This window comes from Rhizobium sp. S163 (assembly GCF_030380805.1).
Taxonomy (GTDB): domain Bacteria; phylum Pseudomonadota; class Alphaproteobacteria; order Rhizobiales; family Rhizobiaceae; genus Rhizobium.
The window spans coordinates 171,234-228,079 of the sequence record NZ_JAUDSA010000014.1 but is presented as its reverse complement, the minus strand read 5'-3'; the positions used below and the strand labels follow the sequence as shown (position 1 = coordinate 228,079).

At 59.8% G+C, this 56,846-nt stretch carries 54 protein-coding genes and 1 pseudogene (2 of these 55 cut by a window edge); 24 read left to right on the top strand and 31 right to left on the bottom strand.

Annotation, left to right across the window (positions count from 1 at the left end; translation table 11 throughout):
• From QTL96_RS13940 to QTL96_RS13930, 3 genes and pseudogenes are all read left to right on the top strand, one after another.
• Positions 1–18, top strand: the 3' end of a protein-coding gene (locus QTL96_RS13940) for a sorbosone dehydrogenase family protein (protein WP_289728159.1). 1,320 nt of this gene lie to the left of the window's left edge; 18 of the gene's 1,338 nt are visible here — the last part of the coding sequence; its start codon lies beyond the left edge, outside the window; it ends in the stop codon at positions 16–18.
• Positions 15–1,676: pseudogene (gene treS, locus QTL96_RS13935) on the top strand (maltose alpha-D-glucosyltransferase); the annotation flags it as partial. The gene QTL96_RS13940 and the pseudogene treS, both read left to right, overlap by 4 nt.
• A 93-nt stretch (positions 1,677–1,769) precedes the next feature.
• Positions 1,770–3,017 (top strand): DUF763 domain-containing protein, encoded by a 1,248-nt coding sequence (locus QTL96_RS13930; RefSeq protein WP_289728090.1) that lies wholly within the window; start codon positions 1,770–1,772, stop codon positions 3,015–3,017.
• Positions 3,018–3,059: 42 nt separating this feature from the next.
• On the opposite strand, the gene QTL96_RS13925 is transcribed toward QTL96_RS13930, so the two are convergent.
• Positions 3,060–3,923 (bottom strand): SDR family oxidoreductase, encoded by an 864-nt coding sequence (locus QTL96_RS13925; RefSeq protein ID WP_289728089.1) that lies wholly within the window; start codon positions 3,921–3,923, stop codon positions 3,060–3,062.
• A 250-nt stretch (positions 3,924–4,173) separates the two neighbouring features.
• Between QTL96_RS13925 and QTL96_RS13920 the strand changes: the two genes are divergently transcribed.
• On the top strand, positions 4,174–4,461 hold the full coding sequence (locus QTL96_RS13920) for a PRC-barrel domain-containing protein (RefSeq protein WP_289728088.1): 288 nt from the start codon (positions 4,174–4,176) through the stop codon (positions 4,459–4,461).
• A 519-nt stretch (positions 4,462–4,980) separates the two neighbouring features.
• Here QTL96_RS13920 and QTL96_RS13915 read toward each other — a convergent pair.
• A complete protein-coding gene (locus QTL96_RS13915) occupies positions 4,981–5,154 on the bottom strand; it encodes a hypothetical protein (protein WP_289728087.1) in 174 nt (57 codons plus the stop codon).
• A gap of 269 nt (positions 5,155–5,423) precedes the next feature.
• Between QTL96_RS13915 and QTL96_RS13910 the strand changes: the two genes are divergently transcribed.
• From QTL96_RS13910 to QTL96_RS13900, 3 genes are all read left to right on the top strand, one after another.
• Positions 5,424–6,914 (top strand): ATPase domain-containing protein, encoded by a 1,491-nt coding sequence (locus QTL96_RS13910; protein WP_289728086.1) that lies wholly within the window; start codon positions 5,424–5,426, stop codon positions 6,912–6,914.
• Positions 6,915–6,975: 61 nt separating this feature from the next.
• The gene (locus tag QTL96_RS13905) at positions 6,976–9,027 is read left to right on the top strand and encodes an ATP-binding protein (RefSeq protein WP_289728085.1); all 2,052 of its coding nucleotides are present in this window, start codon (positions 6,976–6,978) and stop codon (positions 9,025–9,027) included.
• 578 nt (positions 9,028–9,605) lie between these two features.
• Positions 9,606–10,319, top strand: coding sequence for a Crp/Fnr family transcriptional regulator (locus QTL96_RS13900; RefSeq protein WP_289728084.1), 714 nt, complete (start codon positions 9,606–9,608; stop codon positions 10,317–10,319).
• 597 nt (positions 10,320–10,916) lie between these two features.
• Here the strand turns inward: QTL96_RS13900 and QTL96_RS13895 are convergent.
• From QTL96_RS13895 to QTL96_RS13880, 4 genes are all read right to left on the bottom strand, one after another.
• Positions 10,917–11,216, bottom strand: a complete 300-nt coding sequence (locus QTL96_RS13895) for a hypothetical protein (RefSeq protein WP_289728083.1) — start codon at positions 11,214–11,216, stop codon at positions 10,917–10,919.
• Complete coding sequence (locus QTL96_RS13890) at positions 11,213–11,953, bottom strand: Crp/Fnr family transcriptional regulator (protein WP_289728082.1); 741 nt, start codon at positions 11,951–11,953, stop codon at positions 11,213–11,215. The genes QTL96_RS13895 and QTL96_RS13890 overlap by 4 nt, the downstream gene beginning before the upstream one ends.
• A 375-nt stretch (positions 11,954–12,328) precedes the next feature.
• Positions 12,329–13,324 carry a PHB depolymerase family esterase gene (locus tag QTL96_RS13885; RefSeq protein ID WP_289728081.1) on the bottom strand — a complete coding sequence of 332 codons (996 nt, stop codon included), beginning with the start codon at positions 13,322–13,324 and terminating at the stop codon, positions 12,329–12,331.
• A complete protein-coding gene (locus QTL96_RS13880; RefSeq protein ID WP_354669133.1) occupies positions 13,321–13,803 on the bottom strand; it encodes an NUDIX hydrolase in 483 nt (160 codons plus the stop codon). The genes QTL96_RS13885 and QTL96_RS13880 overlap by 4 nt, the downstream gene beginning before the upstream one ends.
• A 73-nt stretch (positions 13,804–13,876) precedes the next feature.
• On the opposite strand from QTL96_RS13880, the gene QTL96_RS13875 reads away from it, so the two are divergent.
• A complete protein-coding gene (locus QTL96_RS13875; protein WP_289728080.1) occupies positions 13,877–15,328 on the top strand; it encodes a CHAD domain-containing protein in 1,452 nt (483 codons plus the stop codon).
• 376 nt (positions 15,329–15,704) lie between these two features.
• Here the strand turns inward: QTL96_RS13875 and QTL96_RS13870 are convergent, their stop codons facing one another.
• The 8 genes from QTL96_RS13870 to QTL96_RS13835 all read right to left on the bottom strand — a co-directional run bounded on the left by QTL96_RS13870 (position 15,705) and on the right by QTL96_RS13835 (position 23,143).
• Positions 15,705–15,908, bottom strand: a complete 204-nt coding sequence (locus QTL96_RS13870) for a hypothetical protein (RefSeq protein ID WP_289728079.1) — start codon at positions 15,906–15,908, stop codon at positions 15,705–15,707.
• A gap of 90 nt (positions 15,909–15,998) precedes the next feature.
• On the bottom strand, positions 15,999–16,526 hold the full coding sequence (locus tag QTL96_RS13865) for a phage regulatory CII family protein (RefSeq protein WP_289728078.1): 528 nt from the start codon (positions 16,524–16,526) through the stop codon (positions 15,999–16,001).
• Positions 16,527–17,032: 506 nt separating this feature from the next.
• Positions 17,033–17,260 (bottom strand): hypothetical protein, encoded by a 228-nt coding sequence (locus QTL96_RS13860; RefSeq protein ID WP_112944048.1) that lies wholly within the window; start codon positions 17,258–17,260, stop codon positions 17,033–17,035.
• A gap of 390 nt (positions 17,261–17,650) precedes the next feature.
• On the bottom strand, positions 17,651–19,108 hold the full coding sequence (locus tag QTL96_RS13855) for a sensor domain-containing diguanylate cyclase (protein WP_289728077.1): 1,458 nt from the start codon (positions 19,106–19,108) through the stop codon (positions 17,651–17,653).
• A 222-nt stretch (positions 19,109–19,330) separates the two neighbouring features.
• Entirely contained in the window at positions 19,331–20,377 is a 1,047-nt protein-coding gene (locus QTL96_RS13850; RefSeq protein WP_289728076.1) for a sulfate/molybdate ABC transporter ATP-binding protein, read from the bottom strand.
• A 9-nt stretch (positions 20,378–20,386) separates the two neighbouring features.
• A complete protein-coding gene (gene cysW, locus QTL96_RS13845; protein ID WP_289728075.1) occupies positions 20,387–21,262 on the bottom strand; it encodes a sulfate ABC transporter permease subunit CysW in 876 nt (291 codons plus the stop codon).
• Positions 21,252–22,109, bottom strand: coding sequence for a sulfate ABC transporter permease subunit CysT (gene cysT / locus QTL96_RS13840; RefSeq protein ID WP_289728074.1), 858 nt, complete (start codon positions 22,107–22,109; stop codon positions 21,252–21,254). Before cysT ends, cysW begins: the two co-directional genes overlap by 11 nt.
• A gap of 8 nt (positions 22,110–22,117) precedes the next feature.
• Positions 22,118–23,143, bottom strand: a complete 1,026-nt coding sequence (locus QTL96_RS13835; RefSeq protein ID WP_112944045.1) for a sulfate ABC transporter substrate-binding protein — start codon at positions 23,141–23,143, stop codon at positions 22,118–22,120.
• A gap of 339 nt (positions 23,144–23,482) precedes the next feature.
• Between QTL96_RS13835 and QTL96_RS13830 the strand changes: the two genes are divergently transcribed.
• Positions 23,483–24,526 (top strand): NAD(P)-dependent alcohol dehydrogenase, encoded by a 1,044-nt coding sequence (locus tag QTL96_RS13830; protein WP_113198944.1) that lies wholly within the window; start codon positions 23,483–23,485, stop codon positions 24,524–24,526.
• Positions 24,527–24,537: 11 nt separating this feature from the next.
• On the opposite strand, the gene QTL96_RS13825 is transcribed toward QTL96_RS13830, so the two are convergent.
• The 4 genes from QTL96_RS13825 to QTL96_RS13810 form a co-directional block, all read right to left on the bottom strand.
• The gene (locus QTL96_RS13825; RefSeq protein WP_113198943.1) at positions 24,538–25,113 is read right to left on the bottom strand and encodes a DedA family protein; all 576 of its coding nucleotides are present in this window, start codon (positions 25,111–25,113) and stop codon (positions 24,538–24,540) included.
• A gap of 39 nt (positions 25,114–25,152) precedes the next feature.
• Complete coding sequence (locus QTL96_RS13820; RefSeq protein WP_289728073.1) at positions 25,153–26,520, bottom strand: FAD-containing oxidoreductase; 1,368 nt, start codon at positions 26,518–26,520, stop codon at positions 25,153–25,155.
• Complete coding sequence (locus QTL96_RS13815) at positions 26,520–26,978, bottom strand: DUF4126 domain-containing protein (protein ID WP_113198941.1); 459 nt, start codon at positions 26,976–26,978, stop codon at positions 26,520–26,522. Before QTL96_RS13815 ends, QTL96_RS13820 begins: the two co-directional genes overlap by 1 nt.
• 95 nt (positions 26,979–27,073) lie before the next feature.
• Positions 27,074–28,261 carry an acyl-CoA dehydrogenase gene (locus QTL96_RS13810; protein ID WP_289728072.1) on the bottom strand — a complete coding sequence of 396 codons (1,188 nt, stop codon included), beginning with the start codon at positions 28,259–28,261 and terminating at the stop codon, positions 27,074–27,076.
• Positions 28,262–28,433: 172 nt separating this feature from the next.
• Between QTL96_RS13810 and mmsB the strand changes: the two genes are divergently transcribed.
• Positions 28,434–29,309, top strand: coding sequence for a 3-hydroxyisobutyrate dehydrogenase (gene mmsB, locus QTL96_RS13805; protein ID WP_289728071.1), 876 nt, complete (start codon positions 28,434–28,436; stop codon positions 29,307–29,309).
• An 8-nt stretch (positions 29,310–29,317) separates the two neighbouring features.
• Here mmsB and guaD read toward each other — a convergent pair whose 3' ends face one another.
• Positions 29,318–30,685 (bottom strand): guanine deaminase, encoded by a 1,368-nt coding sequence (gene guaD / locus QTL96_RS13800; RefSeq protein ID WP_289728070.1) that lies wholly within the window; start codon positions 30,683–30,685, stop codon positions 29,318–29,320.
• Positions 30,686–30,849: 164 nt separating this feature from the next.
• Positions 30,850–31,749, bottom strand: a complete 900-nt coding sequence (gene gcvA / locus QTL96_RS13795; protein WP_289728069.1) for a transcriptional regulator GcvA — start codon at positions 31,747–31,749, stop codon at positions 30,850–30,852.
• A gap of 128 nt (positions 31,750–31,877) precedes the next feature.
• Here gcvA and QTL96_RS13790 point away from each other — a divergent pair, with 128 nt between their 5' ends.
• The 4 genes from QTL96_RS13790 (at position 31,878) to QTL96_RS13775 (ending at position 35,949) form a co-directional block, all read left to right on the top strand.
• The gene (locus tag QTL96_RS13790) at positions 31,878–32,582 is read left to right on the top strand and encodes an SDR family oxidoreductase (RefSeq protein WP_289728068.1); all 705 of its coding nucleotides are present in this window, start codon (positions 31,878–31,880) and stop codon (positions 32,580–32,582) included.
• A 188-nt stretch (positions 32,583–32,770) separates the two neighbouring features.
• Positions 32,771–33,334 carry an alkyl hydroperoxide reductase subunit C gene (ahpC, locus tag QTL96_RS13785; protein ID WP_018901244.1) on the top strand — a complete coding sequence of 188 codons (564 nt, stop codon included), beginning with the start codon at positions 32,771–32,773 and terminating at the stop codon, positions 33,332–33,334.
• A gap of 106 nt (positions 33,335–33,440) precedes the next feature.
• Positions 33,441–35,021 (top strand): alkyl hydroperoxide reductase subunit F, encoded by a 1,581-nt coding sequence (gene ahpF, locus QTL96_RS13780; RefSeq protein ID WP_289728067.1) that lies wholly within the window; start codon positions 33,441–33,443, stop codon positions 35,019–35,021.
• Between the two features lie 22 nt (positions 35,022–35,043).
• Positions 35,044–35,949 (top strand): LysR substrate-binding domain-containing protein, encoded by a 906-nt coding sequence (locus QTL96_RS13775; protein ID WP_289728066.1) that lies wholly within the window; start codon positions 35,044–35,046, stop codon positions 35,947–35,949.
• A gap of 19 nt (positions 35,950–35,968) precedes the next feature.
• Here the strand turns inward: QTL96_RS13775 and QTL96_RS13770 are convergent, their stop codons facing one another.
• From QTL96_RS13770 to QTL96_RS13740, 7 genes are all read right to left on the bottom strand, one after another.
• On the bottom strand, positions 35,969–36,496 hold the full coding sequence (locus QTL96_RS13770) for a hypothetical protein (RefSeq protein ID WP_289728065.1): 528 nt from the start codon (positions 36,494–36,496) through the stop codon (positions 35,969–35,971).
• Positions 36,497–36,941: 445 nt separating this feature from the next.
• Positions 36,942–38,396: an NADP-dependent succinate-semialdehyde dehydrogenase gene (gabD, locus tag QTL96_RS13765; protein ID WP_112973795.1), complete on the bottom strand. Its 1,455-nt coding sequence runs from the start codon at positions 38,394–38,396 to the stop codon at positions 36,942–36,944.
• 215 nt (positions 38,397–38,611) lie between these two features.
• Positions 38,612–39,358: a ThuA domain-containing protein gene (locus QTL96_RS13760; protein WP_289728064.1), complete on the bottom strand. Its 747-nt coding sequence runs from the start codon at positions 39,356–39,358 to the stop codon at positions 38,612–38,614.
• A gap of 25 nt (positions 39,359–39,383) precedes the next feature.
• Positions 39,384–40,469, bottom strand: a complete 1,086-nt coding sequence (ugpC, locus tag QTL96_RS13755) for a sn-glycerol-3-phosphate ABC transporter ATP-binding protein UgpC (protein ID WP_112822628.1) — start codon at positions 40,467–40,469, stop codon at positions 39,384–39,386.
• Positions 40,470–40,490: 21 nt separating this feature from the next.
• On the bottom strand, positions 40,491–41,402 hold the full coding sequence (locus QTL96_RS13750; RefSeq protein ID WP_289728063.1) for a carbohydrate ABC transporter permease: 912 nt from the start codon (positions 41,400–41,402) through the stop codon (positions 40,491–40,493).
• Between the two features lies 1 nt (position 41,403).
• Complete coding sequence (locus tag QTL96_RS13745) at positions 41,404–42,291, bottom strand: sugar ABC transporter permease (protein ID WP_289728062.1); 888 nt, start codon at positions 42,289–42,291, stop codon at positions 41,404–41,406.
• Between the two features lie 85 nt (positions 42,292–42,376).
• On the bottom strand, positions 42,377–43,669 hold the full coding sequence (locus tag QTL96_RS13740) for an extracellular solute-binding protein (RefSeq protein WP_289728061.1): 1,293 nt from the start codon (positions 43,667–43,669) through the stop codon (positions 42,377–42,379).
• 197 nt (positions 43,670–43,866) lie between these two features.
• On the opposite strand from QTL96_RS13740, the gene QTL96_RS13735 reads away from it, so the two are divergent.
• From QTL96_RS13735 to QTL96_RS13690, 10 genes are all read left to right on the top strand, one after another.
• Entirely contained in the window at positions 43,867–44,871 is a 1,005-nt protein-coding gene (locus QTL96_RS13735) for a Gfo/Idh/MocA family oxidoreductase (protein WP_289728060.1), read from the top strand.
• A gap of 19 nt (positions 44,872–44,890) precedes the next feature.
• Positions 44,891–45,880: a LacI family DNA-binding transcriptional regulator gene (locus QTL96_RS13730; protein ID WP_112822638.1), complete on the top strand. Its 990-nt coding sequence runs from the start codon at positions 44,891–44,893 to the stop codon at positions 45,878–45,880.
• Between the two features lie 190 nt (positions 45,881–46,070).
• Positions 46,071–46,952, top strand: coding sequence for a lytic transglycosylase domain-containing protein (locus tag QTL96_RS13725; RefSeq protein ID WP_289728157.1), 882 nt, complete (start codon positions 46,071–46,073; stop codon positions 46,950–46,952).
• Positions 46,953–47,157: 205 nt separating this feature from the next.
• Positions 47,158–48,303 (top strand): extracellular solute-binding protein, encoded by a 1,146-nt coding sequence (locus QTL96_RS13720; protein ID WP_289728059.1) that lies wholly within the window; start codon positions 47,158–47,160, stop codon positions 48,301–48,303.
• Positions 48,303–49,196: an ABC transporter permease subunit gene (locus QTL96_RS13715; protein WP_289728058.1), complete on the top strand. Its 894-nt coding sequence runs from the start codon at positions 48,303–48,305 to the stop codon at positions 49,194–49,196. Before QTL96_RS13720 ends, QTL96_RS13715 begins: the two co-directional genes overlap by 1 nt.
• Positions 49,193–50,020: an ABC transporter permease subunit gene (locus QTL96_RS13710; protein ID WP_289728057.1), complete on the top strand. Its 828-nt coding sequence runs from the start codon at positions 49,193–49,195 to the stop codon at positions 50,018–50,020. Before QTL96_RS13715 ends, QTL96_RS13710 begins: the two co-directional genes overlap by 4 nt.
• A 36-nt stretch (positions 50,021–50,056) precedes the next feature.
• Positions 50,057–51,136: an ABC transporter ATP-binding protein gene (locus QTL96_RS13705; RefSeq protein ID WP_289728056.1), complete on the top strand. Its 1,080-nt coding sequence runs from the start codon at positions 50,057–50,059 to the stop codon at positions 51,134–51,136.
• The gene (locus tag QTL96_RS13700; RefSeq protein ID WP_289728055.1) at positions 51,111–51,971 is read left to right on the top strand and encodes a glycerophosphodiester phosphodiesterase family protein; all 861 of its coding nucleotides are present in this window, start codon (positions 51,111–51,113) and stop codon (positions 51,969–51,971) included. Before QTL96_RS13705 ends, QTL96_RS13700 begins: the two co-directional genes overlap by 26 nt.
• A 140-nt stretch (positions 51,972–52,111) precedes the next feature.
• Complete coding sequence (locus QTL96_RS13695) at positions 52,112–52,816, top strand: GntR family transcriptional regulator (RefSeq protein WP_112944024.1); 705 nt, start codon at positions 52,112–52,114, stop codon at positions 52,814–52,816.
• A 118-nt stretch (positions 52,817–52,934) separates the two neighbouring features.
• Positions 52,935–53,897, top strand: a complete 963-nt coding sequence (locus tag QTL96_RS13690) for a dihydrodipicolinate synthase family protein (protein WP_113011070.1) — start codon at positions 52,935–52,937, stop codon at positions 53,895–53,897.
• Between the two features lie 70 nt (positions 53,898–53,967).
• Here QTL96_RS13690 and QTL96_RS13685 read toward each other — a convergent pair whose 3' ends face one another.
• The 4 genes from QTL96_RS13685 to QTL96_RS13670 form a co-directional block, all read right to left on the bottom strand.
• Entirely contained in the window at positions 53,968–55,002 is a 1,035-nt protein-coding gene (locus tag QTL96_RS13685) for an Ldh family oxidoreductase (protein WP_289728054.1), read from the bottom strand.
• Positions 55,003–55,140: 138 nt separating this feature from the next.
• Positions 55,141–55,779, bottom strand: a complete 639-nt coding sequence (locus QTL96_RS13680; RefSeq protein ID WP_289728053.1) for a YceI family protein — start codon at positions 55,777–55,779, stop codon at positions 55,141–55,143.
• Positions 55,780–56,037: 258 nt separating this feature from the next.
• Positions 56,038–56,133: a pyrroloquinoline quinone precursor peptide PqqA gene (gene pqqA, locus QTL96_RS13675; protein WP_112944020.1), complete on the bottom strand. Its 96-nt coding sequence runs from the start codon at positions 56,131–56,133 to the stop codon at positions 56,038–56,040.
• 195 nt (positions 56,134–56,328) lie between these two features.
• Positions 56,329–56,846, bottom strand: the 3' portion of a protein-coding gene (locus QTL96_RS13670) for a membrane-bound PQQ-dependent dehydrogenase, glucose/quinate/shikimate family (protein WP_289728052.1). Its footprint extends 1,870 nt past the window's final position; the window shows 518 of its 2,388 coding nt (coding positions 1,871–2,388); the start codon falls outside the window, past its right edge — the gene reads right to left on this strand; the stop codon is at positions 56,329–56,331.

The following is a 56,846-nucleotide window of genomic DNA, read 5'->3' as shown; positions in this document are numbered from 1 at the left end:
CGTGTGACAGCCCAATGAGCCTGCATGAGCGGCGGTTGACGGATCATGAACTGGGAGGAAACACGCTCTGGTACAAGGATGCGGTGATCTACCAGCTCCATATCAAAAGCTTCCTTGATGCCGACGGCGATGGCATCGGCGATCTGAGCGGATTAACGCGCAAGCTCGATTATATCGCTTCGCTTGGGATTAACACGATCTGGCTTATGCCGTTTTATCCGTCTCCGCGCAGGGACGATGGCTACGATATCTCCAATTACAAGGATGTCAGCCCCGAATATGGCTCGGTCGAAGACTTCCAGACATTTGTCGACGCTGCCCATGCGAGGAAGATCCGCGTCGTCATCGAGCTTGTGGTCAATCACACCTCCGACGAACATCCGTGGTTCCAGCGAGCGCGACGTGCTCGCGCGGGCTCGCCCGAGCGGGATTACTATGTATGGTCGGATACCGATGACAAGTTTGCCGAGACACGCATCATCTTTGTCGACACCGAGAAATCAAACTGGAGCTGGGACCCCGTCGCCAAAGCCTACTATTGGCATCGGTTCTATTCTCATCAACCGGATTTGAACTATCGCAATCCCGAGGTGGTCGAGGAGCTCCTGTCGATCATGAACTTCTGGCTGGACAAGGGGGTTGATGGCTTTCGGCTTGATGCCATCCCTCACCTTGTCGAGCGTGAACATACTGACAGTGAGAACCTGCCGGAGACCCACGCTCTCCTGAAGCACATCCGGGCAAGGCTCGAGGAGCGACATCCAGATGTGATCCTGCTTGCCGAGGCCAATCTGTGGCAGGAAGAGGCTCGCGAGTACTTTGGCGACGGCGACGAATGCCATATGGCGTTTCATTTTCCGCTCATGCCGCGCATGTTCATGGCACTGGCAAAGCAGAATGCACGACCGATTAAGACGATCCTGCGTCAGACGCGCTCCATTCCCGACGAATGCCAATGGGCAATCTTCCTTCGCAATCACGACGAACTGACGCTGGAAATGGTGAGCGAGGCGGAACGCAACTTTCTGTGGGAGACCTATGCTGCAGACAAGCGCGCGCGTCTCAATCTGGGTATCCGCCGGCGCCTTTCGCCGTTGATGGATCAGGACCGCCGCCGGATCGAACTGCTGCACATGTTGCTTTTCTCGTTACCCGGAAGCCCGGTGCTTTATTACGGTGACGAAATCGGCATGGGCGACAACACCGATCTCGGCGATCGAGACGGGGTGCGCACGCCGATGCAGTGGTCCGATGACCGGAATTCGGGCTTTTCGAATGCGGCGCCTCACAAACTCGCTTTGCCTGTCATCGATGACCCGCAATTCAGCTATGCTGCGATCAATGTTGCCGCGCAGGACAATGATCCGCATTCGCTGTTGAATTGGATCCGTCAGATGCTGGCGTTGCGCAGACGCCACCGCGCACTCGCGCGCGGCGCGATGCGGTTCGCAAAAACCGACGACGACCGTGTGATCGCCTATCTGAGAACATGCGGTGACGACGTGATCTTGTGTGCTGCCAATCTCTCGAGCGTGTCGCTGGCGGCGAAAATTTCTCTGCCTAAACTCGCAGGCTACGTCCCGATCGAGCTTGCAGGTGGTACGACGTTTCCAGTGATTGGAAGGGACAGCTATTCGCTGACGTTCCAGCCCTATGCGTACTTCTGGCTAAAGCTGACCAAAGCAGGCTAGTTCTCGGTGAACTTTGACGAGCCGGACTGTGCGCAATCTCATTGTGTTTTGGCAAGCTCCGGCCTAGAAATCGTAGACATGTCGAAACGATCAGGCAGCGCCGATTTGCCGCTACACGGCGGACGCGTCCCCCCTTGGCTGGGCGAGCGAATGACCAGGCTTGGCGTCCTCATCGCTGAAGCGATTATCCATCACTATGGCCGCGACGAGTTCCTGCGCAGGCTCTCGCATCCATTCTGGTTTCAGTCGTTCGGATCCGTCATGGGGATGGACTGGCATTCGTCAGGCATTACTACCAGCGTGCTGGGCTCACTGAAGCGCGGGCTGAAGCCGCGTGCCAGAGAGCTTGGGCTCCACGTATGCGGTGGCCGCGGATCCCAGTCTCGCAAAACGCCAGACGAACTGGTCGATATAGGTCATCGCGTGGGGATCGATGGGCTTGGGCTCGCAAATGTCAGCCGTCTGGTGGCGAAGGTCGACAGTGCAGCCGTCCAGGACGGGTTTGATCTCTACCTGCATGGGTTCATCGTTGCCGACGATGGAAAGTGGGTCGTCGTTCAGCAGGGGATGAACGACGCGACCGGCCAGGCGCGGAGATATCATTGGCTATCTGAGGGGCTGGAAAGCTTCATCAATGCTCCCCACAGTGCGATCGAGGGACGCACGCAAGGCAACATCATCAACCTTGCCGACAAGCGCGCAGATCGATCACGGGGTGGACAACTGGATATCCTGGCCTCGCTGGGACCGGATGGCATAGTGCGCGAAGCGTCCGCGCTTGCGCGCAGGCTCGCGCCTGCGCGAGAAGAAGAGCCAGATCAATCGCCTGCCCAGCTTAGCCTGCCGCATCTCGTCATGCCCGCCTATCACGATGTGCAAGAGACGGATGTGAACATGAAGCGACTGCACGGCAGCCTGGCGGCGGCAGCGGATCGCGGGCCCGTCGACTTTCAAGAGTTGCTAATGGTTCCAGGCGTGGGTGCACGAACGGTGCGAGCCCTGGCCCTCGTAGCCGAAGTCGTCCATGGAGCTCCTTGCCGGTTTTCCGATCCGGCACGATTTTCGATCGCCCATGGCGGCAAGGACCGACACCCGTTCCCGGTGCCTTTGAAGGTCTATGATGAGACGATCAACGTCATGAGGTCGGCAGTGTCAAAGGGGCGACTTGGGCGGGACGAAGAGCTTGCCGCGCTGCAACGCCTGGATATCCAGGCGCGCCAGCTGGAGCGTTACGTCACAGGCCCTGATCTCAAGGAGATTATTGCCGGCGAAGTGAGAGACAGCGCAAGCTACGGTGGCCGAAGCGTCTTCGGCTGGGAGGAGTGACAGACCGGTTGCGATGCCGTCACCCGCCAGCTGCCGTCGAGGCTAAATCATGATCTCGCCACCTGTAACCGGAATGACCGCGCCGGTCATGTAACTCCCGAGTTCAGACGCGAGAAGTACGTACGCCCCTGCCAGTTCCGCAGGCTGACCGGCACGACCAAGCAGTGTCTGCGCCCCGAAGTTTGAGGTCTTTGCCGATGGCATGGTGGATGGGATCAGCGGTGTCCAGATTGGTCCAGGCGCCACAGCGTTCACGCGGATGCCTTTTTCGGCGACCATTTCCGCCAGTCCAGCGGTGAAATTTGAGATCGCTCCCTTCGTCGAAGCATAGGCAAGCAGGTGCGAAGAGGGCTGCCGCGACTGGATGGAGGTCGTGTTTATGATCGAACTGCCAGGGCGCATGTAGGGGACGGCGGCTTTGGACAGAAAGAATGGCGCATAGATGTTGGTGCGGAACGTCTGATCCCATTCCTCGACGGTTATGTCGCCAATATCAGCGTATGTCCTTTGAAAAGCGGCGTTATTGACGAGTATGTCGATGGAGCCAAGTTCGCGCATCGTGTGCTGGACAAGATCCCTGCAATGGGTTTCGTGGGTGATGTCGCCGGGGATTACGAGCGCCTTGCGACCGGCTTGGCGGACCCATTTCGCAGTGTCTTCGCCGTCCTCGACCTCGTTGAGGAAAGAGATTGCGACATCGGCACCTTCGCGGGCATAGGCAATCGCCACAGCCTTGCCGATGCCCGAGTCCGCCCCGGTTATCAGGGCGACTTTGCCATTGAGCCTTGCGTTGCCGCGGTACGAGTGCTCACCATGGTCTGGAACAGGCTGCATCTGAGCCGTGGTGCCAGGAGGTTGCTGTTGCTGTTCGGGGAAGGGGGGAGCCGGTCGTCCTTCGTCGCTCATGGTCGTCTCCTTTTTTAAATTGGGCGTCACAGTGTAAACCTCGGGCAGCGGCGACAGTTCCCTGAAACGATGAATTCGACACAAAGCCGTTCCATTAAACAATTGCCTTGCGGGTCATGAATACCAGCCGAGCGTCCGACCGATCCGATGTGCGATTTCGCGACGGTCGCGCCGAAGGCGATGATCGTTAGGTCACACGGGAACAAAGCCGTTGCGATAAAGTTGGGGGTTCTAGCAATGGAGAACCCCGATGGATCACACAAAGCATGTGCGCCTTTCTCAGAGCGAGTTGACGGCTGACAATCTCCAAGGAGCAACCGTCTACGGTGGAGACGATCACAAGGTCGGATCTGTGGATCATATCCACGCAAGTAACTTGGTCGTAATTGATGTTGGCGGTTTTCTCGGGATTGGTACCAAACCGGTCGCGGTTCCGTTTTCCGATCTCGACTGGATGCGCGACGAGGATGGAGAGGTCCATGCCGTGACAGGCTGGACGAAAGACCAGTTGAAGGCGATGCCCGAACATCGCGACTGAGTAGGTTGGCCCGGTCCGACCTCCGTAGCTTCTTTGTTCATGTCCATTCGATGCGCATCAACGCTGCTCGAGCTGTCATGACGGAGGCGGTGGCTCGGACCGGTGGCTTACAGAAAAAGCTCGACGATGCCATGGAAGTGGAAGACTACGTTGCTTTTGCAATAGTCGAAAGGCGGCGGACCCTTGCCGGCCCTCATCGAGGCCGTGATCCGCCTGACGGATCGATGGCCTGAACTCCCTAGTGTGTCATTCTGGTGTGTCATTCGTAGAGTCCCGAAATACGTGACACGCTGCCGAAGCCGGTGCCATCGCCGGCGATGTTGTGCTGGATATTCTCTTTCTGCGGTGGATGCGGCCGAACTGGGAGTGCAGTTCTTCTCACGCAATCAGGCCCTTGAAGACGTCCGCGTTCAATAGGGAGGGGGCGCGGCTCCCTTTCGATCACTTGGTATCGGATTTCGGCGTCGGCTCCAGCTACGGTCGAGCGCAAGCCGTTAGAAGATGTCTGCCTTCAGAAGCTTATCCCACAGCGTGATAGCCACCATAAATGCCAATTCCGATGTAAAATGCGAATGCCGCCAAGGCAATGGCAATACCGATCCAGACCGCACCGCGGCCAAATCGTGCCTTTTTGCGCTTGACTGCAGGACTGTCGATGGATGCTGCCAGAGTTGGTTCGTCTTGCTTGTTCATGTTGATCTCCCGGTTTCGTTGAACGCGTCGTTCAGTTGGAAGACGTTGTAGAGATGACAATTGTTCCCTCTGTTCGATATCGTACAAAAGCCGACGCACACTGGCTGGTCGTTATAGTTGGAGGGCAGGACGACTGCCAAACCGGCCTTACAAGTCATCGTCGCTTGGGTCGCGAAGCAACACGTGCCCGGCTATCCTTGCCTTCCGTCGATCGCTTCATATTTTCCAATGACAAACGCACCATCGCGACGAACTTCCAGGAACAGACCTTGCCAGCAACTATTTCTTCCGGAAACAAAGGCCTCGATATCATTTTGAAGGGTGGATTGCCGTCACGGCGCCTCTACCTCGTCGAAGGAGCGCCGGGCTCGGGAAAGACGACGCTGGCGTTGCAGTTTCTGCGCGAAGGCGTTCGCCAAGGTGAGCGCGCACTTTACATCACGCTGTCGGAAACAGAAGAAGAACTGTCTGCTGTTGCGTTGTCGCACGGCTGGGACATCAAGGAGTTCGATGTTTTCGAGTTCAATTCGGCGTCGGACGTCTTCGGCGAGGGACGTGAACAGTCTATCCTGCATCCATGGGAAATGGAGCTCAGCGAGACGATCCGCCTGATCCAGGACGAAGTCGAGCGGGTCAAGCCGAAGCGGGTGGTGTTCGACAGTCTGTCTGAGATGCGTCTTCTGGCCCAGGACCCGCTGCGCTATCGCCGGCAGGTTCTTGCATTGAAACAGTTCTTTTCGGGACGTGACACGACAGTGCTCCTGATCGACGACATGACCGGGAATGCCGACGAGCGGGATGCTCACCTTCACAGTCTGTGCCATGGCGTCATCACCTTGGAGCGTCTAACGCTCGATTTCGGGGCCGCGCGGCGCCGGATGCAGGTGCAGAAGTTGCGTGGCGTCGATTTTACCGCTGGATTTCACGACTTCACCATTAAGAAGGGTGGCCTTGAGATCTATCCACGTCTCATCGCTGCGTCCCATCACACCACGTTTTCCGGCGAGGTGACGGCGAGTGGTGTCGTTGAACTGGACAGACTTTTGGGTGGGGGCCCAAGGCGAGGCACCAGTACGCTTCTGACGGGACCTGCGGGCTGTGGCAAGACGACGATCGCTTTGCAGTATCTTTTTGCGGCCTGCCAGCGCGGCGAGCCCTGTATCGTCTATGAGTTCGATGAGCGTATCGGTACGCTGCTAGCCCGCGCCAAGGCATTCAGCCTCGATCTCCAGCCTCACATCGAGAGCGGACTGCTGATCGTAGAACAGATCGATCCTGCGGAGATCTCCCCCGGCGAATTCGCAGCCCGCGTCCGCGGCGAAGTCGAGGCGAGGCGCGCGCAAGTCGTCGTGATCGACAGCCTGAACGGGTATCTGGCTGCAATGCCGCAGGAGCAGCACCTCATCCTGCAGATGCACGAGCTGCTTTCATATCTAAGCCAGAACGGCGTCGTCACTTTCCTCATAAACCCGCAAAATGGTCTCGTGGGAAGCATGTCAACCAACCTCAATATTTCCTATATCGCCGACACTGTGGTCCTGCTTCGCTTTTTCGAGGCCCAGGGACGCGTCAGAAAGGCAATATCCGTGCTGAAGAACCGTGGTGGCCAGCATGAAGACACCATCCGAGAACTTCGTATCGACAGCAGCGGCATTCGGGTGGGCGAACCACTTTCGCAGTTCAGGGGAATTCTGACCGGAACGCCCGAATATATGGGCGCGCGCGATCCGCTCATGGAAGATCGCGATCGTGATAGCTGACACGCCGAGCGAGGGCCGCCGAATTCTGGTCAGCGCGCCATTCGGACGCGATGGCGAGAGCGTGGCAACACTTCTGCGCCAAGAGCACTATGACGCCGTCGTCTGTCTCGATATTGGCGAGGTGGCGACGTTGATCGACGAAAGCGTTGGCGCGATCCTGCTCACGGAAGAGGCACTCGTCAAGGATGTCGACAAGCTCAAGTCGGCGCTCGAGGCTCAACCATCCTGGTCGGATGTTCCTTTCGTTCTCCTGGCTGCGCCGCGCACGAGCCGAACGCCGAACGGACGTATGTCACAACTGAGGTTGTTTGATCTGGCAAGCAACAGTGTAGTTCTCGAGCGGCCACTTGGAAGGGCCTCGCTCTTGAGTGCCGTGGCGTCCGCGGTTCGATTGCGCGCCAAGCAGTTCCAGATGCGTGACCGGCTGGAGGAATTGGACGAGAGCGAGACGCGCCTGCGCCTTGCAACCAGCGCTGCGGGCGTAGGCACCTGGGACTTCGACCTCATTACCGGGGAATTGAAGTGGGACAAGCGCTGCAGGTCAATGTTCGGTATTATCTCAGGTCGCGACGTATCCTATGAAGCTGGCTTTCTTGCCGGACTGCATCCCGACGACCGGGAAAGGGCCCACCAGGCTGTTAACGACGCGCTGAGACCAGACGGTTCGGGCGAATACGAGATCGACTACCGCACCATCGGCATAGAGGACGGTGTCGAGCGTTGGATCGCCGCAAAAGGCGGAACGATTTTTATGGAAGGCAAGGCGGTGCGGTTTGTCGGCACGGCCATCGACATCAGCGAGCGCAAGCGGACGCAAGAGGCGCTGGCGAGGTCAGAGGCGGAATTGCGTCGCGAGCGGGAGGCACTTGACGATCTCAATCGAAATCTCGAGAGGCGTGTCGCACAGCGCACTGCGGAGCTGCAGGAAGAAATGGCCGCGCGCGGCCGTGCGGAAGAGGCGCTTCGACAAGCGCAAAAGATGGAGGCGATCGGTCAACTGACGGGCGGGATCGCACACGACTTCAACAACATGCTGACTGGCATCATTGGCGGAATCAATCTCGCCAAACGCCGCATCGCGTCCGGTCGTGTCGAGGATGTGGGCCGCTTCATGGACGCGGCCACCGACTCGGCACACCGGGCCGCCGCATTGATTGCCAGGCTTCTGGCCTTTTCCCGCCGGCAAACGCTTGATGCAACCTCCCTTGACGTTGCAGCCCAGCTCGCTGCGACGAAGGAACTGCTCGAACGAACACTGCCAGAAACGATCACCATTGAACTGAGCGTGCCGACGGACGTCGGATACGCCTTGGCAGACGCCAATCAGCTCGAAAGCGCTCTGCTGAACCTGGCAGTCAACGCGCGTGATGCCATGCCACAGGGTGGACGTCTGACGATCACGGCAGAGCGTCTTTGGATCTCCGGATCGAAAAATGGCGGGCTTGATGCGGGACAGTACGTGATGATCGACGTCGCCGATACCGGTGTGGGTATGTCGCCGGACATTTTGGAAAAAGTCTTCGACCCCTTTTTCACCACCAAGCCTATCGGCCAGGGAACTGGTCTCGGATTGTCGATGATTTATGGCTTCGCGCAACAGTCGGGGGGCGAGGTTCGCATCGACAGCGCACCTGGCAAGGGGACGTCGATCAAGCTCTACCTGCCGGCAACGAGCGATGGTGAAAAGCCGGAGGCAAGGATCGACACAGAGAACCCGTTTGAAGGCAGCGGCCAGACCGTGCTTGTCGTGGAGGACGACGATGCCGTTCGCCTGTTGATATGCGAGGTACTGACCGATCTTTCATATCGGGTTATCGAGGCCGAGGATGCCGATGTGGCAATTCGAGCCCTTAGAGATCAAAAAAAGATCGATCTCATGGTCTCCGATGTCGGTTTGCCGGGAATGAACGGTCGGCAGCTTGCAGACGTTGCCCGTCAGCACAGGCCGGATCTGCCGGTTTTGTTCGTAACGGGATATGCCGAGAATGCCGCAACAAAAGCCAGCTTTCTGGGGGCGAACATGGGCATGATCGGCAAACCCTTCGCCGTCGAGGCGCTTGCATCGAAGATCAACGAGATGGTGAACCCGGTGGGCAGGAGCGAGCAGACGTAGGGCTATGCGCGCTCGATCGGTCCTGCTTGGTCGGCCGCAATGGATCAGGGCGCACACGGTCTTCCCCTGATTGATAGACGGCTGGCGTCGGGCGACCAGGATTTCCTTTTATTTGGGTGTGGTTGGCACTGAACGATTGTCGATCGGTGTCTTGGTGGCAGTGCCGTCGGCGAGCTGGGGCTATGCGGGATGAACTCGGGTTTCCAAAGGCGGCGATATGACCCTAGTGCCGTTCTGGGTGTCGTCGCCGGTTTCCGCGCCGCCTGAATTGTGCCGCTTGAAGAGCCAAATGTTGCAGAGCCGGTTCATCGCCTCTCGGTTCTTTGGCAGATCCGGCACCCGACCCTGCGGATGACCGATCCGATGGGCTGCTATCAAATCATGGAAGAGCGACAGTCGCTCTCGTGCCGCGGCCAAGCAGCTTGCACAGCACGGCGTCCGATCTATCGGACCGTCCCGATCCCAGAACTGTCCGCCAGCGTACCCAAGAACATGGGCAACGGCAGGATGTTATACAGCCGACATATTTCAGCGTGTGAGGGGTGTTCGCATGCCTCATCCGGTACCATTGAAGTCTCATGTCCGTCTTTGATCAATCAACCATGCACAACGGGCTGTTGGCGCGCCTGCCAACCGAAGAATATCAAGAGATCTTTGGCAGTTTGGAAATGATTGACCTCAGACAGGGTCATGTCATTGTCAAAGCAAACGGGCCGATCGACCATGTCTACTTCCTATGTAGCGGAATTGGTTCGGTCATCACGGTCTCGTCTGATGGCAACAAGGCAGAGGCCGGGATGTTCGGACGCGAGGGGTTTTCTCCAACCTCGGCGGGCGTCGGCGGGACGGTGAGCGTCCATGAAGTCCTGATGCAGGTCGCCGGCTGGGGTTACCGGATGACATTGAGCGCGACCCTTAAGGCGATCTCGTCATGTCCTGGTTTCGCAAACCTCCTTGCACGGTTCATCCAAAGCTTTGCGTCGCAGATTTCCTACACCGTTCTGTCGAACGTCAATTATCAGATCGACGTTCGACTGGCCCGATGGCTTCTCATGTCCCATGATCGCGTCGATGGCGACGAAATAGCGCTGACCCATGACTTCATTTCCCTGATGCTCGGTGTCCGGCGACCCAGCGTGACGACCGCCCTTCATGTGCTTGAAGGAGAGAAGTTCATTCGATCCGAACGGGGTCTCATCACAATTCGCGATCGACGTGGGCTGGAAGAATTTGCCGGCGATTCCTATGGCAGGCCTGAGGAAGAGTACCGGCGCCTCATCGGCAAATTTTAGCGCGTCACATCAAGATTGGCGCATGAGACCGTTCTGATCAGGATACGTGCGACCCGTCCGACCGAGGAACTTTTCGTCCAAGGAGAGAGGCGGGCTGGGCCGAGGAGGATGATCCATACTGAAATCGGCCCTGACGGAGACTTCCGGGCCTCAGCCTGCAAGGCCCGATATGATCGCAAACCTTTCGCCGTTCCTCCAGACATCTTCAAGCCTAAGAAGGCTGCAAAGTTCGGCAGTTCTTGAAAGCGGTACCCTGAGAAGCCTCACGCAGACGACGGTACGCTGGCAGACGATCGATTGTCCTTCCTTCATCGACTGGTATTTTTGATCGCATGCAGAAATCGGAAAGCTCCCAGCCGCGCCGACGTGACTCCATCAGTGCTGCCGAGCGTCAGAGACGACTTGAGGCGACCACTGAGTGCGCATTGGCTGCGATCAAAAGCGAGGCAGAAGCGCGACGTCTGAAAACGGAACGCCTGCGCGCTGCGCGTGAGGCCGCTCTGGCCCAAGGCGGCGATCCGTCCTCTGGTCGACCGGATGGCGATACCCAAGATGGTGAGATTTTAGATGAGGGCGGTCACGGCTCGGCCGGCTAGCCTAGTCGAATTTGATGACGTCTTTGAACGGAACCGTGACGAGCAGGTTTCCCTTGTCGTCTGTAATCTCAAATCGCATGCCATCGATACGCTGGTTGTGCAAGATCAGCTCGGCGACCATTTCTCGGGCTGATTTCATCGCTTCCCACCGGGCGGCATCGAGTGACGGAAGTTCGATGCCTTCTTCGTCGACATCGAAACTCTCGTCTGAGCGAACATTGAAATAGAAAAGCATTTTGTCCTCCATGAGCGGACGAAACGAGGCCCGGCGGTCGACTGTTCCATAGAAAAAATGGGTCATGCGCTTGGCAGGGGGGCCACGTCGGTTTCCGGCGCGCTGGCGCCCAGCAAGCGCTCGAACTCGCGTTCCGGCAGCCCGTAGCAACCGGCCGCAAACCGTTCCAAGCCCTTCCGGTTTATGATGATGACCGTTCCACGGTTCGAGCGAATGAGTTTGTGGCCCTCAAGAACGTGAAGGGCGGTCGTTACGCTTGGTCGTCGGATACCAAGGAGGAAGGCGATGTATTCATGTGTGATCTCGAGAACATCTGCCCTTACCCGGTCATGGCACATGAGGATCCACCGCGCCAACCGCTTTTCCACCCGAAACTTGGCGTTGGCGAGCGCTGTGTAGGACACCTGTACAGCAAAAACGTGCATGAATTTTATAAATGGGACTTGCAGCGTGGCACTCTGCTTGGTCGCCTCGCGCATCCTGTCGACGGAGATGCGATATCCACGGCCCGCGACCTGCATCTCGATCAGGTATGGTACGACCTTGTCACCGATGATCGTTGACGTCGGGACAAAGCCCTCGCTCCCAAACATTCCGGCCTCCGCCTTTTTCCCATCGGGAAGCACGCTCATGACTGCGCCGATGCCGCTGTCGGGAAAATAGACGTGTTCCAGGAGCGTATCCGGGCGGGCAATGGGGTAGCGCGAGGGCATCTCTACCTCCTCAAGATACGGTGCGAGGAGCTCGAAATCCTGGTCGCTGAGTGATCGGAGGATCCGATTGGAAATTCGAGATTTCTGCATGCGTTGCTTTGCCTCCGCCAGTCGATTAGGCGCTTAGGTTGACGCGCCGCATTATCAAATTGTCACGACGATACAATCGGCAAGGCCGAAAGACGAAAATGGGAGCAGCGCCTCGATACCGGGCTGCCTTTGTTGGTCCCTTTGTTCCTTTGAACCGCGCGCTACCAGTTGTGTGTATCGTTAAAGGCGCTATTCGCATCGGCGTTTTTTGCTTCATCATTGCAAATAGGTGGCGGGAGGTCGGGTTGTGGCCCAAACCATTTCCAGCTCGCCCTGATGTCTTTTTGCTCGACGAGTCGCAGCACGAGGAAGTGCGAGGGAATACCGGTCGGGAGAAGGAGGCCAGCGGCGACTTTGCAGGTGGCCCGGCTTTATCTAGCGCCTGGCCAGGCGCCAAAGGCGCATAAGTTCTGATGGAGCCGAGATGCCAGCCTCAAGCACGAACGGGTCGCTCGTTCGAGATAGGGCTGAACGGCTTTTCTTCACAGGAAGGCCATGGCCCATGCCATCGACCGAATAAAGCAGAACCCGCGCCCCGGACCCGATGTTCCAGCGAGATAACGCACCCCACGATGTTTTCTCGACACGTTGAGGCTCTCGGTCGAGACCATTTGCCTCCGTCCATTGCGCGACACAGGCTAGGGCATTCCCCGGGTTGACCGTGCGATCTGATGTTCCCTGCCAGATGCTGATCGGGGGCCAGGTGCGCCGATCGGGAAAGATGTCGTTTATCCTCGCGCCCCAGCCATCCGCGGGCGGTGATGCGCCCGATTTCATCGCGCGCAGGGCCGACATAGCATCACGAACGGCGCCAACAGGCATTCCGGCCACAATAGCGGCGCCGGCAAACGTATCCGGGTAGTTGGCAATCAATGCACCTGTCATTGCCCCACCGGCGGACAGGCCGACGACGTAAACGCGCGCTCGATCGGCACGATGTCGTTTCACGGCATGCTCAACCATCTGTTTGATCGACAGCAACTCGCCGCGATCGCGTGCGACCTCGCTCGGACGGAACCAGTTGAAACATTTTTGAAGGTTGTTCGAATGGGTCTGTTCCGGATAGAGGAGAATGAACCCTCGGTCCTTTGCCAACTTCGAAAAGCCGCTGGCAGCGTCCATGCTCTCCGGCGTCTGGCGGCACCCATGAAGCACCACCACCACGGCCGGCTTGCTCGGCAGGTTGGTAGGTACAAAGGACTTCATCAAAAGCCGGCCGGGATTGCTGCCGAAAGCCGGGGTAGTCTGGAGTGTCGGTCGCTCCGGCTTTGATGGTGTCCGGGCCGGGCCCCATGTCTTCTCCAGCAAGCGTACAGCCTTTCGCTGGGTCTTCAACAATCGCTTCAGCGATCTGGTGGAGCCAACTTTCAAAGGTTCATGCCCTCAAGCTTGGAGAGCAGAGCTTTCAGGCCAGGCTGCGCTGCATCGCGGATCGCGACTTTCAAGGGAAACCATTTCTGCTTGCGCGTGCTCTTTTCGGGGAAATCGGGTTTAGACCCGGCAACATGGAGAAGATGGACGCTGACATGGTAGTGATGCGGTGAACTGTCCTTGTGGTAGCTGAATGAACCGAAGAGCTTGGTCTCGACGGTGCCTATGACGCCCGCTTCCTCGAAGGATTCCCGCCCGGCCGCCTGGGCGGTCGTCTCGCCAGGGTCCAAATGTCCTTTCGGGACGCCCCATCTTCCGTTTCGCCGGCTTCCCACGAGCAAGATGCGCAACCGGCCACTTCCGTTTTTTCGATAGCAGATTGCGCCAGCCTGCTGGATGTCGCGTGCGATTGCAATTTTCGCGGTGGATTGGTCGTCACAGAAAAGCATGGCTGTTCTAGATTTTTCCCTGTCTTTCATCAGATTGCTGTAGCACCGAACTATGACAGTCAGGTCTGCGTTGAAATGGTTCCTCTAACAGTTGGAGTCCAACTTGTCGTCCGAAACCGAAATCAAGCTCGATCTGTCACAGGAAGCGTTCGACGCCATCATTGGTTCCGATCTTCTAGGAGAACCCGACAAGGTTCTCGATCAGCGATCTACCTATTTCGATACCGCTGACCGCAGGCTCTGGAAGGAAGGCTATACATTGCGCATCAGGCAGGTTGGCGACACCAGGACGCAGACGGTCAAAGCGACGGGGCCAAGCCTATCCCTTTTTGCACGGTCCGAATGGGAAACGCCAATCGAGGGCGACGAACCTGTTCTTGATCACACGAGCCCGCTGCTTGGGGAGTTCGGTGGCGATCTGAAGCTCGAACCCGTGTTCGACGTGGTGATCGCGAGACGGCTCTGGAACGTGGTGGAGAATGGCTCACGTATAGAGGTGGTTCTCGATGAGGGTGACGCCATCTCCGGTGATCGCCGGTCTGCGATCAGGGAGGTCGAGATCGAACTGAAGGAGGGACGCCCGAGCGATCTGTTCGTTTTCGCGCGAAAAATTGATGCCGTGGTCAGCTTCCGGTTCAGCGTGCGGTCGAAGGCCGAGCGTGGCTTCGTCCTCGCCGGCGCGCAAAAGACGGTGTTCAAGGCCGAGCCGGTCTATGTGGAGCGAAACATGAATGCCGCGGCGGCGTTCAGGGTGATTGCGCTCGCATGCGTTCGCCAGTTCAGGCTCAACGAGGATATCCTACTTCACCGCCGAAATCCGGAAGCGCTTCACCAGACAAGGGTGGCGCTGCGCCGACTGCGATCCGCCCTCTCGTTGTTCAAGAGTGTCCTGCCGGGTGACGAGCCGGAAAGGCTGAACCAGGAGTTGCGCTGGCTCGCCGCGGTCCTCGGCGAGGCCCGCAATATCGACGTTCTCTTGGCACAGGCATCCGATATTGATCTCGTCTCCAAGCTCAAGACAGCACGTGCGGCCACCTATCATGATGCCGTCGATGCCTTGGGTTCCTCGCGCACGCGCGCCCTGATGCTCGATCTGATCAATTGGCTGGAGTGTGGCGACTATCTTCCGGGCAGTGGACCAGCATCGCAAGATGTGCCTAGCGCACAGGATTTTGCCGCACGCGTGCTGGAAAAACAGCGCAAGCGCCTTAAGAAGGATGGAAGCGCAATTGCAAAGGCCGACGACGAGCACAGGCACGATGTCCGCAAGGATGCCAAGAAGCTTCGATATGCCGCCGAGTTCTTCGCGTCGCTCTTCGACGACAAGCGCAGCGCGCGACGGCACAAGAAATTTCTGGCTGCGATAGAGGCACTTCAGGAAGAACTGGGTGCGTTGAACGATCTTGTAACGGGCCCGGAGGTCCTGAAAAAGCACGGCCTCGCCGACCATCCCGCAAGCGGCAGTGTTGTCTCCGGTCGCGATAAGGCAGCGGTGCTGGGCAAGGCACAGGCTGCGGTGGACGAGGTCCTCGATATCAAGCGCTTCTGGCGATAGCCACGCGCCATCGCGGTTGCGAACCTTTAGAATGAAGCTTGCGAGCCCTGCATAGTTGCAGGCAAGGCTTGCGCCCGATGCGGATATGCTTTGCCAACTTGGTGTTGCCAACGATGAGTTTCAGCACCTCGCCCCACCGCTGATCAAGGATCAGCGCAAGGCAACCAGAACACCATCGGGCTCACATTCGTGGTGATGACGGCAAGCTGCAGTGAGGTCCTACGCAATCGCTGGCGACAGACCCCGAACTGTCTGGGATCCGCGCAGGCACCGACCAAGGCGTGCCCCGCAAGATGTCGGCCAACGAGTGCGTCAAAAAACCGCCCACAGTTTTGATGTCGGAGGGACAGAGGCTCGGCTAACAGGCATTCAAATCTCATTGGTTGCCATGTTTGAAATATCTGACCCACTGCGGAACTACATGCGCGTCGTACGTATCCTCAACATCCACAAGCGCAGGGTGATCGTCCTTTCTGACAAGGTTGCGAAGACGTCCGGCCAGAAGAAAATCCTCCATGTCAGCAGGCTGAAGGCAGCTGAGGCCGAAATAGCCTGCCTCCTCCAGGAAGGAGACGATCATCTGGCGAGGCTGCGTGAAGCATGGCACAGATAAGGTGAACCGGCTGATCTTGCATCGGCAACACCACGGCGACACTTCTTCGCCACGGTCTTAATCGACATCAAAGCCCTTGCGATGCTGAAGCTGAATCCGGAGCGATGCGAGCGCGCGCTCCGTTTCGTCTATCTTGCTTTGCACCAGTGCTTCCTGCCTATGGTCAAGGCCGCCTCCGGCCATTGCGGCATCGATGATCTCAAGCACGTCTGCCGCGCCGACGACGACCTTGGTTGCGCCTCGTTCGATGGAAGGTTCAAACTCTCCGGCCAAAGGCCGTTCGGCTGCCGTAAACTTCGTTCCATCCAGGAGATAAGCCAGGAGCCTCGGATCGGGCACTGCTCGCAGGAGTGAGCGGACTTCGTCGGGCGAAAAACTCGTTCTTGCGATCAGCCGTGAATGCAAAGTGGCATAGCTCATTTTGAGAGACCGAGCGGCGTCCTCGATCCGAGGTCGTTTCTCAATAACGAGGATCGTGTAGACGATGCTGGCGAACTCCTGGCCACGATCTCCCACCACTTTCCTCCGTAAAAATGCGTCCATACGTTTTGATGGTGCTGTTGCCTGATGATGACTATGACCCATTTGCCTGTCGCAAGCACCCCATGCGACGGGACGTTGCCGTCTGCCTGCCCTAACGAGGCAGGCGGCATGGGCGCCGTGCCCAAGCAAAGCTAAATCAATACGAGCCTAGTGTTGACGGGCGGGGTCGACTACAGGCGTGACTTGGTCAGGTCAGTTGAGGTGCCGCATCGATCGCGCAGCGGGGGCGTTCTGCCAACATGTAGTCGGCAAGGTGGATCGAGGAGCGTACAGGGGTCGTGCTGCTGCTCAAACCAGTTAGGGTCGCAGTCTGCAAGCAAGGTGACGTTTACGGTGGCCTTTGCGAAGGAACGCTGGCGATGTCGGGTCTTACAGCGGGTGCTGTCACGGGCCGCAGCCATCGGGCTATAGTCGTTCATGCAATGCACGTTCTTTTGCCTACCTTATTGAGGCCTTCAGTACGGACTTTTGGCAGCCAAAGTACAAGCGGATGTCGTCAGCAAAGCCCAGCTTGCGAAGCGTAGGAAATCAACGAAGTTAAATTGGATTTACTCAGCAGCGATCCTGAGTTCCGCCGCAACGGCATCAAACAGCTCGACCGGAGCGATGATCTCGAAGTCGTCGACCATGTGATGCTGGTCGGATCCAGGAACGGCAAGCGTCCAGTAGTCAGGCTCTTTGCCGAAGATGGTGGAGACCTGAACGATGGTTGCTCGTCCCCTTGCATGCTTGCTTGATCGCGCCCAGTAAAACGCGTCCGGGATCAAACTCGTCATCACACCTACTCCCCCACAGAAGAAGCGACGATACCAGAAATTTTGCAAAAGGCCATCGCTGCCGTTTGACTGTTGCCGTACAATCAACCGATCTCAAGTCGCAATCTCCGAAAAATCAAGCTATGTCTTGGATTTCACTGAGTTGTCGGTCGATGTTCACATTGCGAACATATCTTCCGGCATGCGAACTGGGTCTCGCAAAGACGAGATCGGCGGGCGTGGGCGTGCGTGTTCGTTGCCTTGGCCGCTCGCGATCGTTGCGTCTATAGGTCGGGTGTCGTTGGCCGCTTAGACGCTCAGTGCTGCCGCTCTGTGTTCTGATCTGGAAGGCCTTCACCCGCCCAGCACCTGTAACAAACGAGACCTTGTCACCATGGCAATGACCTTACCCTAGGCGCTCGCCCTTGCGCGAGCCGAACTGGTGTTTGCGCGACGCGCCCGCTTTTGTTCGTACATCGCCAGATCGGCGCGCCGGACCATCGCTTCCATCGTCTCGCCTTCTTCACTGGTGGCATGGCCCACCGAAATGTCGAGTGGAGCATTGGAATAGAACTGGTTGTTGATTTTGAGGAGCTCCTGAATAGTCTCCAGCATGGCCAATGCTGCCTGTCGGTCGGCTCCGGGCATAAGAACCGCGAACTCGTCGCCGCCGATGCGGGCTGCGTGGTTTGGCATGGATACAGCGCCGTTCAGCACTTCGCCGACACGGCGCAGCAGCGCGTCGCCTGCATCGTGGCCGCGTTGGTCGTTGGCGACCTTCAATCCGTCAAGATCAATGATCAAGGCTGATACCGGCCGCAGCGGCTTACGTTGTAGGCGGTTGAGCTCATCCATGTAAAAGGCACGGTTGTGCAGCTTGGTGAGGACGTCATGCTTGCCGAGATATTCAAGATAGGCCTCGGCCTTCTTGCGGGCGGTGATATCGGTCAAGGCGACCTGCACGCGTGACCAGTCGCTTTCGTAGCCTGGGAAAACGGAAAACTGCAAGAGCACGTGCCTCTCCGAACCGTCCAGCGCGTAGTTTATGACCTCGCGTTGGTGAAAGAGATTGCCATTCCATAGTTCTATCAATTGCTCGCGAAATGTTTTTTCCATCTCGTCACGGAAAATGTTTGCGATGCCATGGAGGAGGGTGGTGCGATCCGGCGCGCTGAAGAGATCGAGTGTCGCCTTGTTGACGTCGATCACGCTGATCTCGCTCATGCATTGCGTTACGAATTCCGGATGGACGTCTGTAAATACACGAAAATCAACGATGCCGCGACTGCGCACGTCTTCAACCAACGCTTTAACGCGACTGAAATCCTCGATCCATAGCGACACGGGCGAATGTTCGAAAATACCCTCGGCATAGAGACGGTTTTCCTGTTCGGCACGACGTGCTTGCTCTCGCGCGCTGACATCCTCGGTGGTGATCAGCACCCGCCCGAGCGTCTTTTCATGGCCGGGCAGGACGGAGCCTCGCAGCTGTATGTCGAGGCGGCGACCCGAAAGTGTGTAGTTGACGGCGCTGCCGTCAAATTCGAGGTTGCCGTCCCAAAGGGAGGAAAGCTCGTTGACATGGCTTTGCAGCATCTCGTCACGGAAGATGGAAGAGAGGTTTTCTGTCAGGTGCTCCCGGCTGTCGGCTTCGAAAAGGTCGAGCGTCTTCTGGTTGACGCGCAAGATCCGGATCCGTTGCGAGCAGGCCGCCACGCGGTTCACATCCTCGTTCAGGAAGCTTCTGATATCGGTGATGCCAGCCCGTCTCCAATCTGAAAACTGAGCTGCTACTGCGCTGAAATCCTCGATCCACATGGCAATAGGTGCCAGATCGAAAATGTCGAGGTCAGAAGCTATGCTTGTCATGGCCAATGTCTTTCAATGCAATCAGCGGTCACACCATCGCCTGCAGCGACAGCCCAATCATTCTACGGCGTAATTCTAAAGCTGAGCTTGACGACAATGGGGATAACGGAAGCGCATGTCAGATTTTCAGGGCTCGCCCTGCCTGAAGGCGTCGGCCGCACGGAGGCGGAAACGAAAAGAACGGCAATTTGCCGTCCTCCCCGTCTCGGACAGTTTTACCAATCAGCGCTTGGCAGATCTGAACAGTTTCCAGCGCGAGGGCCGAAACGCAATTCCGCCCTGGGCAAGGCTGCCCGCAGCTGCCGGTGGCAGTTCAAGCTCGATCGGCGGATGTCCTTGGCCTATATCGACCTCGACATGGCGGGTGCCGGCAACCCGGCGGCTGGTCGTCACGACGCCTGAAATGGAACCGTCGCCATTGCGAATTTCGATGTCGTGCGGCCGAAAGTAGAGGCTCGCCTCGCCATCGGCCTCGCCGTCTGCGCGGATGCCGAGGGCTCGGCCGTCGAACCAGATGTCGCCGTTTAATATTGTGACGTCAAGACAGTTCGACTGGCCGACGAAGCCGAAGACGAAGGGGGAATTGGGGTGATCGTAGACGTCGTCTGGTGTGCCGACCTGCTCGATCGCGCCCTGGCTCATCACGACCACACGGTCTGCGAGCTCCATGGCCTCGTCCTGGTCGTGAGTGACGAAGACGGTCGTGTGTCCGGTCCTGTCGTGTATTTCGCGGAGCCATTTGCGAAGATCCTTGCGAACCTGGGCATCCAGCGCGCCGAACGGCTCGTCGAGCAGCAGGACGTTGGGTTCCACCGCCATGGCGCGCGCGAGCGCCACGCGCTGCCGCTGGCCACCTGAAAGCTGTGCGGGGTAGCGCTTTTCCAGGCCGGGAAGCTGGACGAGGTCGAGCAGTTCCAGCGCCCGCCTGCGGATCTCGTCTCTTGGAGGGCGGCGCGAGGCATGGCGCACCTTCAGGCCGAAGGCGACATTGTCGAGCACCGTCATGTGACGAAACAGCGCGTAATGCTGGAACACGAAGCCGATATTGCGCTCCTGAACACTCTTGCGCGATGCATCCTCGTCGCCGAAATAGATCAGGCCATCTGTCGGGCTTTCGAGCCCGGCGATGAGCCTGAGCAAGGTCGTTTTGCCAGAGCCCGACGGACCAAGCAGCGCGATCAGCTCGCCGGAGCGAATATCGAGCGACACGTCATGCAGAGCGGGAAATCGATCGAATTCCTTGCGTAGATTTTGAACACGAACTTCCATTCTAATTCCTCAGTGCCGCCGGCTCGCGGCGATTTCATCGCTGTAACGCATTTCCAGCAAGGTCTTCAAAACAAGGGTGACGAGTGCGAGCAGCGCAAGCAGGGTGGCAACGGCAAATGCCCCGGTGAAATTATACTCGTTGTAGAGGATTTCCACCTGTAGCGGCATGGTGTTGGTCTGGCCGCGAATATGGCCGGAGACGACCGATACGGCGCCGAACTCGCCCATAGCGCGGGCGTTGCAAAGCAGAACGCCGTAGAGCAGCCCCCATTTGATGTTCGGCAAGGTCACGTGCCAGAAGGTCTGCCAGCCGCTGGCCCCAAGCGAGATCGCCGCCTCTTCATCACCGGTCCCTTGTTCCTGCATGAGCGGGATGAGCTCGCGGGCGACGAAGGGGAAGGTGACGAACATGGTCGCCAGGATCAGCCCTGGAACCGCGAAGAGGATCTTGATGCTGTGCGCGCTCAGCCATTGGCCAAGATAGGTGTTGGCGCCGAGCAGCAGTACGAAGACCAAACCCGATATGACCGGCGAGACCGAGAAGGGTAGGTCGATCAGCGTTGTCAGGAAGGCCTTGCCCTTGAACTCGAACTTGGCGATTGCCCAAGCAGCGGCAACGCCGAAGACGACGTTCAACGGCACGCTGATACCAGCGACGATCAGGGTCAGTCGGATGGCGGAAAAGGTTTCCGCGTCCTGCAGGGCCGTGAAGAAGGCGGTCGGCCCTTTTCGGAATGCTTCGACGAACACGGCTGTGAGGGGCAGGATCAGGATCAGTGTCAGGAACACCAGGGAGGCGACGATCAGCGTCCACCGCGCCCATCGATGCTCGGTGACAACGGAGCGCACTTTCACGGCGGGGGAAGCTTGGATCTCATGCGCCATTGCCATATCTCCGTCTGCTCCAGCTCTGGATAAGGTTGATCACGAGAAGCATGGCGAAGGATAGCACCAGCATGACGGCGGCTATACCGGTGGCGGCCGCGTAGTTGTATTCTTCCAGCTTGATGACAATCAGCAGCGGTGCGATCTCCGATTTAAACGGCAGGTTGCCGGCGATGAAGATGACCGATCCGTACTCACCGACACCCCGTGCAAAGGCCAACGCGAAACCCGTGAGAACCGCCGGCGCGAGGCCAGGCAAGAGAACCCGGGTGATCGTTTGTAGACGGTTGGCGCCGAGCGTGGCGGCGGCCTCCTCGACCTCCTTGTCGATCTCCTCCATCACAGGCTGCACCGTGCGCACCACAAAGGGCAGGCCGACGAAGACGAGTGCCACGACGATGCCGACAGGGGTGAAGGCGATCTTGATGCCGAGCGGCGTCAGGTACTGGCCAAGCCAGCCGTTGGGCGCATAGAGCGTCGCAAGCGCGATGCCGGCGACGGCGGTCGGCAGCGCGAAGGGCAGGTCGACCATGGCGTCGATGATGCGCTTGCCGGGAAAGCGGTAACGCACCAGTACCCAGGCGAGCACGATGCCGAAGACGACGTTGACGCAGGCAGCCGCAAAGGCGGTGCCGAAGCTGATCCGCAGCGCGTTCACGGTGCGGGCATCAATGGCGATCGACCAGAATTTCTCCCAGCCGAGTTCGCTCGAGCGCCATGCCAGGCCCGAGAGGGGGATGAGGATAAGAAGGGTGAGCCAGATCAAGGTAAAGCCGAGTGCCATTCCAAATCCTGGAATGACACTCGGCCTCCTGAACCGCCACCGCGTGGGGCTATGTGCTTTCATGCGATGTATTATTGTGCCGGCTTGTAGATTTGGTCAAACACGCCGCCATCGCCGAAGAATTTCGGCTGCGCTTCCTTCCAGCCGCCGAAATCGTCGATCGTTGCAAGCGTCAGCTTCGGGAAGCGGGCGATATCGGCAGGGTCGGCTGCTTCAGGCTTGATCGGGCGGTAATAGTGCTTGGCCGCGATCTTCTGGCCCTCGTCGGAATAGAGGTAGTTCAGATAGGCCTCGGCGACCTTGCGCGTGCCCTTCTTGTCGACATTGCCATCGACTACGGCGACTGGCGGGTCTGCACGGATCGAGAAGCTCGGGGTCACGATCTCAAACTGATCGGGGCCGAGTTCTTCGAGCGAGAGATAGGCTTCGTTTTCCCAGGCAAGAAGCACGTCACCCAGCCCGCGCTGGACGAAAGTGGTCGTCGCGCCGCGCGCGCCGGTGTCGAGAACGGGAACGTGCTGAAGCAGGCTCGTCACATAGGCCTGGGCCTTCGCTTCATCGCCTCCGTTTGCCTGCTTGGCCCAAGCCCAGGCAGCCAGGAAGTTCCAGCGCGCGCCGCCCGATGTTTTCGGGTTTGGCGTGATCACCTGGACATCATCCTTTACGAGATCGGCCCAGTCCTTGATGCCCTTCGGATTGCCCTTGCGCACCAGGAATACGATGGTGGAGGTGTAAGGTGTCGAGTTGTTGGGGAGCTTGCTCTTCCAGTCGGCGGGGATTTTGCCGGTCTTCTGGGCGATCGCGTCGATGTCACCTTCGAGAGCGAGCGTCACGACGTCGGCGTCGAGCCCATCGATGACCGATCGCGCCTGAGCGCCGGAGCCACCATGCGACGCCTGGATCGCCACGGCCTCGCCGGTGTCCTTCTGCCACTTCTGTGCGAAGGCGGCGTTAAAATCCTTATAGAGTTCCCGTGTCGGATCGTAGGATACGTTGAGAAGCGTCTGATCGGCAAAAGCTGGTGCGACAGCGCCGATGGCGAAACTGCCTGCCAAAACCGCGGCCGCGAGAAGCCGGGTAATCCGTTGTGCGTGCATGGGGAACCTCCTTCGTTTGTAATCCAAACTCTACCAAGTTGGTCGTATAATGAAACGAAGATTGTTTCTGTTCCATGCGGCGGTTCCGGAATGGCGTGCCATTTCGTGTCCAGTTTTGAAATGATTGTGCTGTCGAACCTGCGCGACACGTGGCTGCGATTTGAACCTCGCACTTCAGGAATGGCCACGTTTTTAAAACAACCTGCGAGCAGACGCGGGCATTCCATCGCGCCATGAGCAAAAGCCTCGGCGATGGAATTGAAATCCGCCGTGTTCGGCGATTATAGTCCGCCGACGCCGCGCTCGACTCGCGCGGGGAGGCAAGGGAAGGAAGATGCAATGACCAAAGTCCGCGCACTGGTGCTGGAGCGCCAGCATGAGCTCGCTATCCGCGAAATCGATCTGCCTATGGAAACCGGGCCGGGCGAGGTCAAGATCAAGATACACACGGTCGGCGTCTGCGGCTCCGACGTTCACTATTACACGCACGGCAAGATCGGCCCCTTCGTCGTCAACGAGCCGATGGTGCTCGGGCACGAGGCGGCTGGTACCGTCGTCGAGGTTGGCGCCGGCGTCACACATCTGAAGGTCGGCGATCGCGTCTGCATGGAACCGGGCATTCCCGATCCGAACTCGAAGGCAAGCCGGCTCGGCATGTACAATGTCGATCCGGCCGTCTCCTTCTGGGCAACTCCGCCCGTTCACGGCGTGCTCACGCCCGAAGTCGTTCATCCCGCCAACTACACGTTCAAGCTGCCTGACAATGTGAGCTTCGCTGAAGGCGCCATGGTCGAGCCTTTCGCCGTCGGCATGCAGGCGGCTACCAAGGCGAAGATCGCGCCGGGCGACACCGCCGTCGTGCTCGGTGCCGGCCCGATCGGCACGATGGTTGCCATCGCAGCACTCGCCGGTGGCTGCGCTCGTGCGATCGTGGCCGATCTCGCCCAGCCGAAGCTCGATATCGCCGCCCAGTATCAGGGCGTGATCCCGGTCAATATCCGCGAGACCAACCTCGTCGAGGAAGTCTCGCGGCTGACGGACGGATGGGGCGCCGATGTGATCTTCGAATGCTCCGGTTCGCCGAAGGCCTGGGAAACGATCATGGATCTGGCGCGTCCCGGCGGCGTCATCGTTGCCGTCGGTCTGCCGGTCAACCCAATCGGCTTCGACGTCTCGACTGCGTCGACCAAGGAAATCCGCATAGAAACGGTGTTCCGCTACGCGCATCAGTATGAGCGGTCGATTGCGCTGCTCGGCTCCGGTCGCGTTGATCTGAAGCCTCTGATTTCCGAGACCTTCGGCTTCCAAGATGCCATCAAAGCTTTCGACCGCGCGGTCGAAGCGCGCCCGAGCGATGTGAAGCTGCAGATCGTGATGGACTAGGTGCCTGTCGGCTAGCTCGTGCTAGCCGACACTTTCCTAAAAGCCTTTTTGAAGACAAGGGCCGCGCCAGCCACGATGGCCGCGGCCCCAACCCCGATGAAGAGGTGATGATGCAGCGGCAGACGACCGAGGATCTGCTCGATCCCGTGTCCGAAGAGATAGCCGAGTGCCGTAAACAGCTGTCCCCATACAAGCGCCGCGATCGCATTCAACATCACGAACTTTCCGGTCGAGATTCGCGTCGTGCCGATCACGATCGGACTGATCGTCCTCAAGCCGACGAGAAAGCGGAATGCAAGGATGAAGCCTGTCGGATAGCGCTCAAGAAGCGACGTCACCTGGGCCAGCGTCGGCGTCTCCATCAGCCGGCGGACAACGTGCCAGCGGGCCGCATACCGGCCGGCGAAGAACCACATCTGGTCTCCGGCGAATGAACCCGCCGACGCCATCAGCGAGGCCGACCAATAGGTGAGCAGCCCGCGATGGGAGATGATGCCGCCGAGGAAGGCCGCGGTCTCACCCTCGAATGCGGTGCCGAGGAAGATCGCGACAATCCCATAGTGTTCGATCAGATGTTCTATGGACACGATTGATCCCCCGCCGTTTTTGGCCTGCTGCCGTGAAGGCTACACGTTCTTGAGGTCGCCAAGCAATGTCGGGATCAATTCGGACACAGTCGGATGAATCGGTACGGCCCACTTCAGCTCTGGATAGGTCGTTCCGGCATTCATCGCGTCGATGAAACCATGGATCGCCTCGTCGCCCTCTATGCCGAGAATGGCGGCGCCGAGGATCTGCTTGGTTTGCGCGTCGGCGATCACCTTCATCAAGCCTTTCGTCTCGCCCCGCTCCTTGGCACGGCCGACTTTGGTCATCGGCCGGGTCGAGATCATGATCTCGCGACCCGACGCGCGCGCCTGCTTTTCCGATATGCCGACGCGACCGAGCGGCGGGTCGATATAAAGCGCATAGGCGAGGATGCGGTCGCTGAGCTTGCGATCCTCGCCGTCGAGCAGGTTGGCCGCTGCAATCTCGAAGTCGTTGTAGGACGTATGCGTGAAGGCGCCGTGGCCATTGCAGTCGCCAAGCGCCCAGATGCCGTCGACACTGGTTGCGAGCTTGTCGTCAACGGTGATGTAGCCACGCTTGTCGGCGGCGACGCCGGCACGATCGAGGCCGAGATCGTCGGTATTCGGCACACGGCCGGTTGCGATCAGCACATGGCTCGCCATGATCTCGGCGATGCCGTCGGCGACCGAGACTTCGATGCCGTCGGGCTTGTTCTTGAACGCGACCCGGTCCGCGTCCGTGTGGACCATAATTCCCTCGTCGCGCAGAATGTCGGCAATCGCGTCCGAGATATCGTCATCCTCTCGCGAGGCGAGCTTGGGGCCACGCTCGACGACCGTAACCTCGGCGCCGAAGCGGCGATACATCTGCGCGAACTCAAGGCCGATATAGCTTCCGCCAATGACCACCAGATGCCGGGGCAGCGTGTCCAGCGCGATGATCGACGTGCTGGTCAAATAGTCGATGTCGTCGATACCCGGCATATCAGGAATGGCCGGTCGTGCGCCGACATTGAGATAGATGCGCTGCGCGGTCAGCAGTTCGCCGTTGACACTGATCGTCCGTTCGCTTTCGAAGCGCGCATGACCGTAGATGACGGTGACGCCGTCCATGCCCGCGAACCAGCTGATCAGGCCGTTGCGGGCCTCCAGGGTCACTGTCTCGGCTCGCTTGCGCACGATCGCCATGTCGATGCCGATATCGCCCGGGATTGTCACGCCGTAGCCGCCGGCATTGCGGGCCATATAGGCGGCGCGGGCGCTGGCGACGAGGGTCTTGGTCGGCATGCAGCCGGCGTTGACGCATGTGCCGCCAAGATACTTGCGCTCGATCAGCGCGACCTTCATGCCCTTCTCCGCCATCCGGGCAGCGAGGAAGGGGCCGGATTGGCCGGCGCCGACAACGATGGCGTCGAAGCTGCGCATCAGACCGACGCCACAATTAGGATCGCGCCGACAATGGCGACCGCGTCCTCAAGAATTGCCGCGGGCGGATCTCTTCGAAAAGTGCTCGCCAGCTTGCCGCGCGCCGCGGCACCACCAAGCGTGCCCGAGACCGCGCCGAGAATGCCGGCGATGAGCCCTGGTATCAACGATCCGCCTGCGGCGCCGATGGTCGCACCTGACAGCGCGCCCATGATCAGCCGCGCGCCGAACTGCATCGGTACTTTTCTTGAGGGCGTGGATGGCAATTGATCCGTCACCAGTTCGACCAGCGCCAGCAGCGTGAAAATCCACGGGGTCCAGCGATAGCCCATGAAGGCGAGCGGTGTCTGAGACACATCGAACCAGCCGAGTGCTGCGCCCCAGGCGACGGCTGCGGGCGCAGTCAGCGCGCGCAGCCCGGCGATGATGCCGATCAGAAATGCGAGAAATAGAAGCATGCGCAATCCCCCATCGCAGCGCAGGCTCTCCCCGCGACAAGCGAAAGCTTGCACATTGTCGGGTCCGTTGCAATTTGGCGGAGAAGAATTCTCGATCAGTTCGAGAACGCCGCTATTCCCGTTATGGCGCGGCCGAGGATCAGCGCGTGAATGTCGTGCGTGCCCTCATAGGTGTTTACCACCTCCAGGTTGACGAGATGGCGGGCGACGCCGAATTCATCGGATATGCCGTTGCCTCCAAGCATGTCGCGCGCCATTCGGGCGATATCGAGCGCCTTGCCGCAGGAATTGCGTTTGAGAATCGAGGTAAGCTCGACGGGCGGGTGGCCGTCTTCCTTCATCCGGCCGAGGCGCAGGCAGCCCTGCAGCCCGAGCGTGATCTCGGTCGCCATGTCGGCGAGCTTCCTCTGGATCAACTGATTGGCGGCGAGCGGCCGGTCGAACTGCTTGCGGTCGAGTGTGTATTGCCGCGCCCGCGCATAGCAATCTTCGGCGGCGCCGAGCGCGCCCCAGGCAATCCCGAAACGGGCCGAGTTGAGGCAGGTGAATGGACCCTTCAGGCCAGAGACGTTTGGCAACAGGTTCTCTTCCGGCACGAAGACGCCATCCATCACAACTTCGCCCGTTATGGAGGCGCGCAGGCCGATTTTGCCGTGAATGGCAGGCGCCGTCAGGCCCTTCCATCCCTTTTCGAGGATGAAGCCACGGATCACGCCGTCTTCGGTCTTCGCCCAAACCACGAAGACGTCGGCGATCGGCGCGTTCGATATCCACGTCTTGGCACCGGAAAGACTGTAGCCGCCGTCGACCTTTTTCGCACGCGTCGCCATCGATCCGGGGTCGGAGCCATGGTTGGGTTCGGTAAGGCCGAAGCAGCCGATCCATTCGCCGGTGGCGAGTTTCGGCAGATATTTCTGCTTCTGCGCTTCGGATCCAAAGGCATCGATCGGCACCATGACCAGCGAGGACTGGACGCTCATCATCGAGCGGTAGCCGCTGTCGACCCGCTCGACCTCGCGGGCGATCAGCCCGTAAGCGACATATCCGAGACCCGCGCCGCCATATTCGGGCGATATCGTCGGGCCGAGGAGGCCGAGTTCGCCCATTGCGCGAAAGATGCTCGGATCGGTTTTCTCGTGGCGGAAGGCTTCGAGCACACGCGGCGCAAGCTTTTCCTGCGCGTAGGAGTGCGCGGTGTCGAGCACCATGCGCTCCTCGTCCGTCAACTGCTCGACAAGCCGGAACGGATCGGACCAGTCGAAACTCTCGCGGGTGTAATGCATGGTTCATCCTCCTCGATCCATCGGCATGTCGCGGACCCTATTGGGATACTGCCGGGGCGAGGGAGCGTCAACACGCGCGCCCGTCCATGTCGCTCTCGACTGGGCGCGATGTTGACATAGCTATCCTCCCATGGGCCCTCAAATGGGATCGTCTAAATGATGGGAGCAGGACATGACAAAGATCGCGTTTATCGGCCTCGGCAATATGGGTGGGCCGATGGCGACAAATCTGGTCAAGGCGGGGCACACGGTCGCGGGCTTCGACTTGGTGCCAGCGTTGCTTGAGGCTGCAGTGGCAACCGGCGTGCAGCCGACCAGCGATATTTCCGAGGCCGTGAGCGGTGCCGATGTTGTGGTGACCATGCTTCCGCAGGGCAGGCACGTCCTGACTGCGTGGACGGATATTATTCGCGGCATTCGCTCAGGAACGCTTGTCATCGACTGCTCAACGATCGACGTCGCCAGCGCGCGCAAGGCGCATGATATGGCAAAAGCGGCCGATTGCCCATCGCTCGATGCCCCGGTCTCCGGCGGAACCAGCGGTGCTGCGGCCGGAACGCTGACCTTCATGGCGGGAGGAACGCCGGAGAGCTTCGCAAGGGCCAAACCCATACTCGAAGCGATGGGCAAGAAGATCGTCCATTGCGGAGAGGCAGGCGCGGGGCAGGCGGCGAAAATCTGCAACAACATGATACTGGGCATATCGATGATTGGCGTCTGCGAGGCTTTTGCATTGGGCGAAAAGCTTGGCCTCTCGCACCAGGCCTTGTTCGATGTCGCCTCGACGTCATCGGGCCAATGCTGGTCGATCAACACATACTGCCCGGTTCCCGGCCCGGTGCCGACGTCGCCCGCCAACAACGATTACAAGCCGGGCTTTGCAGCCGCCTTGATGCTGAAGGACCTCCGCCTGTCGCAGGAGGCGGCGCTCGCGACAGGCGCCTCGACGCCGCTCGGCGCCGAAGCCGCGCAATTGTTCGCTCTCTTCGAAAAGCAGGGCAATGGCGGTCGCGATTTCTCAGCGATCATCGAGATGTTGCGCGGCTGACGCCTTTCTTACGGCAAGCGCAGGTTCGTGCCGCCGACCCAGGCGGTTGCGATATTGGGTTTCGAGGCGGTGTTGATGATCTTCTGGAGAATCTGTTCGCCGCTATCGAATTCGTCGAACAAGCGCACCGATCCCTTCGGCGCCTTGGTGTCGACAACGATCGCATCGAACAGATAGCCGGGCTTGAACTGGCCGATCGGCAGATCGAGCGCCACGCCACCGCCTGCCGTCGCGATATAGAAGGCATCGCGGAAATCGATCTGCGCCGGCCCGTAGCTGGCACGCGCCTCGGCATCGCGCTTGGGATCGACACCGCTCTCAAGAGCGCGCGACATCAGGATCGCGCCGCGACAATTCTCAAGCATCGAGGCGCTCGGCCCGCCGGAGACATCCGTGCCGAGACCGACGTGCATGCCCTTGTCTAGGGCGGCCTTGAGCGGGAAGACGGCGTTGGCGAAGTAAACGTTGGAGAGCGGGCAGTGGGCGACAGCAGCTTCGCGCTCCCGCACCTTGTTCATGTCACCATCCGTCAGGAAGTTGGCGTGTGCCAGAACCGTGCGGCGGCCGAGCAGGCCGAAGCGATCGAGCGCCTCGGTATCGGTCGCGCCGTAGCGGGACAACACATAGCCATGCGCCCAGTCGCTCTCCGAACAGTGGGTCTGCACGTGGCAGCCGCACTCCTTCGCCAGAGCACCCAGCCCCTCGAGCGTCGCGTCGGTGCAGGATGGCACGAAGCGTGGCGTGATGACAGGAAGTACTCTCTTTTCAACGTTATCAGGATGATTAGTGATGTAATCAATCAGTGCGCGCGTGCCTTCAATGGCTTCGTCCGGCGAGGCGTCGCGGTAGTAATCCGGGCACTCGTCGGCGTTGTCCATCGCCACTTTGCCGATCAGCGCGCGCTGGCCCTTCTCCAGACATATGTCCGCAAGCGATCGCGTCGCGTCCTGGTGCACGGTGGCGAAATAAAGCGCCGTGGTCGTGCCGTTTGCGAGGAGGTCGTCGACGAGCAGGCCGTAGCTGCGCTTTGCGAAGGCACGATCTTCGTAGCGGGCTTCCAGTGGGAAGGTATATTTCTGCAGCCATACCTCGAGTGGCACATCGAGCGCGCTGCCAAGCTGGGGATATTGCGGCGCATGGACGTGAAGATCGACGAAACCTGGAAGGAGATAAGATCCTACAGGCAACGTGACCAGTTCGCCGCCTTCCTCGCGCGCCTCGCGAATGGTCCGGTAGTTCGGATCGCTTGGGCGATGCATGGCGGCAATCGTGCCATCCGCGCCGATATCGATCAGCACCTCGTCCAGGATATCGATCTTTCCGCGCTCCGGAGCGTGAAATCCGGAGGCGCAGAGCGTTTTATTCCGCAAGTCCAATGCTGTATTCCAATCAATCAATGCGTCAGTATCCGCGCACGTGTGCACGAGTTTAAATCTATAGCGAATGGCGACGGGGTCCATCGCAGGAGCCCTGCGTTTTTACAGTGGCTGCCGTGCAATGATGGGACGCTCGCCCATCCGGCCGGCTGTCGCCGTGATTATCAGGCGCGTACGGACCGGGCGGCATGCTGGAGCAACCAGGCCCTGACCTTGGCGACGGATTGGACTTGCCTCGGCCTGCGGAGCGAGACCACGTAAAAATCCGCCTGAGCTCGCATCGTTTGCGCAAAAGCCGGCACCAGCCGCCCGGCGGCGATATCCTCGTTGACGAAGACCCCGCTTGCCAGCGCGATGCCCTGGCCGGCAAGCGCCGCCTCGATAGCATGGGATGTCTGGTTGAAGCGAACGCCCTTCGAGGCGGCGACCGGCCGCGCACCCGCGATCGTGGCGATGAACTCGGGCCATTGATTGTGGGTGTCGTGGAGCAGCACGAAACGCGCGAGATCGGCGGGGTCAAGGCGACCGGTGGGCGGCATCAGCGCGGGGCTGCATACCGGGACAAGCTCCTGCTCGAACAGCAGATCGGCCTCCAGCGAGGCTGGAAACGGTGGTCGCGCCAACCGGACCGCGATATCCACATCATCCGATTGGAAGTTCGCGACACGTTCGCTGGCGAGAATGCGCATATCGAGATCCGGGTGCGCTGCCAGGAAATCCGGTAGCCTCGGAATCAGCCATTTTGATGCGAAAGTCGGCGTGACGCTGATCGTCAACCGCAACGGCTCCGGCCGCAACGTCGCGGTTGCGTCGGAGATCAGTTCGAAGGCACGCCGGATGCTCTCGGCATAACCGCGTCCGGCCTCGGTCAAGGCAAGCTTGCGGGGGAGGCGCTCGAACAGAGCGAGGTTTAACTCCTTCTCCAGGCCACGGACCTGCTGCGCGACAGCTGCCTGCGTGACGCCCAGCTCCTCGGCTGCGGCGCGAAAGTTGAGATGACGGGCGGCGACCTCGAAGGCGCGCAAGCCATTCAGCGGCGGAAGGCGGAAAAGCGGGTCGTTCATTCGATAGATTTTCTACTGGTTCACCCCAACCGAATTGGCTCGAAGCTATGTTATCATGATGGTATCATCTTGCACTGAAGCTGAAAACACGCGCGATGCGCAAGAGAAGCAACGAAAGGGTGGATGTCATGACAGTAGAAAAAGTGGCGCTGGTAACGGCAGGCGGCAGCGGCATGGGGGCGGATGCCGCCAAGCGTCTGGCGGCCGATGGCTTCAAGCTCGCCATCCTCTCGTCCTCGGGTAAGGGTGAGGCGCTGGCCAAGGAACTCGGCGGCGTAGGCGTCACTGGCTCGAACCAGTCGAATGACGATATCAAGCGCCTTGTCGATCTCGCCATGCAAGCCTGGGGCCGCATCGATGTGCTCGTCAACAGCGCCGGACACGGCCCGCGCGCGTCAATCCTCGATATCACCGATGAGGATTGGCACAAGGGCATGGACGTCTACCTGATGAACGTCATCCGCCCGACCCGGATCGTGACGCCGGTCATGCAGGCGCAGAAGTCTGGCGCGATCGTCAATATCTCGACCGCCTGGGCTTTCGAGCCGTCCGCGATGTTCCCGACGTCGGCCGTCTTCCGCGCCGGTCTCGCCTCATTCACCAAGATTTTCGCCGACACCTACGCGGCGGATAATATCCGCATGAACAACGTGCTTCCGGGCTGGATCGACAGCCTGCCGGCAACCGAGGAGCGCCGCGAATCGGTACCGATGAAGCGCTATGGCACAAGCGAAGAGATCGCGGCGACCGTGGCGTTTCTGGCGTCGGAAGGTGCCGGATACATCACCGGGCAGAATATCAAGGTGGATGGCGGACTCGGCCGATCGGTGTGATCGAAACCGCTGACGTTGCGGGGACAAGCGGCTTCTGACGGCCGCTTGATAACCGTCACGTCGCAGGCTTGTGATAGGTATTATCTATCAAAATATTTTTCTTTATCTATTTCATTTATCGCCGACCCCTGTTTATGTTGCGGCGCGAAAGCGGGTTTTCGCTTCGCAGCAATTCTACAGGAGCCTTCATGTCCCTTATCAACACATCCATTAAGCCCTTCAAGGCGCAGGCCTTCAAGCAGGGCAAATTCATTGAAGTGACCGATGCCGACACCAAGGGCAAGTGGGCGGTATTCTTCTTCTATCCGGCTGACTTTACTTTCGTTTGCCCGACGGAACTCGGCGATGTCGCCGATCACTATGCCGAACTGCAGCGCCTTGACGTCGAGGTCTATTCGGTCTCGACCGACACGCATTTCACCCACAAGGCCTGGCACGACAGCTCCGAGACCATTGGCAAGATCCAGTATACGATGATCGGCGACCCGACTGGCACGATCAGCCGCAACTTCGAAGTCATGCGCGAATCCGAAGGCCTTGCCGACCGCGGCACCTTCGTTGTCGATCCCGATGGCGTCATCCAGGCTATGGAAGTCACCGCAGAAGGTATCGGCCGCAACGCTGTCGACCTGCTGCGTCGCATCAAGGCTGCGCAGTATGTGCGCGCGCATCCGGGTGAAGTTTGCCCGGCCAAGTGGGAAGAGGGCGAAAAGACGCTCGCTCCGTCGCTGCACCTCGTCGGCAAGATCTGACGTTCAAATGATAGGCCGCCTTCCGGTTTAGACTGGAAGGCGGCACCCAATACCATATTCAGCGCCTTAAACACGGCGCGGCCATCCATTTTTAGCGGAGTGTCCCATGCTCGACGACAATCTGAAATCCCAGTTGAAGGGCTATCTGGAACGGGTCGTTCGCCCGATCGCGATCACCGCTTCGGTCAATGACAGCGCCAAGTCGAAAGAGATGTCGGAGCTTCTCGCCGAACTGGTCGCTCTTTCCGACAAGATTTCGGTCTTGGAAACGCGTGATGACGGCGAGCGTGCACCATCCTTCGCGCTGACCAGCCCGGGCCACGACATCAACCTGCGCTTCGCCGGCATTCCGATGGGCCATGAGTTTACCTCGCTTGTGCTCGCTCTGCTGCAGGTCGGCGGTCATCCGCCGCGCACCGAGCAGGCAATCATCGATCAGATCAAGGATCTCGACGGCGATTTCCTTTTCGAGACCTATTTCTCGCTCACCTGCCAGAATTGCCCCGACGTCGTGCAGGCACTGAACCTGATGGCCGTGCTGAACCCGCGCGTGAAGCATGTGGCGATCGATGGCGGCGTGTTCCCGGCCGAAGTTCAAAGCCGCCAGGTCATGTCTGTGCCGACGGTCTATCTCAACGGCCAGCTGTTCGGTCAGGGCCGAATGGAAGTCGAGGAGATCGTCTCCAAGCTCGACACCAACTCCGCTGCTCGTGCCGCCGAGAAGCTGAATGGCCGCGAAACTTACGACGTGCTCGTCATCGGCGGCGGTCCGGCCGGCGCTGCGGCGGCCATCTACGCCGCGCGCAAGGGCATCCGCACCGGCGTTGCCGCCGAGCGCTTTGGCGGTCAGGTTCTCGATACGATGGCGATCGAAAACTTCATCTCGGTGCAACATACCGAAGGACCACAGTTTGCGGCTTCGCTGGAAGCGCATGTGAAGCAATATGACGTTGATATCATGAACCTGCAGCGCGCCGAAAAGCTCGTTCCCGGCAAGGACATGATCGCGGTCGAACTCGCCAATGGCGCGACGCTGCGCTCGAGGACGGTGATCCTGTCGACCGGCGCCCGCTGGCGGCAGATGGGCGTTCCCGGCGAAGACCAGTATCGCAACAAGGGCGTTGCCTATTGCCCGCATTGCGACGGTCCGCTGTTCAAGGGCAAGCGCGTTGCCGTCATCGGCGGTGGCAATTCCGGCGTCGAGGCGGCGATCGACCTTGCCAACATCGTCAGCCACGTGACGCTGATCGAGTTCGACAACAAGCTGCGTGCCGATGACGTCCTGCAGCGCAAGCTGCGCAGCCTTCCCAACGTCGATATCCTGCTTTCCGCCAAGACGACGGAAGTGCTGGGCAATGGCCAGAAGGTGACCGGGCTCGTCTACGAAAACCGCATTGCCGGTCAGCGCCACACGCTCGATCTGGAAGGCATCTTCGTCCAGATCGGCCTGCTTCCGAACACCGAATGGCTGAAGGGCGCCATCGAACTGTCGCCACGTGGCGAGATCATTGTCGATCACCACGGACAGACCTCGGTTCCCGGTGTCTTTGCCGCCGGCGATTGCACCACAGTGCCTTACAAGCAGATCGTGATTGCGCTCGGCGAGGGCGCGAAGGCGTCGCTTGCAGCCTTCGACCATCTGATCCGCACGTCTAGCCCGGACGAGGATGCGGTGAAGGCGGCTTGAGGCTGATCGACACGGTTCTGAAATGACGCTTCGCGAGCTGGAATACCTGATTGCCTTGGCGGACCACCGGCATTTTGGCCGGGCCGCCGAAGCGTGCCTGGTCAGCCAGCCGACACTCTCCATGCAGATCCGGAAACTGGAGGAGACCCTTGGCGCTCCGCTGATCGAGCGCACGCCGCGCACGGTCATGTTCACACCGTTCGGCGAGGATACCGTCAAGCGGGCAAGGCGCATCATGCAGGAGGTTGCCGAGATCAGGTCATCGGCCTTGCGCAGCCTCAATCCGGAGGTGGGCACCCTGCGTCTCGGCATCTTCCCGACGCTCGCTCCCTATTTCCTGCCGCATGCGGTGCCGCGCATCCACAGGCAGTTCCCGCGGTTGGAGACGCTGCTGATCGAGGAAAAGAGCGATGCACTCCTAGCGCGCCTTAAAAGCGGCAATCTCGATGCCGCGATCCTCGCTCTTCCCGTCAATGACGACCACCTGAAAGCCGAGTTTCTCTTCGAGGAAGACTTTCTGCTCGCCGTTCCCGACATGCATCCGCTCGCAAGGCGGCAGTCCCTGGTGCTCGGGGACCTCGATCGCTACGACCTCATGTTGCTGGAAGAGGGGCACTGCCTGCGCGACCAGGCGCTCGATGTGTGCCGCTTGTCGGGTGCAAGCGAGCGCACCTCGTTTCGCGCCACCAGCCTGGAGACGCTGCGCCAGATGGTCGGCGCCAATGTGGGGATCACGCTTCTGCCGGAGCTCGCCGCGCTGTATCCGGCGTCGGGCGACATAAGGCTGCTGCGTTTCGAAGGCATATCGCCGAACAGGCGGATCGGCATATGCTGGCGCAAGGGTTCGGCGATGGGCACTTTTCTGGAAAGTATCGCCGGTCTCCTGCGCGACGTTGCCCAGGAGCTGCTTGCCGACATCCGACCGTAGCCGACCGCCTAAGGCGACGTTACTTCCATTCCCACAGTAGCTTGGTCGAGAACGGCCGTGTGCCGATTAGGAGCTCGGGTTGCGTCAGCTTGGCCTCGAAGGTCGCTGCATCCGCGTCACCATTCAGCCCGACGAACAGCATTTTCATCGAAGCGCCGCGCGGCTGGCCCTTCTTCCGGTAGGCGAATTGCACTGCACAGGTCGGATATTCCCATCCCGCCGTCAGCGTCTGCGCGAACGCTTCCTCGCCGAGCCCGTTCGCCCGGCCCGTCGACGCCAGGAACTGGCCTAGTCCGAAGAAGCCGGAAAACACCCGGTAGGCCGTCTCCTGCGACATCTGCGTGCCTTGGCCGCTTGCCGTGTCGCGACGGTAGAACAGGCTGTCCACCTGGCCCTGCTTACGGCTCATCGCGTAGCTGATCAGGTTTTTCTGGGCAAGCAGCTCCATCGTCAGATCGTAGGTCTGATAGCTGCCGGGGTCGGTATGCAGACCGTCGATACGTGCCTTCAGGTCGACAACATAGTCACGATAAAATGCGGCGCTCATCGGCGTTTCCTCATGTTTTCCGGCGCGTGGTAGCAGAAAACGCGGAAATTCCAAGGGGGCCGGCGGCCGGCGCGGCAAGGGTAGCATGTCGCAGATCCGCGACAGAAGCTGCGCGTCACGCGCATAGCGCATAGCTGTTCTGCAGAATTATGCCTATGATTTGAGCGTGCTTGCTGTATAAACAAATCATCGAAGCGATGCACCTCCTCCCGCAGAGCTTCGAGTTGCAGGTGGCCTTATCCTCCTCCCAAGGGTGCCTGCGGGAATGACAGCACTCCTCCTCCCAGCTGTCGTTCGGTTAAATTCGAAAAGCCTGTCGCACCTCCTCCCGCGGCAGGCTTTTTCGATTCTGACCCACGCGTCCTTCAGCTTTCAGTTTTCCGGATCAAACGGTTGCGCCAGCGCGCAAACCGTCAGGACTGCGCGCCTTTCGCTCGGGCAGGTGTCAGCTGATGCCGCCGAGGCAGACATATTTGATCTCGGTGAACTCCTCGATACCGTACCGCGAGCCTTCGCGGCCGAGACCTGAGAGCTTCACGCCACCGAACGGCGCTTCCGCCGTCGAGATCAGGCCCGTATTCACGCCGACCATCCCATATTCCAGCGCCTCGGCAACGCGGAACACACGCGCGAGGTCCTTGGCGTAGAAATAGGAAGCGAGGCCGAATTCGGTGTCGTTGGCCTGTTCGATCACATCCGCCTCGTCTTTGAAGCGGAAGAGGGGAGCAAGCGGGCCGAATGTCTCTTCGCGAGCGACTGCCATATCCTTCGTGACGTTGGCGAGGACGGTGGCCTCGTAGAAAGTGCCGCCAAGCGCATGCGGCTTGCCACCCTGGATGATGTTGGCACCCTTCGCCAGCGCGTCAGCCACATGCTCCTCAACTTTCTCGAGCGCCGGCTTGTCGATCAACGGACCGAGGATCACGCCCTCATCGAAGCCATTGCCGGTCTTCAGTTTGCCGACGGCATCCGCGAGCTTCTTGGAGAAGGCGTCGTAAACGCCGTCCTGCACATAGAGCCTGTTGGCGCACACGCAGGTCTGACCGTTGTTGCGAAACTTCGCGATCAGAGCACCCTCGACGGCTGCGTCGAGATCAGCATCGTCGAAGACAATGAACGGCGCATTGCCGCCGAGCTCGAGCCCGAGTTTCTTGATCGTCGGCGCGCTCTGCTTGTAGAGCTCGGCGCCGATTTCGGTCGATCCAGTAAAGGTAAGCTTGCGCACGGTCGGGTTCGACGTCATCTCCGCGCCGATCGCGGCGGCGGAGCCTGTTAGCACCGAGAAAAGCCCGGCCGGCAGGCCGGCGCGCTCGGCAAGCACGGCAATCGCGATTGCCGAGAACGGCGTCTGCGATGCCGGCTTCAGCACCATGGCACAGCCTGCCGCAAGCGCCGGGCCGGCCTTGCGGGTGATCATCGCATTGGGGAAATTCCAGGGCGTGATCGCCGCGACCACGCCGATCGGCTGCTTCATGACCATGATGCGCTTGTCTGGCTGGTGGCCCGGTATCAGGTCGCCATAGATGCGCCGCGCTTCCTCCGCAAACCATTCGATAAAGCTCGCACCGTAGACGATCTCGCCGGTGGCTTCGGCAAGCGGCTTGCCTTGCTCAAGCGTCAGGATTCGCCCGAGGTCGTCCTTGTTCTCGATCATCAGATCGAACCACTTCCGCAGGATGCCGGCGCGTTCCTTAGCGGTGCGGGCAGCCCAGCCCTTCTGCGCGACGCGCGCGGCCTCGATCGCCGCCTTCGTCTCGGCGCCGCCCAGCTTGGGCACGCGGCCGATGATCTCTCCGGTGGCCGGATTGTTGACCTCGATCGCATTGGCGGGATCGGCATCGATCCAATTTCCGCCAACAAGAGCGGCCTGGCGAAAAAGGGAAGGGTCTTTCAGCTGCATCGCATTCATCCTGTTTGACAAGTTGCCCGCATTGACGCCGGCACTGATCGCCTCAGCGTCTTTCTGGTGCGAAGGATAAACTGGTGTCCCGGCCGGCAAGATCAAATTGGCCGAATTGCCCAGGACTTGCAACTGGAGCCGTTAGTGGCTTTTTCAGTGCCTGAAGCGGCGTGACCGTGGGCCACGCCGGTGTTCAACGGACAAAACGGCGGAGCTCAGGCTTTCTTGGAAGGGCGACCGTGCAGCGGCTCGGCGCGGTGCCAGTTCTCCAGAATGCGGCCGTCGGTGTGGTTCTGCTTTGCCCAGCGGATCCCGTTCGAGATGACCTTGTGAATGGTCTTGTCGTGATAGATCGGGTAGGTCTCATGCCCCGGGCTGAAGAAGAAGATCCGTCCCCGGCCGCGTTGGAAGGTGCAGCCGCTGCGAAACACCTCGCCACCCGAGTACCAAGAAATGAATACCAGCTCATCGGGCTGCGGGATGTCGAAGGGCTCGCCGTACATCTCCGATGCATTCACCTCGAAATAGGGCGGCAGTCCCTCCGCGATCGGATGAGACGGGTTGACCACCCAAACACGCTCAAGATCGCCCTCCGGCGTTTCGCGCCAGGAGAGGTTGGCGTTCGTGCCCATCAGCCGGCGGAAGAGCTTGGAGTGGTGCCCTGAATGCAGAACGAGCAGGCCCATCCCCTTCAGAACGCGCTGCTGGATACGGTCGATCAGCCCGTCACTGACGTCCTCATGTGCCATATGGCCCCACCAGAGCAAGACGTCGGTATCGTTGAGTACCTGGTCGGGCAGGCCTTCATCGGGATCATCGAGCGTGCCTCGACGTAACTCGAAATCCGGATGCGCAATGCCTGCCGCAATTGCACCATCGATGCGATCGGGATAGATCTCCTGAACCTCCTTGTGCAATTGCTCGTGGCGTCCCTCGTTCCAGATTGTGACCTTGATCGTCATGATGTCCTCGATGTTATCAACGTGATTAGGATGATTGAGCCGAGCGGATGACGCGCCCGGTGGTGTCGAACAGGTGGCAGGCGGTGCCGTCTGCTGTCAGCGAAACGCGGTCGCCGGGGCGTACCGCGACATCGCCTTCGGCGCGGACGACGATCGGCTGGTTTTCAGAGCCGACGGTCATGTAGGTCTCGACGCCCAGGCGCTCGACGATGACGACGTCGGCCGTGAAATTTCCCTGGCCCTCGGGTGCGATCTTGAAGTGCTCCGGTCGGATACCGAGCGTGGCGGCACCGTCGGGCACCGTTCCGGCTCCATCGGGCAGGTTGAGCGTCAATCCGATCGGGCTTTGCACGCGCAACGCGCCGGCCTGCGGCTTGCTGATCGTCACGGGAACGGTGTTCATGCGCGGCGAGCCGATGAAGGTGGCGACGAACTCGTTGTCGGGCTTGTGATAGAGGTCCATCGGTGCGCCCTGCTGGGCGACAAGCCCCTTGTTCAGGACGACGATGCGGTCGGCCATGGTCATGGCCTCGACCTGATCGTGGGTGACGTAAACGACGGTCGCCTTCAATTCGCGGTGCAAGCGCTGCAACTCGGCACGCATCTGTACACGAAGCGCCGAATCGAGGTTCGACAGCGGTTCATCGAACAGGATCAGCGACGGCTTCTTGATGATGGCTCGACCGATCGCGACGCGCTGTCTTTGACCGCCTGACAGTGCGGCGGGGCGGCGATCTAGATAATCAGTCAGTTGCAGGATTTCGGCGACGCCTTCGACCTGCTTGCGGATTTCGGTTTCCGGCACTTTTTTCAGGCTGAGCGAGAAGCCGATGTTCTGCGCCACGGTCATATGCGGATAAAGCGCGTAGGATTGGAACACCATGGCGATGCCGCGTTTGTCCGGCGGCACGTCATTGATACGCTTGCCGTTCAGGATGAGGTCGCCGTCATCGATGCCTTCCAGCCCGGCGATCATCCGCAAAAGGGTCGACTTTCCGCAACCCGAAGGCCCGACGAATACGGCGAACTCGCCGTCCTCGACGGTGATGTCGACGCCCTTGATGACCTCCAGGGCGCCATAGAATTTGCGAACGTTCTTGAGATTGATCATCTGTAAAACTCTTTCTGGATATCAGCCTTTGACGCCGCCCGAAAAGGTCTGGACGAGGAAGCGCCGCGCGAAGCCGAAGGCGATCACAGCCGGCAGGAGGTAGATGAAAGCGAGGGCGGCGAGCAGGCCGTAATCGATCTCATTGATGCGCAGGAAAGCGCGAAAGAGGCCGAGGGGAAGCGTCTGCAGCTCCGGTGACGAGAGGAAGATCAGCGGCAGCAGGAAATCGCCCCATGCCGACATGAAGGCAAACAACCCGGCTGCGGCCAGCCCCGGCAGCGCCAGCGGGATCAGGACGCGGCGGATGCGCTGCGTCATCGTTGCGCCATCCATCAGCGCTGCTTCTTCATAGTCGCGCGGAAGGCCGTCAAAAAAGGTTTTCATGATCCACAGCGCCAGCGGCAGCTGCATGGTCGCAAGCACCAGGATCAGCCCGAGGTAACCGTCGATAAAGCCCGTCCAGCGCATGATCGGCCGCGCGTATTCGCCGAAGATCGGCCGCAGGATCGCGCCCTCGGCATTGTTGAGCGTCAGCAGGAACTTGTAGAGCGGCACCACAAGTGCTGTCGGCGGCAAGACGCGGATCAGAAGGATCGCGTAGAGAAACGGCAGCTTCCACCAGGCCCGCGTGCGCGACAAGGCGTAGCCGCCGAGGCCGGCCAGCACCATGACCAGTACCGTTGCGGAGCCGACGACAAAGAGCGAATTGAAGAGCCACTTCGCCCCGTCCTCCTTGGTGAAGACACGCAGATAGTTGTCGAGCGTCCATTGTTCCGGCCAGCGGAGAAACAGCTGGGCATTGCCATCGAGCGAGCCGAGCAAAACCCAGAGGAACGGTACGGCGCAGAAGATCGAGATCAGCGACAGCGTGGCGTAGGCGAGCAGATCCGATCGGGTCTTGTTGGCGTTTTCTGTCGGGGAAAGCACTGTCATGTCAGACCTCCACCTTCATTGCCCGCACGTATGCGATGCCGAGGATCAGCGAGATCACCAGAGTGACGACCGCGACCGCGGCGCCGTAGCCGAGCTGGAAGGCAGTGAAGGACTGGTTGTAGATGTAGATGCTGATGACTTCGGTCGCACCACCAGGGCCGCCGCGCGTCAGCGCATAGACAAGACCGAAGACCGCGATCGTCGAGACGGCGGAAATGAGCATGTAGAGAAGGATCGTCGGCATCATGAGGGGAAGCGTGATGCGGCGGAACATCTGCGATGGCGTGGCGCCGTCCATGCGGGCAGCCTCGTAGATTTCGCTCGGAATGGTGCTGAGGCCCGCAGTCAAGAGGATCATCGCGGTGGCGATGCCGCGCCATGTGTTGACGACGATGATCATCGTCAGCGGGAAGACCTGGAGCCAGTCGGTGGGTGTCACGCCGAAGAAGCTCACGATGCGGCTGAGCGTTGCGTTCTCGCCGCCGGCCAGCATCGAAATCCACATGAAGCCGGCAACGACCTCGGGTGCCGCGTTGGGCAGCAGGATCATCGAGGAGAATATCTGGCGGAAAAGGATCTGCCGGCGCAGCGCAATGGCTGAAATCAGGCCGAGTACGAACTGGCCGATCACCGCCGAGCCGACCACGAAAAAGAACGTCACGATGAGCGCGTTCCAGAATTTCGCGTCATTCAGCAGGCGCATGTAGTTGCGAATGCCCACGAAGCGCGGACGCAGCGCTGCGGCGCCGGTGAGAGCTTCGTTGGTGAAGCTCAGATAGACGGAGTAAAGCGCGGGATAGATCACGAAGGCCAGAAGCAGGACCAGCGACGGCAGCAGGATCGCGAGGAGCTGCCGCTCGACGCGTCGTTCGTGAGAATTGAGGACCATGAAGCTCGCAACCTTGTCTGATGATCGCAGACGCGGCCAGCGGGCCGCGCCTGCAGTCTTGGGCGGAAGTTGAAGGGCTTGAGGCTTATTTCACCACGTCGTCGCCGAGCGTTTCCTTGACGTAATCGACAAGGATCTTCTGGGCACCGGCGGCGTCCGTCTCCTTGCGCAGCAGCGCTTCGGTTGCCCGTGCCACGCCTTCGGCGATGGTGCCGAAGCCGGACGCCTGCTTCAGGAAGACGCCGTTGCCGGCCGCGGCGTGGATCGGAACGAGTTCCGTCAGCTTCTGGAACTCGGCGCTCTTAGCCGCATCCTTGCTTGCCGGAATATTGCCGATGCGCGCGGCGTAGGAGACCTGCGTGTCGACCGAACCGATCTCAAGCAGCGCCTTCGTCGCCAGCTCGACGTTCGCGGACTTCGCGTTAACGGCCCACGGAGCAGCAAGGTTCGCGAGCACATACTGGCCGCCCGTCTGGCCAGGAACTGTCCAGGTGCCGACGATCTTTGTCACCTCTGGGATCGGGTTCTTGCTCTCGCGGCCCCAATCGAAGATGTAGCACCAGGAACCGCACGTAGTTGCCGCAAGCTTGCCATCAGGGAACATCTGGTACTTGGGAATGACCCACGGCTCTGGGCCGAGCAGCGGCTGGGTCGGCATCAGATCCTTGTCGATGAGCTCCTTGTAGACGCCGAAGACGTCCTTGATGCCTTCGCCACTGAGATCGAGTTTTCCATCGGCGTCGACCAGCTGCGGCGTCTTGGAGCCGACGAGCAGATGCTGGAAGCCTTCATCGAAAGCGCCGCTACCCCAGGACACGCCGGCCGGGAAGAGCAGGCCGTAGGCGCCTGTCTTCGCCTTCACTTCAGCGGCGCGATCCAGCAGTTCCTGCCAGGTCTTCGGTTGCTCGGTCGAAATGCCGGCTTTCTCCAGCACATCCTTGCGGAAGTAGATTTCCTGGATGCCAAGCATGAACGGCATGACGTAGGTTTCGCCATCCGGGCTCACGGCCAGCTGCTTTGCGACGTCATAGAAATTCGCGTAGCCGTCCCAGGCGGTGATCTCCTTGGTTACAGGGGCGAGGTATCCGGCTTCGACCATATCGGCCACAGCCGCCGTCGATGGGATCGAGAACATATCCGGCGCGTTGCCGGCGCCAAGCTCGGTGAGCAGCTTCGTCAGGTAATCCTTGTCGGGCGCCGGGTATTCGACGACCTCGACGGTCACTCCGTATTTCTTTTCGATCGCCTCGACCGTCGACTTCATGGCGTCGATGCCGGCCTGGCCGTGATTTGCAATTCGGATTGTTTCGGCATGCGCCAGCGTCGAGACCGCGCTGAGCAAAATGGCGCACAGGCCACCAATGACCGTCTTCTTCAACGGAAGTCCTCCCTTTTTGATTGGCGGCGCCCTCCAGCACCGTTCGAAAAATGTACACGCATTCCTCGATGAGGCAAGATGGATTTCCGAAAGAATTTCCAAGTTCATATAATTCATTGATTTAACGCATTAAAATAGAACTTGCGCTGAGTTTTCCGTTTGTGTAATCGTGTACACAATCATGTGGGAGGAGTTTCATGACACAGAAGTTGCGGCTTGGCGTGATCGGCGCAGGCCTGAAGGCGGCTGAGTATGCGGCGAGCTGGGCGGCCATGCCGGAGATCGAGTTCGTAGCGCTTGCTGATACGACCGCTTCGTCGCGCCAGCGCCTGATCGACGTGTGCATCGCGGCTGGAGCGCCGGCGCCGAAGAGCTTCGAGGACTACCGCGAGATGCTCGCGAAATGCCGCGATGCGCTCGACATCGTCTATATCTCCACCCCGCACGCCTTTCACGGCGAACAGGCGGCGGCCGTCGTCGAAGCCGGCATCGATCTCTTCCTTGAAAAGCCGATGGTCACGACTGTTGCCGAGGCTGAGACGCTGATCGCGGCGCAGAAGAAAAGTGGCGTCACTGTTGTTACTGCTTTCCAGGGCGGCCTCTCGCCGCTGGTGATTGACACGCGCAAGCGCGCGCTCGCTGGAGAGTTCGGCGAGCTTATCGCGATTTCGGGCATGATCTGGGAAAGCTGGGCGGGCAACTATGCAGGTCACTGGAAACAGGAGCCGGAAATCTCGGGCGGCGGCTTCATGTTCGACACCGGCGCACACATGATGAATACCGTCTGCCTGCTGGCCAATTCCGACTTCGCCAGTGTATCGGCCTATATGAACAAGCATGGCGGCAAGGTCGATATTGCCACCGCCGTTTCCGCCCGCTTGAAGAACGGCGCCATGGCGACATTGACGGCCGCAGGCGAGGGGCCTCCTGGCTGCGCCTCCTACATCACCTTCTTCTATTCGAAGGCGATCGTGCGGATCGATGCCTGGGGCGGCTGGCGCGAGATCAGCGTCGGTCGGGTCAACGAGCCGCGCGAAGAGGCCGAAATTCTCGGAAACCCGATGAAGAACTTCCTCGCCATTCGCGCCGGTGAAATGGAAAACACCGGCTCCGTTGAAATGGGTCTGCGTTTCGCTAGGCTGTGGGATGCAATCAAGGAATCGGCTGCAGCCGACGGCATGCCCGTCCGGCCAGCGGAATAGACGTATCGGGACACGAGACATGAACAAGCGGCGGATCACCTCGAAGGAACTGGCAAAGCTCGCCGGGGTATCCTCCGCCACCATTTCCCGCGCCTTTTCGCCCGATTCCAGGATCGGCAGCGCCACGCGCGATCGAATTTTGTCGGTCGCGCGCGAACACGGCTATCAGCCGAACGCGATTGCCCGTTCGCTGAACAATCAACGATCGAGGTTGGTCGCCCTTGTCGTCAATGCCATTGGCAATCCTTGCGAGGCCGAAGAGCAGCAATTGCTGGTCCACAGGTTGCAGGCGCGCCAGCTGCTGCCGATCATCCTGTGCTGTGCAGATCACGACGATCGCCTGCAACTGATGCGGTTGGCATCCACCTATCAGGTGGATCATGTCGTCGTTTTCTCGGACATGGTGTCGATGCAAGACGCGGTCGATATCTTTCATACGACCAAGCCGATCATCGTCTCGTTCGAACCCTTGGACAACGAAAACGTCTCAAATATTCGCATCGATGGCGCGGCTGCGGCTGACGAGATCATCGAGAAGATTGTCAATGACGGCAAGAAGCGCTTTGCCTACCTCTCCGGCACCAAATCCAGCTGGATCGACAAGCTTCGACGCAAATGGTTCGCGGATGCACTCGCCAGGCGCGGGCTGGCCATCGAGGCCGAGGCCTTTGGCGACTACACCTATGATTCCGGCTTCAAGGAAGCGGTGCTTTTGCTGCACCGCTCGAAGGTCGATGCCATCATTTGCGGCAACGACGTGATGGCGATCGGCGCGCGCGATGCCGCGCGGCGCATGCTCGGCAAGAACACGCCTGATGATATCGCCATCGTCGGCCAGGATGGGATTGCAATGGCTGCGTGGGATTGCAACGACCTGACGACACTAAGCCTCGACCATGTCGCCTTCATCGATGCGGTTGTCGAGCTCATCGAACGTCACGATGCCGATTTGCCGGGGCCTCACAGCATAACGCTGACCTGCAATGCCCGCTGGGGATCCACCGCCTGACCCCATCTGCTCGGCGCCAGGAGGTCGCTGTCTTAGCGACATCTTGACTACGGGGTCCAAACGAAATGGTATGCTTGCCAGACATCATCCAATGGCGGCGCCGCCAGCGTGGCGCCGAGAGCAAATGATCGTGATCAGGCGGCGCAGCATCTTTCTATTCGTGTCGTGGGGTTTCCGCCTCTCTCTTTGCATGACACTGATTGGCCCGGCCGGCGCTGCTGAGACCATCGAAGCTCAGCCGGAGGCAGCCTGCCTCTACACACGCTCGATGACGGGCTCGGCGGAGACGCTTTGCATTCGCAAGGACAGCTTCAACCGCGACCTCTGCGGTGCGATCGAACGGACCGCGAGCGAACATGACCTGCCGCCGGATTTCTTCGCCCGGTTGATTTGGCGCGAGAGCCGGTTCAGGCCGGACGCGTTGAGCTATAAGGGCGCGCAGGGGATAGCGCAGTTCATGCCGGGTACCGCCAAGCTGCGCGGGCTGCAGGACAGTTACGATGTTCTGGAGGCCTTGCAAAAATCGGCCGAATATCTTGATGAGCTCAGGGATCGCTTCGGCAATCTCGGCCTTGCGGCCGCTGCCTACAATGCCGGCGAAAACGGGCTGTCGAACTTTCTCAATGGCGGCGGTCTGCCGACGGAGACCCGCAGTTATGTGATGGCGATTACGGCGCATAGCGTCGAGGAGTGGAAGTCCTCGGCACCCGACAAGGCGGCTGGTCCCCTGGCAGAGGATCAGCCCTTTATCGAAAGCTGCGTGGCGCTTGCCGATCGCCGCAAGATGGCCGCTCCGGTCTGGCGGTCGGAGGGAAACTGGGCGCCTTGGGGCGTGCAGATCGCGGCCAGCGCCGACCCCGATGTTGCCCGTCGCCTTTTCTTTGCGGCGATTGCACGGTTTCCGGCACCTCTCGACCAGGAGCAGCCTCTTATCCTGCGGCAACGTGATCGCAGCTTCGGTTTCCGACCGCGCTACGTGACCCGCATTGCGCGGCAGACAAGGGGGGAGGCTAACGAGGTCTGCAGACAGATCCGCAAGGCCAACCAGATCTGCCTGATATTCAAGAATTGAATATCGGGGTTCCGGCACCCCGTTCGAGAACCGAGACGTTGTATTCAATGGCTATCCAAAACGGCCGTGCATGGTCTTTTGCCTAACTGGATTGCACGGGTGTGCAAAAAATGACTTCAGAGCTCATTTTGTCATGTCACTGTTACGCGCCGGCGATAGCAGAGCCGTAGTCCAAAGGGCAACGCCCGAAACAATGGAGACGGTCATGAACAGACGCGAGTTTCTTGTCACATCTTCGGCGGCAGCCGGTCTGCTGGCCCTGCCACGCTTTGCGATGGCTGCAGATGGCACGATCAACCTCTATAGTGGTTCCGACGCCAACATTATCGACTTCTGGAACAACACCGTGCTTCCGGCCTTCAAAAAGGCGCACCCCGAAGCTGCCGTAAAGGTTACGGATGCAGGTGACAACGCCGGCTTGCATGCGATTGCAGACCGTGCGCTTGCGGCTCTCAAGTCGAAGACGGATCCGCAGTCGGATATCTTTGAAGCGTTCAACCCACGACTGCCCACAGGTGGTATCGATGCCGGCCTCTGGGTCAAGTTCTCGGCCGAGAACATCGATGGCTTCGCGACCGTCAATCCGCTCAGCGTCGACAGCCCGTATTCGCTGCCCTATCGCGGTTCGCAGGTGTTGCTAGCCTACGACAAGACCAAGCTTGACCCCAAGGATGCGCCGAAGACCTGGGAACAACTGACGGCCTGGATCAAGGCCAATCCTGGCCAGTTCATCTACAATCGCCCCGACAAGGGCGGTTCGGGCGGCAATTTCGTTCGCCGCGCGATCCACGAAGCCAACGGTCGCGATCCCAAGAAGTTCACCATCGACAACTTCACGGCTGATTTCGCAAATCAGGCCCTGACGCCGGCTTGGGCGATCCTCAACGATCTCGCGCCGTCACTTTATGAAAAGGGTGCCTACACCTCCGGCAATACGCAGTCGATCCAGCTGCTTGCCCAGGGCGTTGTCACGATGACGCCGGTCTGGTCCGACCAGGTGCTGCAGGCCCTGTCGCAGGGCGTACTGCCTGAGACGACCGGCCTTGTCCAGCTCACCGATCTGGCGCTTTGCGGCGACTTCTCGCGCATGACGGTGTTTACGAACGGCGCCAACAAGGATGCGGCACTGAAACTTGCGGCGTTCATGCTGACGAAGGAAATCCAGGAAGCGATTATCACCGAACTCGGTGGTTTCCCGGCTGTCGCCTGGGATCACATTTCCGACGAACTCCGTCAGAAATATGCCGATGTCATCCCTACCACCATCCCGACCTTCCCGGCCGGCGATTGGGAAAGCAACATCAACGACGGTTGGTATCGTAATGTTGCTCCGGGCATCAGCCGTACCTGATGCGTAAAAGCCTGACATCGTCGCTGCCGGCGCGGGCAACCGCGCCGGGCAAGGCGCAGAATCCGGTTGGGCTTCTTCTGGTCGCCCTGCCGGTGCTTCTGCTCGGGTGGCTGATCGTCTACCCGATCTTTTCGGCCGTGATCACCACCGTTTTCATTGCGCAGGCGGATGGAACGACCTCGGTGTCGCTGGCTTCCTACCGGTTCTTCTTCAGTGATCCCTACAGCCTCGCCAATCTCTGGGTGACGCTGTGGACGACCGTGGTCTGCGGCGTGTTGCTGCTGGTGATCGGCTTGCCGATCGCGCTTTATCTGCGGTTTTCACAGGGGCGTCTTCCAGCCTATGTTCAGGGCCTGGCGATCTTCCCGATGTTCGTGCCGTCGATCATCCTGTCTTATGCGCTGATCCGCACGATCGGGCCCAACGGGACCGTCGATCTGCTGCTCAATGCCGTCGGGCTGCCAAAGATCCCGTCCCCCTATCTGACCCCATGGGGGCCAGTCATTGGTCTGGTTTGGGACAATCTTCCTTTGACGGTGCTGATGCTGACAGCCGGGCTTGGCAATATTGCGAAGAGCTCGGTCGAGGCTGCCCGTGATGTCGGCGCTTCGCCGCTGCGCGTTTTCATCTCGATCATCCTGCCACGTATGGGCAACGCGCTGTTGGTCACGGCGTCCTTCGCCATCCTTGGAATCTTCTCGTCCTTCACTTTGCCCTATGTGCTCGGCCCGGCATCGCCGGAAATGATGGGGCCGTTCATGCAGCGCACCTTCTCCGATGTGAACGATCCGCTGAATGCGCTGACGCAGGCAGTAATTTCCTTCGGATTCTGCCTCGTCTTCGGCATTTTTTATGTGCGATCAATCGCCAAAAATCGGGAGGCGTCGAGATGAGGACGATAGCCAAGTTCAGTGACTCCAAAGTCGATTGGGCGGGCATTCTGTTTGCCGTGCTACTGACGCTGTTCATCGCCGTGCCTCTGGTTGTGGTCGGCACCTGGGCATTTACCGAGGTATGGCGCTATCCGTCAGTCATTCCGCAGCAGTTCGGTTTCCGCTTCTGGTTGCAGACACTGTCTCGCACCGATGTATGGGACGCGCTGTTCTTGAGCCTGCGACTGACGGCGACGGTCACGCTTTTGTCGGCCGTCATCTGCTTACCCGCGGCTTATGCATTTGCGCGCATGTCGTTTCCCGGAAAGAACGTGCTCTTCCTGTCTTTTCTGGCCTCGCATGCCTTTCCGAAGTTCGGACTTCTGGTGGCGATCGCTGGCATCTTCTTGAAGCTCGGCTTGATCAGCACCTTCTGGGGCGTTGTCCTGATCCAGCTGGTCGGGACGTTGATGTTGATGATCTGGATCCCCGTGGCAGCGTTCCAGAATATCGATCGGCGCATGGAAGAGGCTGCCCGCGATGCAGGTGCCGGACCGTTGCGGGTTTTCTGGTCGATCACCTTGCCCCAGGCGGCCCCCACAATCATGGCGGCCTTGCTCCTGACCTTTGTCGGAACATTTTATGAAACCGAAGGCGCCTGGCTCATCGGCGCCCCTGAGATCCGCACCATGCCGGTGTTGATGATCACCTTCATCAACAATCAGATCGTGGTTCAATATGGTGCCGTTTTATCGGTGATGCTCTGGGTGCCGTCGTTCTTCGCTCTGATGTTTGCCCGCCGTGTGGTTGGAACGGGCGCATTTGCCCGCGGCTTTGGCGCGTGACGCTAGGATCGGGCATGGCCCGAGGAAAGGCTTGATATGGCACGCTTGACGATCAAGAACGTCTCAAAGATGTTCGGGACCTCGTTTGCGGTCCGTGATTTCTCGCTCGATGTAGAAGATGGCGAGCTCGTCTGCCTGCTTGGTCCGTCCGGATCCGGCAAGTCGACACTGCTTCGCATGATCGGCGGCTTCGAACAGCCGTCGGACGGCTCGATCCTGATCGACGGCAAGGACGTGACGAGGCTACCGCCGGAAAAGCGCCCTACCGGCATGGTCTTCCAGAGCCACGCGCTCTGGACCCATATGGACGTGTCCAACAACGTCGCCTTCGGCCTCAAGCTTCGTCGCCTGCCTAAGGCCGAGATTCGCGAACGCGTCGAGAACGCCCTGGCGCTGGTCGGGCTTGCAGACTATGGCAAGCGCATGACGACGCAGTTGTCGGGTGGCCAACAGCAGCGCGTGGCGCTTGCGCGTTCGCTGGTGCTGGAGCCGAAGATCCTGTTGCTCGACGAGCCGTTCGCCAGCCTCGACCAGCATCTGCGCGAACGGCTGCGAGAGGAAGTGCGCGACATCCAGCAGCGCGTCGGCATCACTACCCTCTTCGTCACGCACGGCCAGGATGAGGCATTGGCGCTCGCCGATCGTATCGTCGTCATGCGCGACGGCAGCACCGAGCAGATCGCCCCACCCGATATCGTCTACCGCGAGCCACAGACGGAATTCGTGGCCGGCTTCATCGGATCGATGAACTTCGTGAAGACCAGCATTCGTGGTGGCGTCAGCCAGCATCCGGCCTTTCCCGTTACCGTGCCGATCGAAGATGGCGACGTCGTCCTGGCGTTTCGCCCCGAGGCGTTGTCGCTGAAGCCATCGAAGACGCTCTCGACCGCCATCGTCCATCGCAGCATTGATTTCGGCACGCACAAGATCGTGGATATCGACCTCGCCGACGGGACGCGCTTGAAGGCGATGACGGCACCGGATAGCAATTGGGTGAAGGGCGTGGGCATCGAGGCGACGGCTTCCGCTTTCCGGGCTTTCCGCGACAATCAGCTGGTCTACCAATCGGCAACCTCAGGTGAACGACATCATGATCTTATCCTCGGCAACGCTTGATCGCAACGGCATCGCGATTGATCATGCTGGCCACAAGACTTGGCTGAAATGGCATCGCGGCCACCGCTATGCCGGCGACATCTCGTTTACGGGACAACGCATTGGCGAGGCGATGGCGCTGGGCGCCAGCATCGAGATCGACCTGGTGCGTTTCAATGGCGCTGGCTTCGCCGTTTTGCACGATGAGACGCTGAACAAGGCGACAACGGGCGAGGGGCGGGTGTTCGATGCGACGGAGAGCGACTTGCGCGCTCTGCATCTGCGCGACCCCTTCGGCGAGCCTACGGCCCACAGGGTGATGCTGATCGATGATCTCGGCCAATTGCTGAAGCGCGTCGCCCGCGAAAGCGGCGCTGTGCTGCAGCTCGACCTCAAGGAAGATTCCCCCGATATCCGCGAAGAGGATATCGCCGCTTTCGCCGCCGCGATCTCGCCGGTCGCAAAGTCGGTCATTCTCTCGGCCGGCGATCCCGAGGCTGTCGAACGCTTGTCCCAGGCCGTGCCGAACATGCCGATCGGCTACGACCCGTGCCATCACGGTGCGATCGAGCGCCTGAAGCAAAGCCGTGACTTTGACGGTTTCGTCGCAGACGCCGTGGCTGCCTCGCCGCGCGCGCGGATGATCTACCTGCACCATCAACTCGTGCTGTTTGCCGACGATGCCGGATACGACCTCGTTGCGGCCTTCCATCGCGCCGGGCGCAGCATCGACGCTTACACCATCAATTCGGCAATTCCTGCCGCATTGCCGGTCGTGCGCCGCCTCCTGGCGCTGAAGGTCGACCAGATCACCACCGATGACCCTGTTGGCCTGGAGACCCTACTTCTCGGCTAGGGACTCTCGCGCGCCAAGGGCAGGGCGCCCGCGCTGGTATTCGGCCACCGTCGACATCAATCAGGCCCAGTTGATGTGGTGCCTGTTCAACTTCCTGTTCGACTGTAGTAAGCGGGAATTCTCATAATCGGGAATCCATCATGGTCGAAAAGAGCAACACAGATGTGGTTGAGCGGCGCCGTGGCTCCGGCGTGAAGCTGGTCTACGACATTTTGCGCGACGAGATCCTTGATCTGAAACTTGCCCCTGGCAGTTCGGTTGACGAGGTGCTGCTTGCCGAGCGGTTCCAGATGTCGCGAACGCCGATCCGAGAGGCCTTGGTCAGGCTCGCCGGCGAGGGCCTGATCGAGACCCTGCCCAATCGCTCCACACTGGTCTCGAATATCGACCTATTGAACCTGAACACCTATTTCGACGCGCTTGTGCTGATGTACCGGGTGACGACGAGGCTTGCGGCGCAAAACCACAGGCCCGACGATCTGGTCGCCATTCGCGAACTGCACAGCCAATACGCCGCGACCGTCGAGGCAAGAGACCTGCGCGACATGATCGCGGTCAACGCGGCGTTTCATTCGGCAATCGCGGAGGCTGGGCGAAACCCCTATTTCACCGGGTTGTTTCGCAGGCTTCTCGACGAGGGGCGGCGTATTCTTAGGCTTTACTACAACTCCTATGACGAACAGTTTCCGCAACGCTTCGTCGATGAACACGCCGAGATCATTGCGGCGATCGAGGCGCGTGATTTGGACCTGGCGGACCATCTCGGAAAAGTTCACGGCGAGCAGATTGTCGAACAGGTCCAGCGCATGTTCGTTCGCAACCAGAAGCTCGACATCAAACTCTGAGAAAGCGATTGCATTTTTCTTGTCGACAAGAAATATTTTCGATGATATTTCTTGTCGACAAGGGATGGCGTGCGTGCTGCGCCGCTGATGACCCGTCAAATTGATTATGGAGAGCGACATGAAGGCCAGTATCTTTTCCGGTGTGATCCCTGCGTTGATGACGCCCTGCAACGACGATCGGACGCCCGACTTTGACGCACTGGTGCGCAAGGCCAAGGAGCTCATCGCCAAGGGCATGTCGGCCGTCGTCTATTGCGGCTCCATGGGTGACTGGCCACTCCTGACAGACGAACAGCGCATGGAAGGTGTCGAACGCCTGGCAAAGGCTGGCATCCCTGTTATCGTCGGGACGGGCGCCGTCAACACGGCGTCAGCCGTTGCGCACGCAGCTCACGCGCAGAAAGTCGGCGCAAAGGGCCTGATGGTCATCCCGCGTGTGCTGTCGCGTGGTTCGGTCGTTGCCGCCCAGAAGAACCATTTCAAGGCGATCCTTTCGGCGGCACCCGAGCTGCCGGCCGTCATCTACAACAGCCCCTATTATGGCTTTGCCACACGCGCCGACCTGTTCTTTGCGCTTCGCGAAGAGCACAAGAACCTGGTCGGTTTCAAGGAATTCGGTGGCGCTGCCGACATGCGCTATGCGGCTGAAAACATCACCAGCCGCGACGATGACGTATCACTGATGATCGGCGTCGACACGGCCGTTTTCCATGGCTTCGTCAACTGCGGCGCGACCGGCGCGATCACCGGCATTGGCTGCGTGCTTCCCAAGGAAGTGATCCACATGTGCAATCTGGCGAACGGCGCTGCCAAGGGCGATGTCGAGGCACGCCAGCGCGCGTTGGAACTGGAATCGGCTCTCGCCGTTCTCTCTTCCTTCGATGAAGGCCCCGAACTCGTCCTGTTCTTCAAGCACATGATGGTGCTCAAGGGCGACAATGAATATACGCTGCACTTCAACGAAACGGACGTCCTTTCGGAAAGCCAGCGCGGCTACGTCGAAGCCCAGTTGAAGCTGTTCGACACCTGGTACGCCGAGTGGAGCAAGCTCCCGGGTGCGGTTCAGACCTACAAGGCGTAAGCCTACACAAAGTCAAAAGTAAAAAAGGGCCCCACCGGGGCCCTTTTCATTTCGTGCCTTGAGGCCGTGGTCAGGCCACGGCGTCGAGCCCCTTGTCGAGCAGACGCTCCAACTGCTCGGTTTCCGCCGCCGTCAGCACGATCCCCTCGACATCGGATTTCTGGCGCGCTGTGAACCGCCGTTGCGACGGCAGCCGCGCGCCGCTCCCGACAATGGCATCGAACAGCATTTCGGCGCGCGCGAAGGGGTCACCAGTGCGACCGGCAGCGAACGCCTGAGGCGACATCGCGATGACGAGCTCGCCATGCAGCGGCGCAAGCGTGGTGGTGCCGAGATAGTCGAGTGCTTCCGAGCTTGTCAGGTCACCGATCATGATGCCGGCGAGAAGCTCGATCATCGTTCCGATCGACGATCCCTTATGGCCACCGAACGGCAGCATGGCGCCGGCCAGCGCCGCTTCCGGTTCCGTGGTCGGGTTACCGTCGGGATCGATCGCCCAGCCCTCAGGCAAGGGCTTTCCAGCACGACGATGCAGCTCGATCTCCCCTCGCGCGGCGACCGAAGTCGCGAAGTCGAACACATATGGGAAGGCCTCGTTGCGTGGCCAGCCGAAGGCAAACGGATTGGTACCGAGCAGCGGCTTGCTGCCGCCTGTCGGCGCCACGGTCGCATAACTTGGACACATGGCAAGGCAGGCAAGGCCGTGACGGGTGACGGCTTCAACTTCCCACCATAGTGCCGAAAAATGCGTGCAGTCGTTGATGACGAGGGCCGCGATGCCGAACTTGTTTGCTCGCTCGACAAGATGAGGGAGCCCAAGCTCGAAAGCCGGATTGGCAAAGCCGCCGCCCGCATTGACCTTTACGATCGCCGAGGTTTCGCTGCTGTCGACATGCGCCGTAGCTGCCGGATTGACCTTGCCCGCCTTGACGGTGCGCAGAACGCCATCCAACCGGTAGATGCCGTGCGACTTGGCGCCGTCGGCTTCGCCGGCCACGATGACGTCGGCAACCGATTTTGCCTGGAACTCGCTCAGCCCGGCCTTCAGCAGGATGGCCATGACGCGGCTGTTCAGTTCACTCTTGCTTAGACGGACATCTTCCATGGCATAATTCCTTATCGTCGCACCAACATTCCATCCGTAACGTTGAGTTTAAAACGCCGAAAAAGACAAGACGTCGACAAGATTATGAGCAGCGCCGAACATTGGCTTGCTCGTAAGTTCCGCTATTCGCCGGGCTCCTTATTGCGCGTGATTGGACGCCTGAGCCGGCCGGAGTTCCGTTTCGATGACGACGGTCACCTCGTCGCCGACGGACTTGATCTTCGGAGCGAGGCCCCATTCACTGCGTTTGAAAATCAACTCGGCGGAAAATCCGATCTTCGGGCTGTCGGCGGCGGGCTGGCGCGCCATTGAACCGTTGAACGTGACGTTCAACACGGCAGGATGGGTTTCGCCGCGAAATGTCAGATCGCCCGCAACCGTTCCATGGTGCGAATCGATGGCGGTAATCTCTTTCGAGACGAAGCGGATTGGCTTCCCGGCCAGAAACCTGTCTTCGGTGCCAATCTCCTTGTCGAAATCCTCGCGTTCAGGAAAGGGGAAATTCGTCTGGACGGATAGCGGGTCTATGGTTGCTGCGACCGAGGATGTTTCAGGACGTTCTGCGTGCCAGTCCAGTTCCGCCGTCATGCGGGTAAAGCGAGCGGTATAGTTGGAGAGGCCGAGATGGTTGACCTTCCAGATCACGCTTGAATGAGCGGGGTCCGACACGTAGGCTCCCGAGGGCGCGGGATCGTGTTCGGGCTGCGCCGCCCACACGGAGCAGCAAACAAGCGCCGCCACTGCAGCGATCGGCGGGAGGATCCGGTTCAACGACATCGTCTGTTCGCTTTCAATTGTTGGGCAAGGCCCCGCATTGCTTCGGGCAGCATGCCCACTCAGGCAGCATTAGCTGTTACGCTGCCCTTGGAGAAGCTCATTGTCGTTTATCACCGGCGGACAACCGAACCCTGGTGATGCGGCGTTGCCGGCGACAGATGTATCGATGCGCCTCGTGAACGCCAGACACAGCTATCGTCGGCAGACTTAACGCAGCGGGCTCTTAGAACCATCGGTCCGCTTGCCCGCTTCATCTGCTTAGAACAGGATCGGTTCACCACCATCAGCAGGTGCGTAGCGATTGATTTCCATTCCGCAGGCGACTTCGATGAATTTTGGTGCAGACCATGTCATGGTTCTATTCCTTTCGTGCTTGGTTTCAGACACCGCCAGCTCTGCGCGTGGCGGCAACGCTGCTGCGGCAGGACGTTCTATCCTGCCGCAGCGTTTCATACCGGCTGCTGCCCGCATGAATGTCGTGCACATGCAATCATTGCGGTGCACGTCAGCCCACTCGACTTTTCGTCGAGCGGGCAAACCTCTTCGAGATTACTTCGGCAGTGCGAAGGCAATCGTTTCGTCGCCATAGGTGGTGCCGAGCGCGCCGTGGCCACCAGCGGTGATGACGACATACTGACGACCATCTTCACCCACGTAGCTCATCGGGTTGGCCTGGCCGCCGGCAGGCAGGCTATAGCGCCAGACTTCCTTGCCTGTATGGGCGTCGAATGCCCGGACATAATTATCGGTGGTGGCGCCGATGAACACCAGACCGCCGGCGGTCGCCAACGAACCACCAAGATTGGGTGTGCCTGTTGGTAGCGGCAAGTTCTGCGTCAGGCCGAAGGCGTTGTTCTTGCGAGCATTGCCGAGCGTCTTGCGCCAAAGCACCTTTTGCGTCTTGAGGTCGATCGCCACCAGCTGTCCCCATGGCGGCGGGACGCAAGGCACCATGAAGGGGCTGAGCCATGCGCGAAGGGTTGCCAGATAGGGCGTGTTTTCCTGCAGGCGCACGTCGAGTTTCTGGGCGTTTTCACCGCCGCTGCTCTTTTGCTTGAGGAGTTCCT

Bases quoted from the DNA above. Each gene is read 5' to 3' on its own strand.
- cysW (WP_289728075.1), bottom strand. From the start codon at position 21,262: ATGGCGCATGAGATCCAAGCTTCCCCCGCCGTGAAAGTGCGCTCCGTT.
- QTL96_RS13870 (WP_289728079.1), bottom strand. From the start codon at position 15,908: ATGATCGTCTCCTTCCTGGAGGAGGCAGGCTATTTCGGCCTCAGCTGC.
- ahpF (WP_289728067.1), top strand. From the start codon at position 33,441: ATGCTCGACGACAATCTGAAATCCCAGTTGAAGGGCTATCTGGAACGG.
- QTL96_RS13880 (WP_354669133.1), bottom strand. From the start codon at position 13,803: ATGAAAGACAGGGAAAAATCTAGAACAGCCATGCTTTTCTGTGACGAC.
- mmsB (WP_289728071.1), top strand. From the start codon at position 28,434: ATGACAAAGATCGCGTTTATCGGCCTCGGCAATATGGGTGGGCCGATG.
- QTL96_RS13680 (WP_289728053.1), bottom strand. From the start codon at position 55,779: ATGTCGTTGAACCGGATCCTCCCGCCGATCGCTGCAGTGGCGGCGCTT.
- QTL96_RS13860 (WP_112944048.1), bottom strand. From the start codon at position 17,260: ATGACGAGTTTGATCCCGGACGCGTTTTACTGGGCGCGATCAAGCAAG.
- pqqA (WP_112944020.1), bottom strand. From the start codon at position 56,133: ATGACATGGTCTGCACCAAAATTCATCGAAGTCGCCTGCGGAATGGAA.
- QTL96_RS13895 (WP_289728083.1), bottom strand. From the start codon at position 11,216: ATGACCCATTTTTTCTATGGAACAGTCGACCGCCGGGCCTCGTTTCGT.
- QTL96_RS13775 (WP_289728066.1), top strand. From the start codon at position 35,044: ATGACGCTTCGCGAGCTGGAATACCTGATTGCCTTGGCGGACCACCGG.
- QTL96_RS13745 (WP_289728062.1), bottom strand. From the start codon at position 42,291: ATGGTCCTCAATTCTCACGAACGACGCGTCGAGCGGCAGCTCCTCGCG.
- ugpC (WP_112822628.1), bottom strand. From the start codon at position 40,469: ATGATCAATCTCAAGAACGTTCGCAAATTCTATGGCGCCCTGGAGGTC.
- QTL96_RS13830 (WP_113198944.1), top strand. From the start codon at position 23,483: ATGACCAAAGTCCGCGCACTGGTGCTGGAGCGCCAGCATGAGCTCGCT.
- QTL96_RS13760 (WP_289728064.1), bottom strand. From the start codon at position 39,358: ATGACGATCAAGGTCACAATCTGGAACGAGGGACGCCACGAGCAATTG.
- cysT (WP_289728074.1), bottom strand. From the start codon at position 22,109: ATGAAAGCACATAGCCCCACGCGGTGGCGGTTCAGGAGGCCGAGTGTC.
- QTL96_RS13920 (WP_289728088.1), top strand. From the start codon at position 4,174: ATGGATCACACAAAGCATGTGCGCCTTTCTCAGAGCGAGTTGACGGCT.
- QTL96_RS13900 (WP_289728084.1), top strand. From the start codon at position 9,606: ATGTCCGTCTTTGATCAATCAACCATGCACAACGGGCTGTTGGCGCGC.
- gabD (WP_112973795.1), bottom strand. From the start codon at position 38,396: ATGCAGCTGAAAGACCCTTCCCTTTTTCGCCAGGCCGCTCTTGTTGGC.
- QTL96_RS13810 (WP_289728072.1), bottom strand. From the start codon at position 28,261: ATGCATTACACCCGCGAGAGTTTCGACTGGTCCGATCCGTTCCGGCTT.
- QTL96_RS13820 (WP_289728073.1), bottom strand. From the start codon at position 26,520: ATGCGCAGCTTCGACGCCATCGTTGTCGGCGCCGGCCAATCCGGCCCC.
- QTL96_RS13730 (WP_112822638.1), top strand. From the start codon at position 44,891: ATGAACAAGCGGCGGATCACCTCGAAGGAACTGGCAAAGCTCGCCGGG.
- QTL96_RS13770 (WP_289728065.1), bottom strand. From the start codon at position 36,496: ATGAGCGCCGCATTTTATCGTGACTATGTTGTCGACCTGAAGGCACGT.
- QTL96_RS13815 (WP_113198941.1), bottom strand. From the start codon at position 26,978: ATGCTTCTATTTCTCGCATTTCTGATCGGCATCATCGCCGGGCTGCGC.
- QTL96_RS13925 (WP_289728089.1), bottom strand. From the start codon at position 3,923: ATGAGCGACGAAGGACGACCGGCTCCCCCCTTCCCCGAACAGCAACAG.
- QTL96_RS13705 (WP_289728056.1), top strand. From the start codon at position 50,057: ATGGCACGCTTGACGATCAAGAACGTCTCAAAGATGTTCGGGACCTCG.
- QTL96_RS13715 (WP_289728058.1), top strand. From the start codon at position 48,303: ATGCGTAAAAGCCTGACATCGTCGCTGCCGGCGCGGGCAACCGCGCCG.
- gcvA (WP_289728069.1), bottom strand. From the start codon at position 31,749: ATGAACGACCCGCTTTTCCGCCTTCCGCCGCTGAATGGCTTGCGCGCC.
- QTL96_RS13850 (WP_289728076.1), bottom strand. From the start codon at position 20,377: ATGGAAGTTCGTGTTCAAAATCTACGCAAGGAATTCGATCGATTTCCC.
- QTL96_RS13725 (WP_289728157.1), top strand. From the start codon at position 46,071: ATGACACTGATTGGCCCGGCCGGCGCTGCTGAGACCATCGAAGCTCAG.
- QTL96_RS13750 (WP_289728063.1), bottom strand. From the start codon at position 41,402: ATGACAGTGCTTTCCCCGACAGAAAACGCCAACAAGACCCGATCGGAT.
- QTL96_RS13720 (WP_289728059.1), top strand. From the start codon at position 47,158: ATGAACAGACGCGAGTTTCTTGTCACATCTTCGGCGGCAGCCGGTCTG.
- ahpC (WP_018901244.1), top strand. From the start codon at position 32,771: ATGTCCCTTATCAACACATCCATTAAGCCCTTCAAGGCGCAGGCCTTC.
- QTL96_RS13890 (WP_289728082.1), bottom strand. From the start codon at position 11,953: ATGCAGAAATCTCGAATTTCCAATCGGATCCTCCGATCACTCAGCGAC.
- QTL96_RS13695 (WP_112944024.1), top strand. From the start codon at position 52,112: ATGGTCGAAAAGAGCAACACAGATGTGGTTGAGCGGCGCCGTGGCTCC.
- QTL96_RS13685 (WP_289728054.1), bottom strand. From the start codon at position 55,002: ATGGAAGATGTCCGTCTAAGCAAGAGTGAACTGAACAGCCGCGTCATG.
- QTL96_RS13790 (WP_289728068.1), top strand. From the start codon at position 31,878: ATGACAGTAGAAAAAGTGGCGCTGGTAACGGCAGGCGGCAGCGGCATG.
- QTL96_RS13930 (WP_289728090.1), top strand. From the start codon at position 1,770: ATGTCGAAACGATCAGGCAGCGCCGATTTGCCGCTACACGGCGGACGC.
- QTL96_RS13915 (WP_289728087.1), bottom strand. From the start codon at position 5,154: ATGAACAAGCAAGACGAACCAACTCTGGCAGCATCCATCGACAGTCCT.
- QTL96_RS13735 (WP_289728060.1), top strand. From the start codon at position 43,867: ATGACACAGAAGTTGCGGCTTGGCGTGATCGGCGCAGGCCTGAAGGCG.
- QTL96_RS13855 (WP_289728077.1), bottom strand. From the start codon at position 19,108: ATGACAAGCATAGCTTCTGACCTCGACATTTTCGATCTGGCACCTATT.
- QTL96_RS13690 (WP_113011070.1), top strand. From the start codon at position 52,935: ATGAAGGCCAGTATCTTTTCCGGTGTGATCCCTGCGTTGATGACGCCC.
- QTL96_RS13835 (WP_112944045.1), bottom strand. From the start codon at position 23,143: ATGCACGCACAACGGATTACCCGGCTTCTCGCGGCCGCGGTTTTGGCA.
- QTL96_RS13865 (WP_289728078.1), bottom strand. From the start codon at position 16,526: ATGGGTCATAGTCATCATCAGGCAACAGCACCATCAAAACGTATGGAC.
- QTL96_RS13700 (WP_289728055.1), top strand. From the start codon at position 51,111: ATGATCTTATCCTCGGCAACGCTTGATCGCAACGGCATCGCGATTGAT.
- QTL96_RS13710 (WP_289728057.1), top strand. From the start codon at position 49,193: ATGAGGACGATAGCCAAGTTCAGTGACTCCAAAGTCGATTGGGCGGGC.